This window comes from Spirosoma gilvum (genome assembly GCF_054776815.1).
Genome location: NZ_BAAHBH010000002.1, coordinates 403101 through 460771, shown reverse-complemented (window position 1 = coordinate 460771; position 57671 = coordinate 403101). Strand labels below are relative to the sequence as shown.

Sequence of the window (57671 nt, the reverse complement as noted above, 5' to 3'; positions counted from 1 at the left end):
AGTAGGCGTTCGGAAAGTGCTGGGCAGTTCACGCATGCAGTTGGTACGGCAATTTCTGAGCGAAACGGGGGTACTTACCCTACTGGCTATCGTGCTGGCGTTTGGCGTGGCCTCTCAATCGTTACCCTACGTTTCAGAACTGCTGGACATCAAAGCGGCTGCGCTTACGCTGTTCGATCCTACGGTGATTGGTTTCGTGATTGTTTTGGCCCTTCTGACAACGCTGCTGGCTGGTTTTTATCCGGCCTTAGTGTTGTCGGGCTATCAGCCGGTTCAGGCATTACGCAGTAAGATTCGCATGGCAGGGAGTGGTCAGTTAACCCTACGCCGGAGCCTGATTGTGTTTCAATTTGCCATCTCGCAGATACTGGTCATTGGAACCATCATTGCCTACAGCCAGATGAAATACTTCCGATCGGCCGATCTGGGCTATAACAAGGATGCCGTACTAACCGTCAATATTCCTGAACGTAAGCCGGGGCAACTGGAACAACTTAAGTCCGAAATTACCCAACTGCCGAACGTAAAAACGCTGAGTTATGGTATTTCCATTCCATCGGCCGACGGTAACTGGTGGACGGGCATCCGCTATGAAAACGCCGATAAAGATGCCGACTTTGGTGTGATCATGCGCTATGCGGACACCGCTTATTTCAGCACCTATGGCCTGAAGCTGGTTGCCGGACGGATGTATCAGCCGGGCGATACCGCTCGCGATATTGTCGTAAACGAATCGATGGTCAAAAAGTTGGGACTCCGCAGCCCTCAACAGATTCTGGGCAAATCCATTACCATTGCGGGCGGCAACAACCCCAAAAAACAGGTCGTTGGCGTTGTTCATGACTTTAACACCTTCTCGCTCCATCAGCAAACGAACCCGTGCATTCTGGCTCCCCGTCGTAGTGCTTACCATACGCTGGGCATCAAGCTATCGACCCAACAGGGTGGAACAGAAGCCGTCAGCCGGTTAATCCATCAGGTCGAAACCAACTGGAACGCCGTCTACCCCGACTTTGTGTTCAGCTATGAATTTCTGGATCAGCGACTGGCCGATTTCTATAAGGGCGAAGAGCGTTTCTTCTCCCTCTTCCGATTACTGGCTGGTATTGCCATTTTCATTGGGTGCCTGGGACTATATGGCGTGGTGGCGTTCATGGCCGAATCACGTACCAAAGAAATTGGCATCCGCAAAACGCTGGGAGCCTCAACAGCCAATATTTTCAGCCTGTTCTCGGTCGATTTTGTCAAACTGGTGATCGTCGCTCTGGTCATTGCGTCGCCTGCCGCCTGGTATATCATGACGAAATGGCTGGCCGATTTTCCGTATAAGATCGACATAGCGTGGTGGATGTTTGCTCTGGCCGGTGTGCTGGCCGTAGGAATCGCCCTCGTCACGGTCAGCTTCCAAAGCCTGAAAGCCGCGCTCACGAATCCAGTGAAATCACTTCGTTCTGAATAGCAGGGAGCGAGGTGCCAGGAGCCAGGAGTGAATGATCTTTGCTCCTTACTCCTTGCACCTCGCTCCCTGCTCCTCGCACCTCGCTCCTTGCCTCCTCCCCTATGCTCCAAAACTATTTAACCATCACCCTTCGAACGCTGCTGCGCTACCGGACGTATAGCCTACTGAATATTGTAGGGTTGGCGGTTGGTATGACCTGCGGCATCCTGATTTTTCTGGTCGTTGGCTTTCAACTTAGCTTCGATACCTATCATCAGAAAGCCAACCGGATTTACCGGATCGTCACCGAACTGAGGCACGAAAACATTACCTATTCGCGTGGTACGCCGAAGGCGATGGCCGAGGTATTGCGACGTGAGTATCCGTTTATTGAGCATATTGCCCGGATCAAACGGGTACGAAGTTGTTTGCTCAGTTTGCCGAATGCGAATGGGAGTCTTCTCAAAAAATTCCAGGAAGACCGAACGGTTGGTTTCGTTGATCCGCAACTGTTCGATGTATTTGATTTCCAATGGCAGACCGGCAATCCAGCGTCGTCGCTGACCCGGCCCAACTCCGTCGTATTGACTGAGAAATATGCCCATAAATACTTCGGCGATACCAATCCAATTGGCCGGACACTTCGGCTCGACAACCAACTGAACCTGACCGTAACCGGCGTTTTGAAAGACCATCCAACGGCTACGAATATGAGCGATGAGGTATACATTTCCTATAGCACTGTTCCTGGCCTGAGCAAAGCCGTTGCCGAGTCGTTTCAGAATTGGGAGAATCTCGATAGCGAAGAAATGACGTATGCCGCCCTACCCGAAGGCACGGCCATCAGTCGATTGGATGCTGTTTTTCCGGTCCTTACTAAACGTCAATATAGCCCGGAAGCGGCCAAAATTTACCATTTTCACGCCCAGCCGCTGAGCGATGTTCATTTCAACGTCGATTATGGAGGCCGCATGCAGCATTCTCTGCTCTATGCGTTAGGCGCAGTTGGGTTATTTCTGCTACTGGCAGCCTGTATTAATTTCATCAACATGGCTACCGCCCATGCGATTCGACGGTCGAAAGAAGTAGGCGTGCGAAAAGCGATGGGCAGTACACGGGCGCAACTGTTTGGCCAGTTTATGACCGAAACCGCCCTCATTACACTGACCGCCGTTGCTGTGGCATTGGGCCTGGCTCAGGCCAGCCTACCGATGGTCAACAAAGCAATGGCCGTTTTCAACCCCGCCTTTTCGCTAACAACCCTCCTGCAACCAAGCTATTTAGCTCCGTTTATTCTGCTGATCAGTGCCGTTATCGGGCTGGCTGGTTTTTATCCATCGCTCATTTTGTCGGGCTTTAATCCCATAGCTGCCTTGCGCCGATCCATGACCACAGCACAGGTAGGCGGCATGTCGGTTCGGCGGGGTTTGGTGGTTATTCAGTTTTTCATTACCCAGCTGTTTGTCATCGGCGTGCTGGTTATTATGGCGCAACTCCGGTACGTACGAACGATGGACCTGGGCTTTACCAAAGAAACTGTCCTGACCATTCCGGTTGCGAGCACCGATCCGCTAAAACAGGAGACACTTCGTAACAAACTACGTTCGATTGGAGCCGTTCAGGATGTCGCTATCGGCAATGCCCCGCCTGCCTCACCCAATATCAACGAAACATCATTTACCTACGACAACCGAACGGAGCCGGAGAAATTTGAAACTAAAACCAAAGTTGGTGACAGTCGTTATCTTCCGTTGTTCGATCTGAAACTGCTGGCGGGCCGAAATTTCCTGACGAACGACACAATGGCCCATGAAATCATCGTCAACGAAATGATGGTGAAACGACTGGGTCTCAAGTCACCGAACGATATTCTGGGGAAACGGATCAACGTTTGGGAAGCCAATCATACAGTTGTCGGCGTTGTGAAAGACTTTCATGTCAACTCACTGCGAAAGGGCGTAACCCCAACGGTGATCTTTCAGGATTTCACCGAAAACCGGATGGCGGCCCTGAAACTACGTTCGACCAATCTACCCGAAACGGTGAAGCAAGTGGAAGCTGCCTGGAATGACTTATTCCCGGAGCAGGTATTTCGGTATCAGTTTATGGACGAAATTCTGGACCGCTTCTATACCGCCGAAACCATTATGCTGAGTTTTGCGCAGGTGTTCTCCCTGATCGCCATTCTGATCGGTTGTCTGGGACTGTATGGGCTGGTGTCGTTCATGGCCGAGTCGAAAACAAAGGAGATTGGGGTTCGCAAAACTCTGGGCGCCAGTGCTGGGCAAATTCTGTGGCTATTTGGTCGCGAGTTTGGCCGACTCATTCTGCTGGGTTTCGGGCTGGCAGCTCCGTTGGGCTGGTGGCTGATGCGTACCTGGTTGCAGGATTATACCTACCGGATTCAGTTGGAATGGTGGTTCTTCGGCCTAACCGTCCTGATTGCCACCGTCATTACGCTCATTACGGTTTCTTATCAGTCGCTTAAAGCAACATTTAGAAATCCGGTTACGTCTTTGCGGAGTGAATAACTAGCTGGGAGCATGGGGCTAGGAGCAAGGTGCATAGAGTGATTCAGTCCTTGCACCTTGCTCCTAGCCCCATGCTCCTAGCTCCTAACTCCTGTCCTATGCTCCTTAACTATCTAAAAATCGCCTGGCGGAATTTGCGAAAAGACAAATTCTATAGCCTTATCAACATTCTGGGCCTGACCATTGGGGTCACCTGTGGACTACTCCTGTTGCTCTACGTAACCGACGAGCTGAGCTACGATCGGTATCAGGCCAATGCCTCGCAGATTTACCGCATCGTTTCGCACATTACCGAACCCGACAAGGTCAACCGCTGGAGCAGTACCCAACCCGCACTGGCCCCCACGCTGAAGAAAGACTACCCGTTTGTCAAAAATTACGTGCGGTTCTTTCCCTATGGTCGGATGCTGTTTCGCCAGGGTGAAAAGCGGTTTTACGAGGAAAACGTCTATTCGGCCGACTCTACGGTGTTCGATGTATTCAGTTATAAATTCGTGGAAGGCGATCCTAAAACGGCACTGCATCAGCCGGGCAGTGTGGTTCTGACGCAAACAGCCGCCCAGAAATTCTTCGGGTCGAAAAGTGCGCTGGGGCAATCCCTGCAAACCAACGATACAACATTTTACAAAGTAACAGGCGTACTCGAAGACATTCCTAAAAATTCCCATTTCACCTTCAACGCTCTGCTATCGACGGGCCGTGACGAACGGCAGGCGGCTACGGTTTGGGGCGGTTTTTACATTTATAGCTATCTAGTGCTACCCGAACATTTCGATACCAATGTACTAGTCAGCAAGTTTCCGCAGGTGTACGACAAATACATTGGCCCGATCTTCAAACGGATGGGCATCAAAGTAACCTACGAACTACAACCGCTGACAAGTATCCACCTCTATTCGAATATGGAGGGTGAATCGAACGGAAACATCGGCTATGTGTATACGTTTAGTGCTGTAGCCTTTTTCATGCTTCTGATTGCGAGTATTAATTACATGAATCTGGCCACGGCCCGTTCGGCCAAGCGAGCCAAAGAAGTTGGTCTACGGAAAGTGATGGGCTCGGTACGAAGCCGGCTAATGGCCCAGTTCCTGACCGAATCGGTGCTGATGACCGTACTGGCCTTGACCTCCAGCCTGATTCTGGTTCTGATTCTGCTTCCCTTTTTCAACAGTGTTTCGGGCAAGGATATTCATTTTGTCGAGTTATTACGCCCGCAATTTCTGCTGATTGCCCTGGCGATTGTGGTCTTTACGGGTTTCATTAGCGGTAGCTATCCAGCGTTCTATCTGTCGGCTTTCGAACCGGCAGCGGTGCTCAAAGGGTCGTTCAATGCTAAAGGGGGCAGTTTCTTCCGAAAAGCGTTGGTGGTCGCTCAGTTTTCGATCTCGCTCATTATGCTCATCTGCACCTGGATTGTGTATAAGCAACTAAACTTCATGCGCAATCATGACCTGGGTTACGACCGCGAGCAGGTGCTGACTATCAATTACCAGGATCGACAACCCCGCGAGCGTTTTTATTCCCTGCGAAATAGCCTGTTAGCCAATCCGAACATTCGGTCGGTTGCCTCGGCCTCCTCACCCACCAGCAACATTGGCGGACGGGTTATTTTCACCGTCGAATCAAATACAGGGTTGAAAGAAATGGGATTCAAGCCCGTACAGGTCGATTACGACTACCTCCAAACAATGGGAATGAAAGTTGTCCAGGGCCGCGATTTTTCCGATAAGATTCCGGCCGATACGCTCAACTCTGTCATTGTGAATCAGGCGGCTGTTGAGCGTATGGGCTGGAAAGAACCATTGGGTAAAAAGGTCCTTCTGGGCAGTCTGCCACAGGCAGGGCAGCAAAGTCCACCCAGTGCTCAGGTAATTGGCGTGGTAAAAGATTTTCATCAGCAATCGCTCTACAATCCGATTGAGCCATTGATTATCTTGTGTCGTCGGGCCAACCCGGTGATTCATATCAAAATACAGCCGCAGAACGTCGAGCAAACGGTCGCGTTCATCGGCCAGAAATGGCGCGAAACTTACCCCGACAAATTGTTTGAATACCGATTTCTGGATCAGGATTTTGCGTCGGCCTATGAGGCCGATGAACTACGGGGTCGGATCTTTACAGCGTTTTCGATGCTGACCATTCTGATCGCGTGTCTGGGTCTGTTTGGTCTGGCTACGTTTACTACTGAGCAACGGGTCAAAGAGATTGGCGTGCGGAAAGTGCTGGGGGCATCGGTGTCGAGTGTGGTGGTGCTGCTGAGCAAAGACTTCACGAAACTGGTACTTTTCTCGTTCCCCATCGCTATCCCGATTGCCTGGTATTCGATGTACAAGTGGTTGCAAAACTTCCCCTATAAAACCGACATTGGTGTATGGGTATTTGTCTCCGCTTGTGTACTCACCCTGCTGATTTGCTGGGCAACGGTAATTTACCAAAGCGTAAAAGCGGCTATTACAAATCCGGTGAAAAGCTTACGAAGTGAGTAAGTCTGAACCGGGATTTATGTGATTTGACTGACCGACTTTGATTATGCCTTCTTCGAAGGCTATTAGTAAAAATCAAGGTCGGTCAGTCAAATCACATAAATCCCGGTTCAGACTGTCCGCAAACGACAACCCCGCGTCCGTTTGCGGACAGGACTTTTTACACCACTTAATTATAAATTATTCATAGTCAGCACAATAAATAAGAAAATAGGTTTTGGTCATGTATTTGTTATAGAAGTAGCATCTTAACGCTAAACGCCGGTCATGATCAGAAACTACCTTAAAATCGCCCTGCGGAATCTCTGGAAGAACCGCCTGTTTAGTAGCCTTAACGTTATGGGCATGGGGATCGGACTGGCGGCTGTTGGGCTGATGAGCCTGTATATCATCCACGAACTCAGCTACGACCGTTTTCATGCCAATGCTGATCGAATCGTTCGGGTGGTGCATTATGCCAACTGGCCCGGCGGCAATCTACAATTAGCTCCCACATCTGCCCCCTTCGCCGACGCGCTGAAAGCTGAATATCCTGACATTGAGAAAACGGTACGCATTCATCCTGAAGGTGGAGGTCAGATTACTTACAGGGATAAAAAACTGGACGTTGGCGACATTATGTTTGCCGATAAAACAGTCTTCGACGTCTTCTCCTTTCCGTTTCTGTACGGCGACCCAGCCCATGCCCTCACGCAACCACAGAGTATTGTTCTGACCAAAAGCCTGGCGGAGAAACTATTTGGCGATGCCGCTAAAGCCGTCGGTCAAACCATTGAGTTCAGCAACCACTTCCCCAACAAGGTCACGGGGGTTATTGAGGATATTCCGTCCAACTCGCATTTGCAGTTCAGCGCCTTGCGTTCGCTGCCCGATAAGTACACCAACGGCTGGCAGAATTTCGAACTATATACCTACTTACTGCTAGCCAAAGGCAGCGATTACAAAGCGCTGGAGCCCAAGCTGGCTTCTTTCTTCCCCAAATACCTCAAACGGGAAATGGGTGACGTAACCTACCGAATGGAGCTTCAGCCGATTACCTCGATCCATCTTCATTCGCACCTGGATTACGAAACTAGTCCCAATGCCAACAGCACTACCATTTATACGTTCGCGATGGTGGCCGCACTGATTTTGCTGATTGCCGGAATCAATTACGTGAATCTTTACACAGCGCGTTCCATCGCCCGTACCCGCGAAGTGGGCGTTCGGAAAGCGATTGGCTCCCGGCGTGGTCAGTTGGTAAGTCAGTTCCTGACCGAGTCGATGCTTATGGCTTTCCTGGCCAGCCTGGTTGGATTGATGCTCGCCAATGTTGCATTACCACTGTTCAATGAGCTGGCGGGCAAATCGCTAACGCTTACCCAATATGGGCCTTTGACAACAGGGAGTGTGCTGTTTGCCTTTACAGTTCTGCTTGGTGTTGGCAGTGGGCTTTACCCGGCTTTTCTCTTATCTGGCTTCCGGCCTGTGGTGGCCCTCAACGGGCGGCTGGGTATGAAGCTGGGTGGAAGTCGTTTTCGTGAAGCACTGGTTGTATTTCAGTTCATGGCGGCCGTTGTCTTGATCGCCTGTTCGTGGGTCATATATCGGCAGATGGGTTATTTTCTGCATAAAGATCTCGGCTTCAACAAAGATCAGGTCTTAACCTTCCACCTGGATAATGAAGGCGTTCGCAAACAGATTCAATCGTTGAAAGAAGAGCTGCGGAAAAGTCCGTTGATTGAACAGGTTTCGGCCGCCACCAATCCGATTGGTAATAACAATATCGGAACCAACGGCATGTTTTTCGAGCAGAATGGCGTAATGCCCACCGCTACCCAGATCGTTCAAACGTTTCAGGTCGATGCCGACTACCTGAACACCATGCAAATCAAGCTGCTTGAAGGTCGCAACTTTACAGAATCGGTTAGTGATGGGTTTGGTGCGGTGCTGGTCAACGAAACACTGGTGAAAAAGATGGGCTGGCAGCATCCGGTGGGCAGACGCGTCAAGTATTTTCTGGGCAAAGATCAAACCGCCGACGCACGGGTGATCGGCGTTGTCAAAGACTTCCATACGTATTCACTCCAGCACAAAATTGAACCGCTGGTACTGCAAATGCCTGCTCCTGACCAGAAAGACAACCTGTATGTACGGATTCGCCCTGCCAAAACGACTGAAGCGCTGGCTTACATCCAGTCTGTTTACCAGAAATTTGACCCGGATGCAGAGCTAAGCTTCCATTTTCTGGATGAGAATTTCTCCAGACAGTATCAGGCCGAGCAAAAGCAGGGGCAGGTTTTACTCACCTTTACCATATTGGCCGTACTGATTGCCTGCATGGGCCTGTTTGGACTGGCCGCTTTTGCCGCTGAAGCGCGAACGAAAGAAATTGGCGTTCGGAAAGTATTGGGCGCTTCGGTCGCGAGTATTGTCGCCCTGTTGAGCAAAGATTTTTTAAAACTAGTCGTCATCGCAATCGTCATAGCCACACCCCTTGCCTGGTACGTTGCGAATCAATGGCTGCAAAGTTTCGCGTATAAGATTGATCTTGCCTGGTGGTTCTTTGGGCTGGCTGGCCTGATCGCCATTGTCATTGCCTTGGCCACCGTCAGTTTCCAAAGTGTCAAAGCAGCTCTGATGAATCCAGTTAAATCATTGAAAACGGAATAAATAGCATGGGGTATAGGGCGTGGGGCATAGGGGCACTCCGACACCTTACCCCATGCCCTTACCCCTCTGCCCTCTGCTATTCCCCCCCTTTCCTATGCTTCGATTCGCTATTCGTAATCTCCTGAAAACCAAAATATTTGGTTTATTGAATGTAATAGGTTTGGCTGTCGGGATGGCGGCTGCGGTGCTTATTCTGCTGTGGGTGCAAAATGAACGGAGCTATGACGGATATCATGCTAAATCGGCCCGTACTTATCCGATCATCGCCCATAATCAGGTCAACAAAGAAGAAACCTGGCACTGGTCTACCACGCCCCTACCGCTGGCAGAACTGGCTAAGCGGCTGCCGGAAGTTGAAACAATAACTCGCCTTTCCAAACCCTTCGGGAACGGCCTGACCATGAAAATTGGTGGTCAATTGATTCAGGAACCCAAAGCGGTCTGCGTCGATGAAAATTGGTTTTCCGTATTCGACTACCCGCTCGTGGATGGTAACCTGACCGATTTTAACCGCAATATGCGCAGCCTAGCCCTGGCCGAATCGAAAGCCACTAAGCTGTTTGGATCGACTAAAGCAGTTGGGCAGTTGGTCCGTATCGATACACTGGATTATGTAGTACGGGCTGTTTTTAAGGATAATCCAGTCAATTCGAGCTTTCAGTACGATTGTCTAATGCCTTTATCGGCTCACCTCTCGAACCCCAATACATATAAAAACGACAACAACTGGAGCAATTTTAACTACGAAGCGTACCTGGTTCTCCGCCCCGGAGCCGACGCACAAAAAGTAAGTAAAAAGCTAACCCATCTCGTTCAGGTTGCCAAAACCGACGAGAAAACCGGTAAACCTGATACCAGCATCACCCTCGAACTGGAGGCTTTGACCGATATGCACTTCGACACCGTCGACCGATACGGTAGTGAACAGGGTGACCGACGGACAGTCTATATCTTCTTTGGCCTGGCACTGGCCATTCTACTCATGGCCTGTATCAATTACGTCAATCTGACGACCGCCCGCGCCAGCATTCGAGCCAAAGAAGTAGGCGTCAAGAAGATTATTGGGGCCGGGCATTCGCAATTATTCGCGCAGTTTATGCTGGAATCCATCCTGATGTGTACGGTAGCTCTCGGGATTGCGCTCGTTGTCACCTATAGTTTCCTGCCTGTTTTTAATAGCCTGACCAACAAAACCTTTTCAATCCATTTTAGCGACCCCTCGATATGGACGGTTCTGCTGGGTACGGTAGTGACCGCTATCGTTCTGACCGGCATTTATCCGGCAGTATTACTGTCCTCATTTCAACCGGTTCGGGCCATCCGGGGTCTGAATGTGCTGGGGTCTTCTAACAGCCTGTTCCGAAAAAGTTTAGTGGTTGTTCAGTTCTCCATTTCCATTGCGTTCCTGATTGCCACACTGGTCGTTTACTACCAAATTAAGTTCATTCGTACCACAAAACTGGGTTATGACCGCGATCATATTCTGTCGCTTACCATTCCCTGGAATGTTCAGCCGAAGGTCGATCCGCTGGTCATGAAAAGCAGGCTCCTGGAACATTCGAGTATAAAGGAAGCAACCATTGCCAGCCAGAACATCGTAGAAATCAAAAGTGCGCATAGCGGCAGCCTCGACTGGGATGGTCGCCCGGCCGATTTTCAGCCCACCGTCGGTCAGATCTCGGTAGAGCCTTCGTATCAGAAAGTATTCAACCTGAAGCTAACCCAGGGCCGTTGGTTTGCCGAAAACAATACAGTTGATGAGCAGAATGTTGTTCTGAATGAAGCTGCTGTTCGCAAATTTAATTTACGGAAGCCCATTGTCGGTCAGCGTTTTCATTTTCAGGGATCAAAAGGCGTCGTGATGGGCGTGGTAAAAGATTTTCATTTTAAAAGTCTGCACGAAGAAATTGGCCCACTGGTGATGTTCAATAATCCCGGCTGGCGAAGTGGGATTTATGTAAAAGTTGTGCCGGGTAAGGAAGCCGATGCCATTAAAGCCATTCAGCACATCTGGACAGAACTGGTGCCGAGCCGTCCACTCGAATACACCTTTCTGGACGAAACCTTCGACCGGCTCTACAAGACCGAAGCCCGCACCGCTACGCTGTTTAATGCCTTTGCCCTGGTTGCGGTTCTGATTTCCTGCCTGGGCTTGTTTGGGCTGGCTACGTTTACGGCCGAAATGCGAACCAAAGAAATTGGTATCCGAAAAGTGCTGGGGGCCTCGGTAGTTAGTCTGATAACACTATTATCGACCGACTTCCTGAAACTGGTGTTGATCGCCATGCTGGTAGCCATTCCCATCGGGTATTATTTCATGCATAGCTGGCTTCAGAGCTTTGCCTACAAAATTAGTCTCGACTGGTGGCTATTCGCTCTGGCTGGTCTGCTGGCTATAATTGTCGCCTTGCTAACCATCAGTTTTCAGAGTGCCAAAGCCGCGCTGACCAACCCGGTGAAAAGTTTACGAAACGAGTGAATAGCGAGGAGCAGGGAGCAGGGTGCAAGGAGTATTAAGTCAAACTCCCCGCACCTTGCACCTTGCACCCTGCTCCCCACCCCCTTGTCCACTGGCGTACAACATATTGTCCGAAATCGGACAATGTATTTCTTCCTATATAGCGAACAAATTGATAAACAGACAAATACACACTTGGCATGATGATAGATGAGAGTAATTTTACTTAACTCTGTCTTATTCCTTATCTCTGCCGATTCATGAAAACGTTGTTTACGCTATGTCTGGTTGCGGTTAGCTTTGGTGCGATAGCACAACGGTCTTCGAACAAGCATGTAACGACCGATGGTCGGCATTTACGCATTCGGGTTGATATGCAAGAGGCCGGAAATTCGCTGCATTACAATCGCTCGTTCGATGTATCGGAGATGGAGAAGAGCGAAGTAAAAGCGTTGGAAAACAGTATTATCGATTCGCTGGAGCGGGCGTTTAACGAACCAGCCGTAGCCGTTACTACGAGTCGAAAGCGGGATAGCTGGAGCAAAAACAAAGCCTACCAATCCGAGTACTCGCCAGCCCAACAGACATCCTACGACGAGCAGCAGATAGCATATTCCCGAAATTCTGAAGCCAGGGAAAAGGAGTACAAAGAAAAAATGTACGAGTTTTCTACCGAAGCTAAGGCCAACCCTTCGTTCTCACCCAGTGACGTCTCGCCCTTATCGGTGAAAGTTCAGGAAGATAAGGAGGCCGGTCGGCTCTGGATGCAATATACGTTTATGAAAGACGGCGAAGAGCTAATCATTGAACGAACAGCCAATGTAGTTGGTAAGAGTGAACGCGAAAAACAGGCCATCATCCGTGAAACCGAACGTAGCTTCGGCATCAAAATGGGAAATCAATAAAAGGATAAAGGCGAAAAAGAAAAAGGGAGGAAAGGAGTTTGGCTTTAGCGGCCTTTGCTCCTTTCCTCCCTTTTTCTTTTTCTCGCTTCGAGCGACAATCAAGTGTAAAGAATTGAGAATTCGTTAATTCCTGATTTCTTTTTTATTTTACTTCGTTTCTTCGATTCCGCCAACCTTCCATGTTCCGTAACTACCTTACTATCACAGTTCGTAACCTTAAACGCAATTTCCGTTACGTCATTATTAACGTATTGGGGCTAAGTATTGGGATTGGCTTTGGTATACTTGCCTACCTTAATTATCAATACGCTCATACGTTCGACAACTGGCATAGAAACTTCACTCGAATTGCTCGGGTCGAGAGCATAAAGGCGGACAATCAGGCGCTGTATGGCACTTGCCCGTCGCCACTGGCTACGGATGCCCAGCAAATCACAGGCGTAGAAACAAGTCTCCGATTCGACGCCCGGCGGGCAGTCGTCAACTATGGCGAAAATACGTTCAACGAAATCCTGAATTTTGCCGACCTGGCCTTCTTTCGTGTATTTGACTTTCAGGTTCTCAAAGGTTCTGCCGATTTTTCAGACCCTTCGAGCGTATTGATTTCAAATGAAATTGCTACGAAGTATTTCGGCAGTCAGAATCCAATCGGCAAATCCATCATCATATATGCCGATCAGCCGATCAAGAAAGCCCTGACCGTACGCGGTGTGATTAATAGCCAGCAAAAACAATCCAGCATTCGGTTCGACTTTCTGACGCACTTAACCAACCAGTTCGACAACAACAAACCCGTCGATTATACCGATTGGAAATACCGGGCCGACGCTGTCTTTCTGCTGCTGAAGCAGCCCTCCGACCGAACGGCGGTTGAAGCCTCGCTGGCCAATTTGGTTCCTCGTCAGCAATCGGCCGACCCCGACTGGAAAATCAGCCGGTTTGTGGTTGAACCCTTTGCAACGGTGGCCCTTTCGGGCCGAAGTCTGCGCAACAACAGCTTATATCCGTCGTTGCCGCCAGCGGCTGTTTGGGGAACCGTGGCAATGGCCATCATGATTCTGCTGACGGCCGCGCTCAATTTTGCCAATATGACCATTGCGGTCTGTAATGGCCGATTGCGCGAAATAGGAGTTCGGAAAGTCATGGGTGGTACGCAGGGGCAATTGGTGGTGCAATTACTAACCGAATCGAGCGTGATCTGTACCCTGTCGATTTTGCTGGGTATGATTCTGGCCTATCCGATTGTGAGCTGGTACAACCATATGTGGTCGTATCTGGAACTCACCATCGACTACACTAATCCAGCACTGCTTGTGTTTTTGCTGGGCTTACTGATTTTTACCACCCTCCTGGCGGGGTCATATCCAGCTTTTTATGTTAGTGCGTTTCGCCCGACACACATTTTTCGGGGAGCCCTACGTTTTGGCGGGTCTGGTCTTTTCTCCCGCATCATGATGGGTATGCAAATTGCTATTTCCCTCACGGCAGTCGTAACGGGTCTTAGCTTCGAACGCAATGCCGAGTTCAATCGAACCGCCGATGTAGGTTACGACCGGCAAAATGTAATCGGTGCTTATGTAGCTGACGAATCGACCTGGCGGGTTTTCAAAACAGCCGCCCAGTCCATTCCGAATGTGGAGGCCGTTGGAGGTACGCAAAACCTGCCCGGTTTTAGCTATAGCATGACCAATTTTAACCTGAATAGCCAGTCGCACGAAAGCATGCTCTACAATGTGGGTGATGATTTTCTGCGTATGCTCCAGATTCAGCTTCGTGATGGCCAGCCGCTGCACCCACTTCAGGGCGATCAACCTGCGCAGACAGTACTGGTCAACGAAACCTTTGTACGCGAATTTGGTGAGGGTAAACCACTCATCGGTCAATCCATCCGGCTGGATTCAACCACCTATCAGATTGGCGGAGTCGTGCGTGATTTTATGACCAATACACCGTTTCGCCCTATTTCTTCGGCCATTATCCGGCCTGTTTCGCCCAATCGGTTTGTCTATTTTATTGCTCGTGTGAAAGCAGAACATCAAAAGCAGGTATTTGCCGAACTCGAAAAGACCTGGAAGCGCCTGTTCCCCTACAAACCGTTCGATGGTGTTTACCTCAACAATGCGCTGGCCGAAGCAGAATCGGTGTCGACGAGTATTGCGGTAACCATGGGCGTTTTCTCGCTGGTAACGGTATTGCTGGCCATTTCGGGTCTCTTCTCATTAATCTCGCTCAATGTCCTGAAACGGATGCGCGAGGTGGCTGTTCGGCGGGTATTAGGAGCTACTGGAGCACAGGTAGGCTGGGTACTGCATAAAAACTACCTCTGGATTTTGGCCATAGCCACGCTTGTCGGTTGTTCACTAGGTTACTATATGGCGATCATGCTCATGAACAGCGTGTTCAAAATCAACAACGGCGTTTCGGCGGTCGCTATCATCCTCTCCGCTATCGCTGTACTGATCATCGCCTTTTCGACTATCCTGCTCAAACTCTGGCAAACCCTGCAATTGAACCCCGTTGATGCGTTGAAGGCGGAATAGGCAGAGGGCAGAGGGCATTGGGGTAAGGGCAGAGGTTGGTCTTTGCTTAATACCCTCTGCCCTTACCCCAATGCCATATGCCTAAAAATTTTTCACTTTCTCTGTAACCTTGGTCAACATCCACAGTTTCCAGTCCAAAACCCACTAAACGCAACAGCAAAACGGTTTGAACGCGCTGACAGACAACGCACTCATGCTGCAGGTAAAAGCAGGCAATCTGGACACGATGGGCTTACTCTTCGAGCGATACCATCGGCCCTTGTTCGGCTTCCTGTTCCATATGACCAACCAGCGGGAGGCTAGTGAAGACATGCTGCAAACGGTGTTTTACCGGATGCTGAAATACCGGCATACCTTCACGGGCGATGGCGAGTTCAGAAGCTGGATGTATCACCTGGCCCGCAACGTACTGGTCGATCACAGCAAACAGAACAAGCACACGTCGAAGCAGTACGATCTGGCCGATGTTGCCGAGCGAGTCGGTGGGGGACCAATGGCCGACGAACGATTCCAGAAAGAACAGGAACTGGATACACTGAATCGGGCCATGGCCAAACTGAGTCCTGACAATCGCGAAGTATTAGTGCTAAGCCGGTATCAGGAATTAAAGTACGAAGAAATTGCACGGGTACTCAACACGACAGAAGGTGCGATAAAAGTACGGGTACACCGGGCGATGGCTGAGTTAAAAAAAATTTATCTGACTCTTGAGAATGGAAAAACTGCCTATAAACTGTGAACAAACGCAGGAACAATTCAGCGAATGGCTCAGCAACCAACTGCCCGATGGGGAGCGAGCCATTATGGATGCGCACCTGGCCGACTGTTCAGCCTGCCAGGAAGATGCCGAATCGACCCGGCAACTCTGGCAAATGATGGGTAAGTTACCTGCACCCGAACCAAGTGCAGCCGCACGGGTACGGTTTCAGGCCATGCTCGAAACCTACAAGGATACGGCGACGGCTGAAAAGGAAAGCGTGTTCGATACACTACTGGCTAAACTTCGGCAACTCTGGACACCTCAGTATGCCATGCGACTAGCTTATAGTATAGCCCTGTTGGTCGTTGGAGTGGCCGCCGGATACTGGTTTCAGCGATCTAATACGCCCACAGTAGCATACCAACAGCAGGTCGATACGCTGTCGCGGCAGGTGGAACAGATGCGCCAGATGATGATGCTCTCGCTGCTGGAAAATCCGGCGGCTTCCGAACGGCTCCGGGCGGTGAGCTATACGGAAGAAATCAATGAGGTCGATGATAAAGTAATTGACGCCCTGCTGACAACATTAAACAACGACTCAAACGTGAACGTCCGGTTGGTTACGCTCGAAGCGCTGGCGAAACTGGCCGATAATCCGAAAGCTCGGGAAGGGCTGGTCCAATCCATCGCCCAACAGGATTCGCCCTTAGTGCAGTCGGCACTGGCCGATGTGATGGTGAAATTGCAGGAGAAACGCTCCATTAAACCCCTCCGGCAATTGCTCCGCGACGATAACCTCAACCATATGGTGAAAGGAAAGATTGAACAAAGTATTCGGGAACTGTCCTGATTATAGTGTCCGGGCCAAGCTGTATCCGTGGTCTGTGTCCTCACAGACTACATTGACCGGATGGTTGACATAGCTGACGCACAAGTGGCCTGTGAGGACACAGGCTACGGATGAGTGTTTTTGTCATCCCGACGCAGGAGGGATCTTCGGTAACAGTACGCTTTAAGATCCCTCCTGCGTCGGGATGACAAAAGAAAAAACCATAAACCCCAAAAAACTATGCAACTGTTTATGATCCCCGTTTTGGCGGGGCTGGCCTTCTCTTGTGCCCAAACACCGGCCAGCGCCCAGGAAGCTAAAGAACATATCCGTAAAGAATTTACGGTTTCGAAAGGCTCCAGCAACGTATTTGCCCTGTACAACATCAACGGCTTCGTGAAAGTCGAAGGCTATTCGGGCGACAAAGTCATTGTGGAGGTCGACAAAGCGATCACGGCCAAAACCAATGCCGATTTGGAAATTGGCAAGAAAGAATTTCAACTTGGTTTTGATCAGAAAGGCGACAGCGTTATAGTTTACATCGCCGAACCGTTCGATTCTAGACCCCGGCGGCAACGACACAATAATTGGAACAACGACCGGGATATTGAGTATGATTTCAACCTTGACTTCACCGTGAAAGTGCCCAATCACATGAACCTGGTCGTCTCGACCGTGAACCGGGGTGAAGTGACGGTGAAAGATGTGAGCGGCACCGTGAAGGCCCGGAATGTGAATGGCGCCATTACCCTGAGCAACATCAAAGGTACTACCGATGCCAACACGGTGAACGGAGCCGTCGATATCAACTACCTGGCCAACCCACCCGAAAACTCGTTTTACCACACCATCAACGGCGATATTCGGGTAACCTATCAGTCCAATCTATCGGCCGATCTCCAGTTCAAAAGTATGCATGGAAGTTTTTACACCGACTTCCCCAATGCCGAAGCCTTACCGATGGAAGCTATCAAATCAGAACAGAAAACGGGGAGTGGCACCGTCTATAAGCTCAACAAAACCACGGCTGTCCGTATTGGCAACGGAGGCAAAACATTCAAGTTTGAAACACTAAACGGAAGCATTTACATTAAAAAACAATCCTGATGAAAACGATTAAATTAACGCTTAGCGCTCTCTTACTGAGCGTACTCACCGTAAGCTCTTTAGTGGCGCAGAATGAAGTAAAAGAACAACTGGTGGTGCCGCTGAGCGATCCTGGCAAACCAGGTACGCTCCGGGCCAACTTAATCAACGGGTCAATCACGGTGGTTGGCTACAGCGGCAAAGATGTCGTGATCGATATTGTAGCCAGTGGAAGCAAACGGGGCCGACGCGATGACGACGACCGGGATCGGGACAGAGATCGGAACGGCAGTACCTCATCGGCAGGTATGAAACGGATCAACGCTGGTAATCCGCTCGATGTAAGTGCCCGTGAAAAAAATAATACCGTTAATGTGGACGCCAACTCGATTAATCAGCCCATTGATCTGACCATTAAAGTACCGCAACAATTCAACTTGCGTATTGGCACGGTCAATCACGGCGAAATCTCGGTCGATAATGTATCGGGCGAACTGGAAATCAACAATGTAAATGGAGCTATTGAACTGACGAATGTGGCCGGATCGGCGGTTGCCAACACAGTGAATGGGGTAGTAAAGGCCGTTTTTAAAAACGTGAATAGCGACGCGCCCATGGCTTTCTCGACATTGAATGGAAATGTTGATGTAACGTTCCCGGCTTCGGCAAAAATGAACGTCAAACTCAAATCAGATCGGGGCGATATGTACAGCGACTTCGATATTGATGTGGATAAGACCCAGTCGAAAGTGAACCGGACCAATCAGAACGGTATGTATCGGGTGAGCATCGATGATTGGGTACAGGGAAAAATCAACGGAGGTGGCCGTGAAATCATGATGAAAAACATGAACGGCAACATCTACATCCGCAAAGCCAAGTAAACCATTCAATCTCATCAGCAGGTGTCTTATGCGTACGCAATCGATTATCATCACGTTCTGTTTGTCGGCTCTAGCCATCAACTGGTCATCCGGGCAAACCACTTCTCCGAAGGTCAGTTCCGCAATAGCTATCCAGCAACTGGGTACGGCCTTCGTTCAGGCAAACGGACACGTGGGATTATCGGTTGGGATTACCCGAAACGGGAAAACCGCTTTTTACAATTTCGGTACGGTGGAGAAAGGGAAAAACCTGATACCTACGCAGAATACAATTTACGAAATTGGCTCCATCAGCAAAACGTTTGGTAGCCTGCTGCTGGCAAAAGCTGTCCTTGAAAAACGGGTTCGGTTAGACGATGATATCCGACAATATCTTGACGGTGACTATCCAAACCTGGCTTATCAGGGACAGCCTATCCGGCTGGTGAATCTGACCAATTGGACCTCGGAATTACCGGACAATTTCCCCGACCATCCCGATGCCTACAAGCAGGTCAATCCTGACTCCGTTCCATTCCGAATTGTCAATGAGTTGCGTGCGTATACAAAGCAGGATTTTTTCAACGATCTACATGCGGTAACACTCAAATCCGCTCCAGGCCACAATCCACGCCATAGTAACGTGGCAGCTCAATTGCTAAGTTATATACTGGAGAATGTCTACAAGATACCTTTCGACGAATTGGTAAAAACCCGCATCGAGCAGCCTCTCCAAATGCACAGCACGTTTGGTCTGTCAGCATCAGATCCATTCGCTATTGGCTACAACAGTACTGGTATTCAGATGCCAGCCTTTACCATAAAGGCTATGCAGGCTGCCGGTGGACTTCGATACAGTTCTGCGGATTTGTTGAAATATGCAGCGTACCAGTTAGCCGAAACCGATAAGGCTGTACAACTGAGCCATCAACTCACCTGGGGTAGTGTCGACAATCTGGCCTTCGGCCTGAACTGGTTTCTGCACAAGACCATCGATAGCAAACGGCAATTGGAGCATTCGGGCGGCACATTCGGATTTGCCAGTTACTGCGACCTGTATCCTGATCAGAAAACCGGTATCGTATTGCTGGCCAACGACGCAGGCCAATCTACCCAAAATCAATTGGGGGAGCTGTCTAAACAAATTATGAATGCCCTCTATGGCGAACCTCCTGCCGTAACGGCGTTGACGAATGAGTTAAAACGACGAGGGTATGCACAGGCTATTTCAGTAGTGAACGATGTCCGAAAAAAATACCCAGAACTGCACCTGACTGAAGATTATGTAAATGAGTGGGGTTATAAGTTAGTCGGAGAAGGAAAGCTTGAGGAAGCCATCGAGATTTTTAAACTGAACGTCAGCTTATACCCCAATGGCTGGAATACCTACGACAGTCTGGCCGAAACGTACGAGCGCATCGGAAACCGTAAACTGGCCATTGAAAACTACAAACAATCACTGGTTCTGAATCCTCAAAACGGTAACGCAACGGAGTTTTTCAAAAAGATCGGTGAGTCTGCTGGCAAGTAGTTTAGTCATGAACGGTAAAGTAAGCGTTTGAAACAACGAAACTCGGCTACTCACGCAACCTCTTTGTATCGAATTGCATCTTGTCATTGATACAACCTCCTAAACCAGCTCAATCCCATGAATGTCTGGCTCACTTCCGTTCTTTTACTCATCACGCTGACGGCAGAACCTGTTCATCCTAAACACGTACCCATAAGAAACAGGTTACCTGAAAAAGCATCGACCGATAATCCACTGGAAACCTCTGTCGATTCGCTGGTCGAACAGGCTGCTCAGCAATTTATGCGGATGCCTCAGGCTGTCGGGCTTTCAATAGGTATTGTCAAAGATGGGCAACCGTTTGTGTACAACTACGGAACCATCGAACGGGGCCGACATCAACTTCCAACCAGCCAGACCGTTTATCCGATTGCGTCCATTACCAAGACATTTACGGGGGCGCTGCTGGCTCAGGCCGTAGTGGATGGCAAAGTAAAACTCGACGACGATGTTCGTATCTATCTGACCGGTGATTACCCAAACCTGGCCTATCAGGGGCACCCCATTCGACTCGTTCACCTGCTTAATCATCGGTCTGGCTTACCCTTCCTCCTACCCAACAAACCCGAAGCCTTCAGCAACACCAACACGCCCGCGTCGGCCGTGGCTATGGAACTCATGCGCCCTTACAGCCGCGCCGATTTTTATGCCGATCTGCGTCAGGTTACACTGGACACGATTCCGGGCGTTGCCTTCAAGTATTCGAATACGGGCGCTCAATTGCTGGGGTACATTTTAGAGCGGATTTACGGCCAATCGTTCGAACAGCTTATCCAGCAAAAGCTGGCCCAGCCGCTGGCTATGAACGATACAAAAATCACGCTGCCAACTTCGGCCCAAACCCGTGTGGCCAAAGGCTACAATTGTGAAGGAATCCTGATGCCCGACAGCCCCGATGAACTACAAGCCGCTGGTGCGTTGAAATCGACCGTAGCCGATATGTTGAACTATGTTCAGTGGCACATAGCCGAACAGACTCACACCGCCAAACTAACGCATCAGCCAACCTGGACGAATGGTGGTCAATATGCATCGGGCTTAAACTGGCAAATGCTGAAATCGGCAGGAAACCGGGTAATCTGGCAGGATGGCAACATTCCGGGGTTCAGCAGTTTATGCGCCAACTATCCCGAACAGAAGTTGGGCATTATCGTTTTCGCAAACGAGTGCGACCGTACTACCGCTTCCCGCATAAAAGCGCTGACCAATCAAATTATAAAACAACTGGACGGCCGGGCTGTATCATTACCCAATTAGCCTGTGTCCTGACCAGAGCCTGACTTGTCCGCAACTGAACTAAACACGTCCGAAACCGGACGCACCGCCTTTATTAAATTAAGATAACACACTTATAGTCAAAGCACTACAACAGATGGTATAATATTTGAGCATACCTTACCCAACCTAAACGAACGGGTATACGATGCTCAGCAATTACCTTAAAATAGCGGTCCGAAATCTCTGGCGAAATAAGCTATATACCAGCCTGAATGTCGGTGGTTTGGCTGTTGGCTTAGCGGCCTGTTTGCTGATGGCCTTGTATGTCGATCATGAGTTTTCGTATGACCGCTTTCATGCCAACGCCAGCCGGATTGCCCGCGTCACCAGCGTGATGAAAACGCCGGAAGCGCCGTTGTCTATAGCCGCCAGTCCGCTGCTGTTAGGCCCCACGCTGAAACACGACTACCCCGAAGTAGAAACAGCCGTTCGGTTTCTGATGACTGGCGCTACCGTCCGAACGAAGAACCAATTGGCCGAACAAACGGACGTGTACTATGCCGACAACGACGTTTTCTCAGTTTTCAACTATCCGTTTTTAGCCGGTAATCCTAAGACCGCCCTACAGAATCCGAACAGTGCTGTCGTTACGAAACGGTTTGCCAACAAATTCTTCGGACGGACTGATGTCGTATCCCAATCGATTCAGATCAACAAAGAAACCTACCAGATCACGGGCGTGATGGCCGACCTGCCCAGCAATACCGATCTGCCGATTAGTGCGCTTCTCTCCGTAAAACCAGCCAAAACAGCCAGTTGGCTGGAAGATGATTTTCCGGCCTACACCTATGTGCTGTTCAAACAGGAGCCGAACCTGGCCGATTTCACCAAAAAGCTGGACCTGTTAGCCAAAAAACACATTGACCCGGAACTGAAAAAAGCAGGTGCTGAAAATTACTCCATCACCTTTCCGACCGAGTTATTACAGGATGTGCATTACAGTCAGGGTAAGCTGGAAGATACCCCCAAAGGGTCAAAACAATACAGTTATCTGTTTGCCTTTCTGGCCGTGTTTGTACTGGCCATTGCCCTGCTCAATTACATTAATCTGGTAACGGCCAAAGCAACCGAACGGGCCAAAGAGGTAGGGATTCGTAAAGCCAGTGGTGCCCACTACGGCCAGTTGGTTCGCCAGTTTCTGTTTGAATCATTCCTGCTAAGCGGGCTGGCCATTGCCTGCGCCCTGCTTTTGCTACAACTCACGATCCCGGTTTTTAATGAGCAGCTGACGATCCAGTTATACCTTAACACGCCCGAAGCCATACCGCTCATCGGTTTTACGTGGTTCCTTGTAACGCTGTTGGGTGGTCTCTATCCGGCCTTCGTTTTATCCGGCTATCGTCCGGTCGATGTGCTGAAAGGCCGATTGGCCAGTTATGGAAAGGGGCTGTGGTTCCGCAAATCCATTATTGTGTTCCAGTTTGTGCTGGCGGTCGGTATGATTGCCGGGGTACTGGTTGTTCATCGGCAAATGGATTATCTCCGGCATTATGACGTTGGTTTCAGCCGCGATCAGATTCTCAGCCTGTACTTACCCGACGATTCGACGACACGGGCGGGCGCTCCTGCCCTGGCCAACAGCCTTAAACAACGTTCCGAAATTGGGGGAGTAACTCTGGGCTCCGGGTTGTCAGACGGCCCGATGGCAATGGCCTCGACTACGATCCAGTCGGGCGGTAAAAAACGCGAAATGATGGCCAACTACATGTTCATCGACGAAACGTTTGTGCCCCTGCTAAACATCCGATTGAAAGCCGGGCGCAATCTATCAACGCAGTATAAAACGGATATAAAAGGTGGTTTTCTAGTCAACGAGGCTTTTGTGAAACTGGCGGGCTGGAAAGACGGCATCGGACAGGCTATGGAAGGATTTGGCCATAAAGGGGCGGTGGTTGGCGTACTAAAAGATTTCAACTACCGCTCGCTGCACAATCCGGTCGAACCGCTAATCCTCATTTACCGTACCTCCCTGATCAACAACGTGATGGTACGCGTCAAACCCAACGACTTGTCAGTGGTCAAAACGATCTGGCAGCAACACTACCCAAACTACCCGTTCGACTATAGTTTTCTGGATGCATCGTTCGATGCGAAGTACCGAAAAGATCAATTGATGATCCTGGTGTTCAATTGTTTTGCCGCGCTGACGATTCTGGTTTCCTGCCTGGGTTTGTTTGGTCTGGTCGCCTTTACAACCGAACGTCGAACTAAAGAAATTGGCGTTCGGAAAGTACTGGGCGCATCGGTTGCCAATATTGTTACACTGCTCACCAACGATTTCCTGAAACTGATTGGGTTAGCCATTTTGATTGCCAGTCCGCTAGCCTGGTGGGCTGCTGATCGCTGGCTACAAGCGTTTGCGTATAAAACCGATCTGTCGTGGTGGGTCTTTGCTCTGGCGGGCGTACTGTCCATCGCCATTGCCTTACTGACGATTAGTTTCCAAAGTATAAAAGCAGCCCTGATGAATCCTGTCAACTCACTTAAAACGGAATAAATAGCTTGGAGCAGGGTGCAGGGTGCGTGGAGTAATTTAGCTCTTACTCCACGCACCCTGCACCCTGCTCCCTACTCCAAGCTCCACGCCCTCTATGCTCCAAAACTTCCTAAAAACGGCCTTTCGCAATCTCTGGAAACATAAGCTGTTTACCTTCATCAACATCTTTGGCCTGGCGTCGGGGATGCTGGTGTGTATGCTGGCGATGATCGACATAAAAGGGGCATTTGACTACGACACCTTTCATCCGCACGCTGATCGAACGTACCGGATTATTACCGACGTTACAACGACCAGCAACGACAAACAGGGATTTGCCACCTCACCTCTGCCCCTGACCGAAACTATAAAACGTCAATACGCTTTTGTGGACCGGGCCACCCGAGTCATTCGTAACTATGGCGACTTTACGGCTAATCGAAAACAATTGCCGGTCGTATATAGCGCCGTCGATCCTGACTTCTTTACCCTTTTCGGGTTTCAACTGGCAAAAGGACAGGCCGCAATTACACCACGCACAGCCGTATTGACCCCCAAAACGGCAGAACGTTTTTTCGGCACGGCCAATCCAATTGGCAAACGCATCGACCACCCCGAGTTGGGTGCGTTGACCATTTCAGGTATTTTGGCCGAACCACTCGCTAAAACCCACCTAAATTTCGATGTACTGATTTCAACAGCCTCCCTTTCCGGTTCGGATTGGAATCAATTACGCACCGACTGGAAACAGTATACGCAAGGTTATACGTACATCTCGCTGAAGCCCGGCACCCCGGCCAGCGCCCTTACGAATGTGCTCCCCGCACTAGCTACCCAGGTAACAAAAGGCCTGCATTTTGCCAACGAAAAGGGATATACGTTCCGCAGTCAGCCGCTGGCAACCCTATCGCCATCGCGGGAAGAGTTGATGCTGGGCACCTATGAACCTTCGGCGGGTAAGCTGGAAACCGAAATGATCGTTGGCTTACTAACGCTGTTACTGGCTTCCTTCAACTACATCAACCTGACATTAGCCCGCTCCCTGAGTCGCGCTCGCGAAGTGGGAATCCGGAAAGTAGCTGGAGCCTTGCGCTGGCAACTGATGGGACAATTCATGGCCGAATCAGCCATTCTATCGATGCTGGGGCTTGGCTTAGCGTATGGGATGCTGCAACTGGTAAAGCCTATGCCTTTTGTCCAGCAATGGCTCATTGGTGGTGTACAGTGGGAGCAGGATGTACGCGTGTGGATTGTGTTCATTCTCTTTAGCCTGATCACGGGTATGCTGGCGGGTCTGTTGCCTGCCCGCGTTCTCTCGGGGTTCCAGCCAGCGCAGGTGCTACGGAGCCAAACGGGTCTGCGCGTGTTCCGGGGAATCAGCCTTCGCAAGTCGCTGATTGTAGTTCAGTTTTCGATTTCATTGATCGCCATGATTGCTTTACTGGGTATGGCTCGGCAGCAACACTTTATGGGCACAACCGACTATGGATTTCAGCGGGATAATGTCTTGATCGTACCGCTCAATGGAGCTGATGCTGATCGGTTGACGGCCGAGATCAATCAGTTAGCAGGTGTCGAAAAACTAACAGCTACATCCGATCTGTTCGGCGAAAATGGCGGCCGCTGGCAGATGATCCGACGCCAGCGAGCCACCGGTGACTCGGCCAGGGCCCACATCTATGCAACGGATGCCAACAGGGTTCAAGTAGCTGGATTGACCGTACTGGCCGGACAGAATATGCCTGCTTCCATTGGTGATTCAGCTTCCCGATTTGTCTTAATCAATGAAGAGGCCGTTCGGGCCTTCCATTTGAAGGAACCCGGAGCTGCTATCGGGCAAATGCTCTGGCTGAACGACAGTACCGAAGTCCAGATAGCGGGGGTACTCAAGGATTTTCATTTTTCTACGCTGGCCAGAAAAATAGAACCATTTGTTCTGCGCTATGAACCCAATACATTCCGATACCTGAACGTCAAAGTAGGCACTGGAAAGCCCGAAGAGACTCGGGCAGCTATTGCTCAGATCTGGAAACGACAGAATCCCTACGAACCCTTTGCAGGCGTATGGTACGATGATTTTCTGCGAAATCGCCATAACCATACTGACGATATTTCATTTATGGGGTTATTGCTTGGTTTTGCCTTATCGATTGCCTGTCTAGGGCTATTGGGTATGGTAACCTATACGACTCAATTGCGCACCAAAGAAGTGGGCATTCGTAAGGTAATGGGCGCCCGTATCGATCAGGTTATCTGGCTGTTATCGTGGGACTTCCTGAAGTTATTATTAATTGCCGGAGCCATTGCCCTACCCATCGGGTATCTGGCCACCAGTTTCTTTTTGATGTCTTTCGCCTATCACATTTCGGTAGGTGTGGGTATGTTAGGTGGCTGTTTTGGCACAATGTTGCTTTTAGGCGGCTTAACGATTGGCTGGCGTACGTACCGAACGGCGTTGACCAATCCAACCGATAGTTTACGATCTGAATAGCGTGGGGCAAGGTGCAGGGAGCAGGGTGTTTTGCTCCTTACTCCATGCACCCAGCTCCACGCTCCATGCTAACTAAATTTTAAATCATATTCCTTTTCCTAACACTATGTCATACATCGCTATACCTATTTCTTCGATGCCTGGGAAACAGGAAATCGAAATCGACGTAACCATCAATGGCCAGAAGCAAGCTTTGCACTACCGCGTCGAACTGTTCTACTGGAGCGATTGCCTGGTTCCGACCTTCGACCGGGTCGAGTGTATCCGGCATTTGCTTTCTACCTACGATCAGGACTGGACACTCTATTACATCGGCTCACCAACCGATGAGTTTGTACCAATCACGTTTGTCAAGAAAGAAGACCTGGCTAAACAGCGAACGCTGCTCATGTCCAGATAAAAGAACCTGATAAGTTGTAAAGAATGCATAACCAGAAAGGGCCAATCAACTTGACTGGCCCTTTTTTTGTTTGATTTTTACAGTTTTCTCTTTACCGTGTCCGTGGTCTGTGTCCTCAAAGTAAATAAACCGTCAGGGAAACTGCGTACCGCTATCGGCGTCAGCTCCGATGTTTTCATCCCGATGAAGGAATAGATCAGTACGGCGTTTTTGAGCAGATTATCAGGAACGGCAATGGAGTAAGCTCCTTCTGCGTTTGCTGATGCGCCAATGGTATTGCCTTTGATCACTACGTTTACACCGGGAAGTCCTGAGTTATCTTCGCCGGAAGTCACCGTACCTTTAATAACCGGGCTCTGGGCGAGAAGCTGAAGCAGGATACAACTAGTAATTTCCCAGGCTCAATACCATCAGCTAATTGTTTCGGCTAGCTCATTCCTCTTTACTTGTCCGTGAATGAACGTCCACTTGTCCGCTGCCGGACAGGCTCACCACAGGCCAAAAACATAATACTCTAAATATCAAATGTTTATCAAACTGGCACATCCCTTGCCAATCCATTACTAACCATATGGCTAACGCCTGACGGGTAATAACAACAGCTAATGCAACCTTCGTAAGCGAAAGCGCATCTTTGATACATCGAAATCAAAACCAATCGTATGAAACGAAATCAATTCTTCTTAACACTCCTCGGCGTAGCAACCATCTCGCTGACAACCCTTGCCAATCGCCCTTCCGACGATTCGCCTTACCAGACCAAAACCTTTTCGGGTAATATCAACACCGTTCGGGCCGAAACCTCCGGTGGTAGCCTCACTGTAGAAGGTGGTTCAGGAAAAGACGTAAAAGTAGAAATGTATGTACGCGGCAATAACGGCAACGGCAATCTGGATAAAGCCGAAATCGAAGAGCGGCTCAGAGATTACGACATCTCGATTACGCAGGAAGGCAATACGGTAGTGGCCACCGCCAAACGCCGAAACAACGACCGTGACTGGAAACGCTCGCTCAGCATTGGCTTCAAATTTTATACTCCCCGCAACATGGCTACTGACCTGCGGACATCCGGCGGTAGTATTCATCTGGCAACTCTGACCGGCACGCAGAAATTCCGCACGAGCGGTGGTAGCCTGCACATGAGCGACGTGGATGGCGATATCAACGGCCAAACTTCGGGCGGCAGCATTCACCTTGATGGTTGCCAGGCTAACGGTACCGGCGAAATCGATCTGCAAACCTCGGGTGGTTCCATCGAAGCAAAATCATCCTCGGGTAAAATGCGGTTGCACACCTCGGGTGGCAGCATTCGCCTGACCGATCTGAAAGGCCCTATCGATGCTCAAACCAGCGGTGGCAGCGTAAATGGCGAAGATATTGAAGGCGACATCAAAGCGGGGACCTCGGGCGGCTCGGTTCGCCTGGAAAACATAGCCGGTAGCATCGACGCCAGCACCAGCGCCGGTGGTGTAGAGGTAAGCATCAGCAAACTAGCCGGTCCGATTCGTCTGTCGACCAGCGCCGGTAGCGTTCGCGTCAGAATGCCTCTCGACAAAGGAATCAGCTTAAATCTGAGTGGCAACCACATCAAAATCCCGCTGAACAACTTCAGTGGCGATACGGACCGGAACCACATTAAAGGTACGCTCAATGGTGGTGGCATCCCCGTTACACTCTCGGCTTCGGCTGGTAGCGTCTATGTGAACCAGTAAGCAATGAAAAATGTAGAATGAATAATGGACAATGTCCGAAGTGTATTGTTCATTATTCATTCTACATTTTTCATTACGAATGAACGCTTCTTTTTTCGACCGCCGACTCCTCCTGAATATCCTTCTGACGCTAATTGGGAGTGCTTTTCTTCTGTATTGCATTCGCGTTGCCATAGCGGCCCATCTTCCTTACCTGGTCGCAACCATTCTGGCAACGGGCCTGGGCTTCCTGGAACCCCGCAAAGGCTGGCTTCTGGCCATCGTACAGGCACTGTCGATCTGGCTTGTATATACCTTCTTTCTCGAACACCCGACCAACTCCTTCAATATCGAACTGGAGAATTTCGGACTATACGGTTCCATGATTCTGACGTTTGTAGGTAGTTTTATCGGTAGTCGGCTGAAGCGGGTCTTTGATCGGGGCAAGTGAATAGCTTTTCTTACTCCTCTATTGAACAGTAAAAAGGCTCCATTTTCAGAAACAACGTTCCGCTACCTATTCGATGGTGGGTAAACTTCTGCTCATAATACTTCATCCTGCGTTGTTCGAAACCGGTAAGTGTCGTAATAGGAACATAAGGAATATCTACCTCTCTCAGTACATCCAGGACGTCAGAGACATTCCGGAATGTAGCCAGTTGGGTAGGCTTCACCATAACAGCCATATCGCCATCCGTTGCTTTTTTCAACCCTTCCAATAGTTTCGATATGTTGTCTGTTTCAGGACTGATCTGGCTCAGTTCGACCATATCGTCACCTTTCCAGTATTGCATAATACCGATCTGGCTTTTCGCTAGTAGATAAAGGGTAACTACTTTTTTTGGAGTATGCTGGATCTCAAGCTTTCGGCATTCTTTCGGTATCGCAACGCCCATAACTTCAGGCTCTTTGGCCGCCTTCACCCAAACAAAAAATACGATAACCAATAAAGCCACACTCACAATGGGCTTAAAGTCAACCTGAAGAGTTGTAGATATACGTCGTGTCAGCATAGTAGCGGTCGTTTATCCGATGGATGACTCAACACGGTCATTTCCATAATTTACTATGCTTTCTTACCTTCGATGGTATACACTTCTGCTTTAAGTTCAGACATGACTACGTATGAACGAATGACCAATTGGCTAACGATAGTTCTGCTAACGCTTCTGACAACCCTTTCCATTGCTGGAGCGATGTGGTTGCCTAGTCCAATAGCCATTCACTACAATCTACATGGCCAGCCCGATCGATGGGGCAGTCCGGCAACATTACTGATCATACCGCTCATTGCTTTGTTTGTTACTGGTCTACTTTGGGTATCCTAAAAAATGCATCCCGATTTCATGAACTTTCCTGGTCCACGTACAGCAGAGAATGTAGGCCGCCAGCTAGGTAATATTCGTCTGATGACTGCCAGTATGCGCCTGTTTGTGGCCAGCTTATTTCTTCTCATTCATGCTCAATCAATTTGGGCTAAATTTTATAATCATGACCACCTAATTGGCTGGACAATTCCCAGTATAGTCGGATTGATGCTGGTGGTCGTGGGCTTTTTTGTCTGGAGAGCTTACAAACTGGTTCCAAAGCAGTGAACTGAGTTTCTTTGTACCTTTGAGGTATGTTTCGTCTTCCTCATAAACCGCCTTTTGCCTCGCTGGAGCCTTCGTTCGAAGGAGACCTCTATTTCGATGAATCACCTGAACACACCGCCCAGCGCTTACTCTACGCCACGGATGCATCGGTTTATCAGGAGATGCCCATTGCAGTAGCCCTGCCCAAATCAGTCGCCGATATTAAACGACTGCTACGATTTGCGCAACAACATGGTTTAGGACTAATTCCACGGGCTGCTGGAACCTCGCTGGCTGGCCAGGTCGTCGGTAGCGGTATAGTGGTCGACATCTCCAAGTACTTTGGAACCATTCAGGAAGTTAATACCGCCGAACGATGGGTACGTGTACAACCCGGCGTTATCCGCGACGACCTGAACGCCTTTCTAAAACCGCACGGTCTGCTGTTCGGTCCCGAAACCAGTACCGCCAGCCGGGCTATGATTGGCGGAATGATTGGCAACAATTCCTGTGGCCTTCACTCCATCATCTGGGGCACCACCCGCGACCACCTGCTCGACGTTCGGGTCGTTCTCAGCGATGGTGCCGAAGTTACGTTTGGCCCACTAACCCAGGAACAATTCGACGCCAAATGCCGGGGCGAAAATGTGGTTAGCCCACTCGAACAACGGCTCTACGTACAGTTCCGCGACTGGCTCTCCAACCCTGAAACCCAACAGCACATCCGCGAAGGTTACCCCAAGCCGACCGTCACTCGTCGGAACACCGGCTATGCGCTGGATGCGCTATTGAATTTTTTTAGCGGGGAGCAGGGAGCAGGGAGCAAGGAGCAGGAAAACGTGAGTTCGGCGTCCCTTCTGACCCCGCTCTTCAACTTCGCTAATCTCATTGCGGGGTCAGAAGGGACGCTATGCTTTATTGTCGAAGCCAAATTGAATCTGCTGCCATTGCCACCCAAAGAAACGGCTCTGGTTTGCGCACACTTCAACACGATCCGCCAATCGCTGGAAGCCAATCTGGTTGCACTGGCCCATCAGTGTTCGGCATCGGAGCTGGTCGATGATTATATCCTGCAACTGACCAAAACCAACATCGAGCAAACCAAAAACCGGGCGTTTGTGGAAGGTGATCCGAAGGCGATCCTGATGGTTGAATTTTTCGATGATACAAAAGAAGGGGCTGCGCAAAAAGCCAATGCCTTTGTTGCTGACCTGAAGGAAAAGGAGTTAGGTTACACCTATCCGATTCTATTCGATGACGAAACGAAAAAGCCCTGGGCACTGCGCAAAGCGGGATTAAGCATCATGTACAACATTCCGGGTGATGAAAAACCGGCAAACGTGATCGAAGATACCGCCGTCGATGTTCATGACCTGCCCGACTACATTGATGAACTGGACCGGATGGCCTGGGAGAATCACGGGCTGAAACTCGAATATTCGGCCCATGCCGGGGCGGGCGAAATCCATGTTCTGCCGCTCATCAACCTAAAATCGTCGGAAGGGCGAGCCAATTTCCGGGCGTTACTGATGGATACGGCGCAGTTGGTCAAAAAATACGGCGGTTCCTTATCGGGTGAGCATGGTGACGGTCGGCTACGGGGCGAATTTATTGCCTATATGCTCGGCCCCGAAAACTACCAGTTGTGCAAAGACGTTAAAACCCTCTGGGACCCACACAACACGTTCAACCCAGGCAAAGTCATCGACCCGCCACCGATGAACGAGTCGCTGCGTTCGGAGGCCGATGTGGTAGTTGCGCAGCCCAAAACGGTGTTTGACTTTTCGAAAGATGGAGGTTTGCTCGAACTGGCCGAAAAATGCTCCGGCTCCGGCGATTGCCGTAAAACCGAAATTTCGGGCGGAACCATGTGCCCAAGCTACATGGCTACCCGACGCGAACGCGATACGACCCGGGCTCGCGCCAATATTCTCCGGCATTTTTACAGCAATCAATCGACCCCAACCGAACTGGACTATGCAGCAGCCAAAGAGGTACTCGACTTGTGCCTATCGTGCAAAGGCTGTAAAGCGGAATGCCCATCGAGCGTCGACATGGCCCGGATGAAGGCCGAATTCACGCAACAGCATTACCACGAAAAAGGCGTTCCGTTACGAGCTAAACTGGTCGGTAACTTCACCAAACTAATGTCGCTGGCCAGTCTGGCTCCTTGGGCTTACAACGCGGTTTATAACGCTCCTGCACTTCGTCGGGTGGCTAATCAACTCGTCGGCTTCCACCCCGACCGCAGCATGCCGCATTTGGCGGGTACGACGTTAAAGAAGTGGGCGAAGAGCAGGGAGCAGGGAGCGGGGAGCAAGGAGCTCAATTCCCACTCCATGCCCCATGCCCCACGCCCCTTGCTCTTCGCCGATGAATTCACCAATTTCAATGACGTTGAGGTCGGTCAAAAAGCGATTCAGTTGCTGGAACGACTGGGCTATACGGTTACGATTCCTGAACATGCGGAAAGTGGCCGTACCTATTTATCGAAAGGACTGGTCGATGAAGCCAGGAAGCTCGCTATTCGGAACGTAACGTTGTTGAAAGACCTTGTTACGGACGATACACCGCTGATTGGTTTGGAACCGTCGGCCATTCTGACCTTCCGGGATGAATACCCCGATTTAGTGCCTAACGAGTTAAAAGACGATGCCCTGCGTATTGCCAAAAACGTTTTTCTGTTCGAAGAATGGCTGGCACAGGAAGTTGAGGCTGGCCGAGTGGATAAGCGCTTATTTACCGACGAAGCCCGACTGGTGAAAGTACACGGACACTGCCACCAAAAGGCGCTATCATCGATGGTTCCCGTGAAAAAGGTGCTCTCCTTACCAGCCAATTATAACATACAGTTGATTCCGTCCGGTTGTTGCGGCATGGCAGGTTCGTTTGGTTATGAAGAAGAGCATTACGAACTATCGATGCAGATTGGCGAGCTAGTCCTTTTCCCTACAGTACGAAAAGCAGTCGATGCCATCATTTCGGCCGCTGGTACAAGTTGCCGTCATCAGATCAAGGATGGAACTGGGCGAAAAGCTCAGCACCCCGCCGAGATTTTATTTGACGCGCTGAAGTAACGCGGACATCTAGTCCGCAGTGGTTATTGACTGCGGACTAGATGTCCGCGTTACAAAACCTTTTGCGTTTCCAGTAGTTTTCCATAAACCTAAAACATTCACAATTGTCATGGAAAACTCAAATTCTTCAGCCCTTAGCGATGGCGCTCAACAGGCCAATCTGGTATCGAACGAAAATGCAGAAGCGATGTTCGGCGCCGATCAGGGCGAAACAAATATGGTCAAACTCGTCGACGGTAAACTGACACCCATCGGTGATACCGAAGACGATGTTGTGGATGAACAACTTCGCAACCGATATAGCTCCGACGAAGAGCGCACTGTTCAGGGCGACCCATTGCGGGGGAAAACATACGAAAATTCGGAAGCTTCGCTGCATGTAGGCGAAGGTGTTGATGAAGCGATCCTACCAAACGATCCGATTGCCGTTGCCGATATTACGGGCAATCCTGATGCGGGTTCGACAGTGGCAACAGGCTTATCATCGGAGGATGAGTCACCAAATTCGACCAATACAGACTCGAAAAGTACGTCGACCAATTCATTTGCTGGCTGGAATTACATTGGTGGGGTTCAACCACTGGGAGGAGACTCTTTCCAAAATATGATTCCCCCAACTCCCGGCACACCTGACCCAACGCAGCCGATTCCGCCTACGCCGGGTGTGCCACCAGAAACGCCCCCTACTCCACCGACCCCTGGTCCCGAAATTCCTGATTTGCCAGATACGCCCAAACCAGCAGTTCCAGATATACGGAATGCCGCTAATCCATTGACTACATTCACAGCTACGGTAGCTGCTCCGGTAGAACCTCAGTCGGTTAATGCAGAAAAGGGCTCTCAGTATGAAGGGATTCATGAGGATATAGCCGAAGCAGCTAAAGCCGTTCCTGGTACTGAGGAAGGTATGGAAGATGCGCCAGATACGGGTGATTCAGCCCGTCCTTATGATGTAAATGCCAAAGACACGACTAAAAACCAGCCGGGCGAACGACCCGAAGAAGGTCGGGAAGCTGAGAAATTTCCACGCGAAATGGCCGACGAAAGTAGTATTGCTGCCCAGGATATGATCTCCGGCCCCGACCGTTCCGATCAGAAATCGACCGAAGGCCTCGACCGTAAATACAACGACCTGGACGCAACCCGCGATATGGCAACCTAGATACTGAACACTCTCTAACCTGAAAGCGCCTAAAACAGAAGTTTTTCACTGTTTTGGGCGCTTTCAGGTTAGAGAGTAACTCGATTAGTGACTATTTATCCAGTTCGGTTTTCACCTTCCGCACAAAATCTTCTGAGACGCTAGCGAAGTTAGCAATCTCAGCATCTGTAAACTTTTGTGCCAGTAGCAGTTTACGGACCACTTCAAGGCTTTTTTGTTCAAGACCTTCTTCAAGCCCTTCTTCTCTGGCTAACATTTTAATTGTGTCGATGATACCCATAGCTCTCTGACTTCCGGTTAGCAGTTCAATCTCCTTATCAAAATTACGATTTATGTCTGGATCGCCAATGTAAATAAAGGTCTTTAAAAAGAACAGAAAACGTCGAATTTGTTCACTATCGTACCGTTGGCTTTGAATCAACGCTTTGGCAATCGTTAGTCGCTGCTCTCCCAGTTCTTTTTCAGGAATCTTGCCTAACAATAACGCTTTCTGCGCAGCCAGAACAATAAGCGCAAATGGATTATTCATGGCCACTAACTCGCTCTCCGAATGATCCAGGATATGGTAAGCGTTATAGGTATAGGTGATTTCAGTACCTAAAAAGCTTTTGTGATACTGATTCGGTTTAGGCTGATTTTTACCACCCGTAAATACAGCTAAGGCAACAATATCCACTTCATATCGATCATAAATGCGATACCAGTACTGCAACATCCGATGGGCAAATCCGCGCGTATCCTCACCCTGAATTTCCAGGTGTACCAAAATCCATTCTTCAGTACCATCCAGCAACCAGGCTTTGACCAGCATATCCACAAATCGTGAACCGCCCTGTTTTTCCAGTTCGGGAAAGAGTTCACTCAATTCTTTGTCCATGAACTCAAACCCTCGGGCCATATCGAATAATTGATCGGCCTCTGCAAAGAAAAATCGCAGCAAATCAGGAAAAGCTTCCTCAAAAGCGCTTTTTAATAAAATGTCGTTCTTTCTACGCATGCGTGCAAAGATAGTCGACATTCGAATCTGTAGTTATCATTTAATATTTTGGTTACTTTTATCTCAAAAAAGCTAAACTCCATGAAACGACTGTTGCTTCTCAGTGTACTGTTTTGTCCATTATCCTTCACATTTCCCCCAAAATGGACCTCATTATTTGACGGAAAAACGATAAAAGGCTGGCACAGCTACCATAAAGATGGGATAGTTGGCTGGTATGTCGAAGACGGAGCCATGACTCCTGATGGTACGGGTGGCGATCTGGTTACGGATAAGGAATACGAAAATTTTGAACTGGAATTTGAGTTCAAAATTCCTAAAGGAAGCAATAGTGGTGTTGTGTATAAAATCATTGATAGCCCGGATATTAAGTCAACGTATATGTCGGGTCCAGAATATCAGGTGATCGACGATAAAGGGTATCTGGACGGTGACGGGAAGCCGTATAAGCTGAAAGATACGCAGCTAACAGGTGCCAATTATGACATGATTCCCCCAGCCGATATGAACGTAGTCAAAGCACCAGGCGAATGGAACAAAGGCCGCATCGTTGTCAACAAAAACCATGTAGAGCACTTCCTGAATGGTAAAAAAATGGTCGATTACGAATACGGCTCCGACAACTGGAAAGCCCTGGTGGCCAAAAGTAAGTTTGCCAACTGGCCGTATGCAACACCTCATGCCAAAGGCAAAATAGCCCTCCAGAACCACAGCCCAAAGGAGCGCGTCTGGTATCGGAATATCCAGATTCGGGAGTTATAAGTAGTGATTTGCCTTTGGCGACATGGATTGTCATTCGTGGTCATTATGTTGTATTTCCACAAATGACAATCCATGACAATGAAGGCAAAGGAACATGAATAATAAAGAAACTGGCTTATTTTCTACGTTTCCAGTCATCCAGTTTTTTCCGCAAGACCTCTACCGCGTTTATCGTATTGTTGATGCCGTACACAATCAAATTTAGGTAAGGTTTCTGTGGAGAATCGGCTGGTTTGGCAATGGTCAGAAACGCGCTGGAAGCCTTCCGGTCACCGCATCGTTTATCACCACCTAATTTTGCCCCGGCTTCCAGTGCCAGCATCAACACCTCTTCCAGAGGAAGTCCTTCCTTCTGCGCCTGTAGCGCAGTATTCAGAACGGCTTGCAGTTCATCAGGACTAGCCAATGTGTTGCCCTGTACTGAGATTCCATTTGCCGTTAAAGCACCTTTAAACGGCGTTACTTCACTACCAGTATACGTCAATTCCTTGCCATAATAATTGACACAGACAATCGCATACTGTTGTTCTTCGGGATCAAAGTCTGGATCTTTCATTGCATCCAGGATTTGTTCGGGAGGAGCATCGGCCATGATCATCCGTCGACCTAAAGCACGGGCAGCTCCGTTGCTCATGGCCTGTACAATGACTGCTCCTTTTCCCGGAACGATTGATCCAATTCCATACACACTGTAGGTACAGGAAGCGCCGGCAATACCAATCTCTTTGGTTCTGGGATCAATCACAATGATAGACCACGTAGCATAAGCCTGTATAAAACTACACGTTAGTAGTAAGCCTGTCAGAAAGAGCCGTTTGGCCAACCTATTCATTCATAGCTAAAGTTTGTACTTGTTGAGCAATATATGTGTTCACCCCTGTACCGATACAATCAACGGTTGTTTGGCCTGGAGATTTGTCCGACCAGAGAAGCTCAGGACGAGGGTTTTAGCGGTTTGTTTTAATTGTATGGCAATCGGTTGCCCACCCAGTGTTGCTAGTACTTTCTTAACCGGCTTCGCATCACCTTTCTCAACCGTTAGCTGCTTTAACTGCAACGAACCATAGGCTACTTCAAGGCGATACTCATAGCCTTTACCCTGTTTTTGCTGGGTGTACGTCCCCCATCCTTCGGCAGCCGTAAACGGAGCCATGAACCTATCAGCATTCCATTTTGGGGCAAACGCCATTTCACCTTTGGGGCCGTGGTACGCATAGCCACAGGCCGTAACAAACGCTCCATAACTGGCCATAGCCCGTGCATAGTGGTCGCTGCATTCGACTTCATTGAACGGATTTCGTTTGGCGGCATGGTAGCGATCATGGATGGTTCGGATCAGTGCCAGCCCTTCATCAGTCATACCTTCGGCGATCATATGCCCGGCCACCTGATGTTCAAACCCACTCATGCACTCGTGAAAATAGGTCACCTGCCAGGCATCTTTTACGCCATAAGGCAATGGCTCCTGCGTCGGGTTGGTATTCATCAGCATTCCCCCCTCACCCGGTAACGCATAAGGCCGCCCGCCATGATGGTCTTTCAGGTAGGGCCCCACATCGGTTGTAAAATTGTATTTCCAGAGAGCCCGCAATGCGGATAAAGTTTTTTGCTGATCAATGATTCGACCCAGTCCAACCTGAAACGCCCACGACTGCCCATACACCTGGTCAATATGGCAGGTGTCGTACGAACCTAGTACAGTTTTACCCAATTTTGGATCGGCTTTATGGATAAAATACTCTCCATTAAACAGTTGTGATTCCATATTGGCCTTCCCCTTGTCGAAAAAGGTTTTGCAAACTGTCGCAAACTCCAGGTCGGTCAATTCTTCAGCCATGCGTTCGCCCGCTTTTACGGCTACCAGACAAAGACCCACCAGCCAGGCAATCTCGCCCGGCCATTTGGCATCCAGCGTGTTTTCGAGCTGCGAATCGACCATGCCATTTCCATTCCGGTCTTGTTTCAGGATGTATTCGATAGCTAGTTTGGTTTTCAGCCAGTTTCGACGTAAAAATTCATCGTTGGCACTCATCTGATGCTCCCGATAAACCCCCAGAACGCGACCAGCTTGCCCGTCAATGGCGGGTTGCTGATCATATTCAGCCCGGAAGCCAATATGCCCATCTTCATGAAAACCAACCCCCAGATCGACCCGTTCGCGCGTATCCCGTTCCAGCGATGGAAACAATCGACCCATCGCCTGGGCATACTGCCACACGTGTGTGCAAGTACCGGCACAGGAACCTACGCCCTCCCACGCATAAAACCGTCCCGACGAAAACCGATGGCTGGTTGTAGTTGCCAGGGTCGACACATTTAGTAACGTGCGTTCTAAAAACCAGTGTGGCAATGTACTCTTCGCATACCAGGTCTGGCACCAGGTTTTGGTTCCGCCCGATAGTTTGTCAAAATTCTGCTGGATATAGATGGAGACCTCAGCCGCTGATTTGAATTGGTTCGCGTAATATCGCTTCGTCTCATTCTTAATGGAATGAAACGACAGATTCGGGAAATACCAGCTTACTACATAATGCAATTCAGCCGTTTTACCAGCAGCGATTTGGGTCGTATTTCGTACGGAACCCAACAACGGCTCATCAAATCGTTTGGTAGAAGGCTGACTATTTTCTGCACTAAACAGCGCGTCGTTCGTTAGGGTGGCTGCTGTATTGACTATTGTAGACGGGTTGAGCGAAAGCAGACAGAAGTTGCCATAATCCGGTTTGAAAAAATAGGCATCGTCGGCCCAGTTTTTATTGAGAACGTTGCTGAAAACGCCATTCGGAATGGCCTTATTTGATTTGGTATATTGATCATCGCTGGCAGTGTACATAGCCGCTTTGTTCTCAAGCCAGCCCGCCACCGACACCGTTATATCCAACTGACTTTTATTGGTGATCGTAAATGAATAAATGGTGGCGGGCAATCCCGAATTATCCGCATCCAGCGGAATAAACGGCGAATAGACCTGTATCGAAACCTGAACGGGAAGCGTCTTATCCATATAGCGAATGGTAGCCATTGGATAAGTGGCTTCAAATTCAATGTCGTCCCAGTCGTCGGCCAGCAATCGTTTCGTAACGCTCTTGCCATTGTAATCGAACTTCAGGGCAAATCCCTGCTCTACCGGTCGAACATCTTTAACGGGCTCTACATAATTCGCTCCGTCAAATGGCCGCAGGATTGCCTTATTGTTCTGGATTTTCTCGTGCCAGGGAATGTCTTTGTAGATAACACCCGTCTGATTTTTATTGAAGACATCCCATAACCAGAGTCGCCCATCGCCCCCCAGATACACACAACCGCAGCCGATTCCACCCACTGGCATGCCGATGTATTGAAGCTCAGCTTTCGTTTTGCGATATGTGGTTGGCGCTCCTGGTTCGTACAGGGCTTTGATCCACTCAGGTGTAGGCTTTGTTATATCGGGATTGTCTTTGCGCGGTAAAACTGGAGAATATAAATCGGGGAACTGGGTTAGAAAACCAGTTGCCGCCAAGCCAGTCGATTTCACAAAGGTGCGACGGGTAACTTTATTGATTGCCATACAAGTCAGGGAGCCGTTCGATTGAAGATATAGGCTAAAAAATCAATCGAATCACAACTTTACTCGTTCTGACGTTGGTTAGTTAGAGCAACAAATAGGTATCAAAGGCGCCTTCTCTGGAGGCATTAGTTATTTTTTGGCCTTCGGGTGGGCCTGATCGTAGGTTTTCTTGAGTTGTTCCAGACTGGTATGCGTATAAATCTGGGTAGCCGCCAAACTACTGTGGCCAAGCAAGTCTTTGATGGCGTTGAGGTCAGCCCCCCGATTGAGGAGGTGCGTGGCAAACGAATGGCGTAATACGTGCGGACTTTTCTTTTCAAGCGTCGTTACCAGTTCCAGATGTCGCTTTACAATCCGCTGAATCAGCACCGGATAAGCGGGTACTCCTTTATCGCTTACAATCAAAACCGTTTGATCGGCCTGCCCTGAAAACTCAGTCTCTTTGAGCTGCTTGTACTGTTGAATGAGCTCAAACAGAGGCTGTGTAAGCGGCACGATACGGTGTTTGTTGCGCTTTCCCAGCACCAGAATGGTCTTTTCGTACAGATTGACGTCAACTGTTTTTAACCCAATTAATTCACTCAATCGAATTCCGGTACCATACAGCAACTCCAGCACCAATTTATCGCGTATGCCCTCAAACGTGTCGGGGAATTCAACCTCGCTAAGCAGGGTTTCCATCGGTTTTTCTTCGACGTACTGGGGCAGCTTTTTACTGGCTTTCAGTGCCTGAATTTTAGCCATTGGGTCCTGATCGATCACTTTCCGGCGCACTAAAAACCCATAGAAGCTCCGCAGGGTGGCAATTTTCCGGTTCACCGACGATTTATCCATATCGCCCTCCACCAGACTCACAATCCACGACCGAATGTGCCGAAAATCGGCCCGCTCTGGCTGGTCGACATTACACTCGGTGCTTAGAAACTCGCTAAACTGTTGCAGATCGTTCGCATAAGCCGTCAGCGTATGATGACTCAGCCGTTTTTCGTACCGAATGTGGGTGAGGAAGTCAGAACCGGGATTCATGTGATTTTATTGATTACTCTGATTTTGCTTACACAAACATATCAACTTTACTAGCTATACGCTTCTTTAAGCCATCTGACATCACAAATATTCACCCACTCGACATACTATAATCAGACCAATCAGTAAAATCACAAAAATCCTGGTCAAAAAAAAGCAGCAAACATCCCTGCTTGCTGCTTCCGTGTCTTTAGTTGGTGGTTTCGAACGACTGACTGCGCATTCAGCGATTCAATTCCAACTGCACATCACCGACTATTGCTCGGTGTGGTTGCCGTACATTCTCTCTTTGTAGGCAGCCTTGATGATTTCGGTGCGACGCTTTACCGACGGTTTTTGGAAAGCCGTCCGCGACCGCAACTGCCGCAACACGCCCGTCTTCTCAAATTTCTTCTTGAAGCGTTTCAGGGCTTTGTCGATCGACTCGTTGTCTTTTACGTTAATAATAAGCATTTGTAAATATTGTGTTTTAGCTAAAATCGGACGGCAAAGGTAATACATTTGCAGACATGAAACAAGCCATTATTGACTTAGGTACCAATACTTTTCATCTATTAATTGCCGAAACGGACGGTTCAGTCCAACGGACGCTGTTTCGGGAAAGTTTACCCGCTAAAATAGGCCAGGCAGGTATCAATCAGGGCATCATCACCGAAGAAGCCATTGGTCGGGCACTGGGTGTACTTACGTATTTCCGGCAGGTACTCTATCGCTTTGGCATGACACCAGACCAGGTTGTTGCGATTGGCACCAGCGCCATTCGGGTAGCCCGCAATCAGCAGGAATTTATCGACCGTATCGGGCAGGAAACAGGCATTTCAATTCAGGTCATTTCGGGCGATCAGGAAGCTGCCTACATTTATCAGGGCATCCGAGCGGCCGGAGCTTTAGATGATGCAACAAGTTTAGTGATTGATATCGGTGGCGGAAGCGTCGAATTTATTCTGGGCAATCGATCCCGAATCTTCTGGAAACAAAGTTTTGAAATTGGTGGTCAACGATTACGTGAGCGTTTCATGACCGGAACGGCGGACCGCATCGACCCAATTAGCCCTGGCACGATCCGTCGCCTGAATAATTACTTTCAGGAACAACTACTCCCCTTAGCCAATGCCATTCATCAATACCAGCCGAGTGCGTTGATCGGCTCGTCGGGTTCGTTCGATACGCTGGTCGATATGTGGTTTATGCATGAACAGGGCCATTTACCCGATCCAAATCAGGCCACATTCGAATTACCTCTCCCGGAGTTTTATCGTTCCTACGAATTGCTTGTTACAAAAACTCACGAGGAGCGGATGCAGATACCAGGCATGATCGAGCTCCGGGTCGATATGATTGTGGTGGCCGTTTGCCTGATCGACTATGTACTAAAAACTTACGACATCACCCATATAAAAACCTCAACCTATTCACTGAAAGAAGGGGTACTGGCTTCGATAAACAACTAATGGATAATGAACAATGCAGAATGAGTAATGAAGAATAGCAGGTAAGTTTTCAAGTAATTACGCTTTGTAACACATTATGCATTTTACATTATTCATTGTGCATTCTGCATTGTTTATTAATACAAAATGAAAGCCGAAACAAACGATCGCTCGTCGTACCGGAACCTTATTTTCACTGCGCTCCTGATTGTATTTGTCGGACTGGCGTTTGCTTTTCCAGCACCATTTGTCAGCATCGGTGGATTTCCGCTTAAGAAGTTAATTATTCCTTTGCTGCAAATCATCATGCTGGGTATGGGGACCACCATGTCGATTAAAGATTTTGAGGGCGTCATTCAGCAGCCGAAAGCCGTTTTTATCGGGGTCGTTTGTCATTTTATCATTATGCCCCTGCTCGGTTTCACCCTGGCTAACTCGTTTAGTTTTCCACCCGAAATTGCGGCTGGTGTTGTCCTGATAGGCTGCTCCCCCAGTGGATTGGCCTCGAATGTAATGTGCTTCATAGCCAAAGCCAACGTGCCTTTGTCTATTACGGTCACTACCATTTCGACATTGCTGGCTCCGTTTCTGATGCCAGCGCTGATGAAGCTTCTGGCCGGTCAGTTCATTGAAATTTCATTCCTGAAAATGATGGTCGAGATTATGCAGATCGTCATTTTGCCTGTAATCGTCGGCTTGATTCTGAACCGGGTTTTCCATAAATCATCGGTCATGCTGAACCGGGTGATGCCGATGCTGTCGATGGGTGGAATTATTCTGATTGTTGCCATCATCGCAGCCGCCGGACGCGATAGCTTATTAACCGTTGGCTGGACACTGGGCTTTTGCGTACTGATTCATAACCTAAGTGGCTTTATGCTGGGCTACTGGACAGCCCGATTGTTTGGCATGGATGAACAAAGCTGCCGGACAGTTGCTATTGAAGTGGGGCTGCAAAATGGAGGTTTGGCATCGGGCATTGCTGTACAGATGGGCAAAGTCGCCACCGTTGGCCTGGCCCCTGCCCTTTTCGGCCCCATCATGAACACAAATGGCTCATTATTAGCCACATACTGGAGCCAACACCCACCTAAAGAGGTACTAAAAACCGAACCAGCTTCTGTTTAATTTTGATGATAAAATTTTGAATGATTGAATAGGTTCTACGGCCTCTATTCAATCATTCAAAAAATCTATCATTGACCATAGAGGGCAATTTTCAGACGTGGTTTGCCAGGGGCCTTCGGTCATTGGGTTCAAACTGGTGCTTCTGTTTAAGAGCAAAATTGACGAGCAGAATGAGTACGGGTACTTCGATCAATGGGCCAATCACAGCAGCAAAAGCCGCTCCTGAATCGATACCAAATACAGCGATGGCCACCGCAATGCCTAATTCAAAATTGTTACCCGCAGCCGTAAAGGCAAGCGACGTCGATTTGCCATAATCAGCTCCGGCCCGTTTGGAGAGATAGAATGCCGAAAAAAACATAATGGCAAAATAGATCGACAGCGGAATAGCGATACGTACCACATCGAGCGGGATCGAAACGATGAGCTGCCCTTTCAGGCTGAACATGACCACAATCGTGAACAGTAAGGCAATTAGCGTCAGGGGACTGATGGCAGGCAAAAATGTCTGCTCGTACCATGTTCGGCTGAACAACCGCGTAAGGATCACCCTTGAGAAAAGCCCCGCTAAAAAGGGAATACCCAGATAAATGAACACACTTTTGGCGACTTCGCCTATGGTAATGTTGACCGCCAGGTGCGCCTGCTCATACCCATGCAAGCCAAACAGAGGTGGAAACACCACAATGAATAACCAGGCATAGACGGAGTAGAATAGCACCTGAAAAATGCTGTTAAACGCCACCAGTCCCGCAGCATATAACCGATCACCATCTGCCAGATCGTTCCATACGATAACCATGGCAATGCATCGGGCAATGCCGATCATAATCAGGCCGGTCATGTAATCGGGCTTATCGGGCAGAAAAATGGCGGCCAGACCGAACATCAACAGCGGCCCAACAATCCAGTTTTGTAGCAACGAAAGAGCCAGGATTTTTGTATTGGCAAACACTTTCGGCAATTCTTCATACTTCACCTTGGCCAAAGGCGGGTACATCATCAGGATCAACCCGATGGCCAACGGCACGTTGACGATCAGACGCGACGAAGTGCCCGAATTAAAGCCATTAATAAAGTCCTGCGACTGTGGGAAAAAGTAGCCGATACCCACACCGATCAGCATGGCAAGGAAGATCCACAGCGTCAGAAAGCGGTCGAGAAACGTTAAACGAGGGGCACTCATGAAAAAGTAGTTTAAATCGTGCGTTTCATGACAATCGCCGATGAAGGACAAAGGCCACTGAACTGACGGGTTTGCCGAATGGCTTCGGGCGCGGTTTCCCGGCTCACTGGCACAAAGCCATAGCGAGTAAAATATCCGTCGGCAGTGGTAGTAATCAGGTAGAGTTCTTTCAACTGAGCAGAGTCGGCGGTGGCTACTATTCGATTAATCAGTTGGGCTGCGATGCCCTTACCCCGGTAAGCGGGATCGACAGCTATCGAACGCAGCAGGCCCACCGATCCGAATGATTCCAGACCGGCTACGCCAACGGGTGTTTCTTCGTCTTTAGCAATGATAAAATCAGGCAAGCCTACCGGCAAATCCTCGGTGAGCAGATCCACCTGCTCTAGCAATGCCACTACGGTTTCTTTCTCGTTGGGCTGGGCAGTTTCGATGTGAATGGCCATGACTTATTGGGTGATAGATTCGCCTAAGTGATTTTGCACAAACTCCAAACTGTACGCTTTGATCAGATCGCGCACCTGCCGGAACGAGGTCAGTGAACCGGCCGGATCGGGGAAGCTATGATGAATCATCTCGGCACTAGATGGAAAATAGGGACATTGCTCGCGGGCATTATCGCAAACGGTAATGACGTAATCGAACGGCAGGTCCGTGTATTCGTCCACATGGTTCGAGGTGTGGTGTGAAATATCAATACCATCTTCAGCCATTACCTGAATAGCCAACGGATTGACACCGTGCGGAGCAACCCCCGCGCTGTAAACTTCGACCCGATCACCGTGGTCTGACCTATCGGCGAAGGTTTGTAGATAGCCCTCGGCCATCTGCGAGCGGGCAGAATTGCCCGTGCAAAGAACCAGAATTCGTTTCATAGCTGGTATAGGATTAGGTGAGTGATTAATTGCAGCAATCAGGCCCACAGCAGGCGGTAGCGGCTGGCTTGGCAGCAGTAACGCGCGCAGGTTTGCGGGCAAAGACGGTCACGCTGTAGATGCCTTGGTCCTCCTGGCGATATTCGGCAATCTCTTCGGCAGAGAGATAATTCTGCAACACCGAATCGGGCAGGTTAATTTCACGTTCTTTCTGCACCTGTATATCGGTAAATCCATTCTCTCTGACGAGCTGCAAATAAGCTTCCTTCTGGATGGCACCCGATACGCAGCCTACATATAGTTCGGCATCCTGCCGTAAACCTTCGGGCAAATCGCCCTGCAACACAATATCGGAAATGCTGAAATGGCCGCCGGGCTTTAAAATGCGGAAGGTTTCGGCGAAGGCTTTTTGCTTGTCGGGAACCAGGTTCATCACGCAATTGCTCACCACCACATCGGCCAGGTTTTCCGGCAACGGCATGTCTTCAATATCGCCATAGACGAACTCGACATTGCTGTAGCCTAATGCCTTTGCATTCTTACGGGCACGGTCGATCATAGACGGGGTCATATCCAGGCCAATGACGCGACCCGATTCGCCGGTTTCTGCGCGAGCGACAAAGCAATCGTTGCCTGCACCCGAACCCAAATCGACCACCGTATCGCCGGGTTTGATCTGGGCAAATTGAGTCGGCAAGCCGCAGCCTAATCCCAGATCGGCATCAGCCACATATCCCTTCAATTCCTGATAATCCTGCGCCATCGCAATCGGTACGTTGGATACGTTTTCGAATCCCGGCCTGGATTGGTCACAGCAGGAGGTGGGGCCACAGCAACCATTAGCATCTGTTTGTTCAGCAATTGCACCGTATTTCTGGCGCACGGTTTCTTTGATTTGTTCGGCAGTTTCCATAAAGCATTCAATTGGTTTAATGTAATATTACGATTGATTTAAGCAAAAAAATAGCCACGGCAGCGGCCGTCCGAAACCCTAGCAGCAAGCTGCAGCACTAACGTAGGTATCCAGCAGCGAGCCAAAAACCTGCCGCGCTTCCTCCCATACGGTTTCATTGATGCAGTAGCAAACACGAGGTGGGTTGATCTCACCCTGTATGATGCCAATGCGTTTCAGCTCCTTCAAATGCTGGGATACGGTCGCCTGAGCCAACGGCAGCTCATCGACCAGATCGCCACAAACGCAGGCCTTCTTCTGTGCCAGCAATTGCAGAATGGCCACTCGTGCCGGATGTGCAAAAGCCTTGGCTAAATCCGCAATGCGGTTTTGTTCGTCTGAGAATATCTCGGTTTTTGTTACGCCCATGCGACAAAGGTAATGGAAAAAATATTCATTGCAATATTACGATGAATATTTTTTTCGAAAAGCCAAACGGTTAATTAGGTGTAGCGTATTAGCTATCAATAATAAGGACCATTTCCTCATTTGCCGAAGAATATAGTCGTTCTACTTCTTCAATGTGGGTTAGTAATGAGTCATTACCAAAATCCAATTTACGATTAATCGAATGAACTCAACGACGAACACCTCCGAGGCAACGCTTCAGGATCCCAGTCATAAATATCCCCAACCTCCCTTCCCTGATCAGAAGCAGGCTGTGCCAGGGCTAGAAAACCAGATGCAGCCACTGGCCGATCATGGCGAACAATCATACAAAGGTTCAGGTAAGTTAATGGGTCGAAAAGCCCTGATTACCGGTGCTGATTCGGGCATCGGCAGGGCAGTCGCCATTGCTTTTGCCCGGGAAGGAGCCGATGTGGTGATTGCCTATCTGAATGAGGATGAGGACGCGCAGCAAACAGCGCGCTATGTAGAAGAAGCAGGTCGAAAAGCCATCCTGATTCCGGGCGACATTAGTCAGGAATCGTACTGCCAGCAGCTCATTCAACGGGCTGTAGATGAACTAGGCGGACTAGACATTCTGGTTAACAATGCCGCCTTTCAGATGGCCCAGCATTCATTGCAGGATATCTCCAGCGAGCAGCTAGACCGAACCTTCCGGACCAACATCTTTTCGATGTTTTACCTCTGCAAAGCAGCCGAAAAGCACCTCAAGCCTGGTAGCACCGTCGTCAATACTACCTCTATAAATGCGTATAAGCCCAGTCCCGTTTTATTGGATTATGCGGCAACCAAAGCCGCTATTCAGAACTTTACGGCTAACCTGGCGCAAGTGTGGGCAGAAAAAGGAATTCGGGTAAACTGTGTAGCACCGGGGCCCATCTGGACGCCCTTAATTCCTTCGACGATGCCACCCGAAAAAGTCAAAAACTTCGGTCAGGACGTTCCACTTAAACGAGCGGGTCAACCTGCCGAACTGGCTGCAGCTTACGTATTACTCGCCAGCGACGACTCTAGCTACATGACGGGTAGTACTGTACAGGTCACAGGAGGTACGCCAAGCATCTAATCCCATGGAATGGCCCAAGGCTGGACAGCCGTTGCTTCCCGTAGGTAACGGCTGTTTTGTAAAGGATTGCTCAATGGCATTGCTCCATGCTATAATCATCAATCATACTATGCTGAATTCATCCCGTATTTATTGCCTGTTCACCATTGCCGTATTTACCGGTTGCCAATCAACTGTTCGTGATCTGGATTTCATTAATAAGCGTTTCCAGGCAACATATAATATCGATTCAACCCGAGCACTTGATAGCATGCAGGTAGCCGCTCTTCGTAATTCGAAGGCGATTTATCAGTTTAGCGAAGACGGGAAAGGCATTCTTCATATTCAAACGGGAATGCTCTCCAATGACACTCCTTTTAGCTGGATGCTGAAGGACGATAGCCTGTCCATTGATCAAGCCGTTTATCAGGTTCAAAAAGAACTAAAGGGAATGATTCTTCGGAACGATTCCGTTAAGCTCGTCTTTAGCCAGCAGCCCTAACCCGGCCGTCTGCGAATTAACCATATCTGATCGAAACAAGGTAGTAAAGCATGATTAGCATTGTGATTGTTACCCGTAATCGGATCGAGACATTATTATGGACACTCGACAAGCTCATCCGTCTCCCGCAAAAACCGGCCATTATTGTCGTTGACAATGCCTCAACGGATGATACACCCAATCGGGTAAAGGCCGCCTATCCCGCCGTAACCGTGCTGGCACTTGACGATAATAAATATTGTGCAGCCCGAAATGAAGGAGTCAAAGAGGCTAAAACCCCGTTGATTGCTTTCTGTGACGACGACTCCTTTTGGCAACCAGAGGCTTTAGACCGGGCTGTGGATTATTTTAACAAGTATCCACATTTAGGAGTATTGGCAGGAAAAGTGCTGATTGGCGAGACGCAGGAGGTCGATTCCGTCTGCTATGCAATGCACCATAGCCCGCTTACAGACCCACGTCCGTTGCCTGGCCCTGCCATTCTTGGTTTCGTGTGTTGTGCAGTAGTCGTACGCCGGGAAGCGTTTCTGAGCATAGGTGGTTTCCATAAACGGTTCGCCATTGCGGGTGAAGAGCGCCTATTTTCTGTAGACATGCGTACGAAAGGCTGGAGTTTAGCGTATGCAGCCGATATGGTTGCCCATCACTACCCGTCGCCCCAACGAAATGTGGCCCAGCGAACTCGCCATATCACCCGCGATACCTTGTGGTATTACTGGCTTCGAAGACCAGTTTATTATGCTCTTCGTCATACCTTACTGATTCTTCAGCAAATCGGCAAGGACTGCCATATCCGAAAAGGTTTTTGGGAGGCTTTGCGAAATGCTCCTTATATTCTACGGCAGCGCCAGGTTGTTCCCCAGCGCATTGAAGAGCAGATCCTTAAGATTGAAAGTTTTTACTAAATCACCGCAGGCTTCAGAAGACAGGAGCGAACTACCTGTTAATCCGTGGTATCATTAAGGCTCTCAACCACCAGTTTTGCCAGACTGATAGCGCCCTGTTTTAGGCTAGCCTGGTTGCCTGGCATCTGTGCTACCACGCTAAAGACATGATTGTTGTGTAGCACATGTAACGTTTTTTTACCTGGCTCCCAGATAGCTTTGTCACCTACTTGCGAAACCGCTTCGCCGGTAGGGGTATCATGGGCTGGACTAGCAATGGGAGGTGTCTGCTTGGTTATTCCCTGTATAGGCGAATTAGGGTCGGCACCTCGCGTGGAATCCTGTTTGGAAGAGGCCACCGTCGTACTGGCGGGTGTTTCGGCATTGGTTCCTTCCGGCGCTGGCCCCGAGAGGGCAGGTTCGGCCGTTGCCTGCTGGTCAGCGGCCTGATTTGCTTTGGGTTCAAACAACTTGTTGAAATAATATTCCGATTGGTAGGTCGATTCGAACGGTTTCTCACTTTCCAGGTAAAAACCAATTTTGTTACCCCCCCAGCGTAATTCACAACTGTTCAGTTCAGTATACCGGGTTAACTCTACCTGGTCGCCCAAGTGGAAGAGATTACGGATAAACTCTTCGGGTAAATAATTGCATCGTTCCCGATAATGATAATCTGTGCTGAGTAGCCATACGCCCGATACACGCCGGGCAACATAGTTATCGCCAAGACCGGCTGCGGCACCTGTCTGCTGGCCTTCTCGGTCCTGCGTTGAACAGGCCAGCAAACTGCCCCCGAGAAGAAGTAAATTGATTGCTTTCATACAGATACTATTAATTTTCTTCGGCTAGTTTGGGCTCATTTTTGTCCAGATTGTCATCTTCATCGTGGTACGGCGTCCCCGTCGTGATTTTTCCTCCACTGGTCCATAAGCCACCGCCCTTTGCACCGTTATTCCGGGTGTTTTCGCCACTTGGGCCATCCTCGGTAACGCTTCGGTCTGGCGACTGATCTGGGTCATAATTATCGGCATGGCTTCCCTCATAGGGTGTTTCACAAGGGCTACTACTGACGGGACTTTGGCCTTTCCTCGTCTGGGCTAACGATTCACTATTTTCTGGATCGTACTTCACAGATGGGTCCGCATCGTCGGGATGGGGATAACGCTGGATGATGGATTGGTTCATGAGATGCTTCGTTTTGGTAGAACTTCAACCAATCAGCCGATACTCCTTCCCCAAAATTCCTGGTTTTGATGAGGCAACGGAATCCCGTTTTTTGAGTGGCACCGTTGGCTAACTACTGCCCTTGCATCCCAAGCCACTGGCAGCGTAATAGGCGTTGAGGTGACAGTACCAATGCATTTTACGACGTATGAAAAGGTCAGTCTGGATACTTCTATTGCTCATGGCAGGGATGAGAATGGAGCTAATGGCTCAGGCAGGTGGCAACGCAAGTGGTAGTTCGAAGGGCAGTCGAGCAAGTCAACAGAGTCAAAAGCAAGCCCGCGATATACCCAGCAACGGTTCGCCTGCCTTATCGAAGACCAATAGCGCGCAGATTTCTTCGGGTAGTCAGACCAGCGGCCAGACTACTGACAAAAAAACAGGTCCCCGACGTAATAGGTCGAGCGCTAAAACCAGTAAAAACCAATAATTCCAACTATTTATGTTTTATCACGACAAAAAACTCCAGTACAAAGTACGGGTCGATAAGCCCAATCCACAGTTCGCCCGAGCCCTTCAACAAGCCATTGGTGGTATTGAAGGAGAGATCCGTGTTTGCTTACAATACCTGTTTCAGGCCTGGAACTCCCGAGGGCCGGTTCGGTATCGGGATATGCTGCTAAATACGGGCACCGAAGAAATAGCCCATATCGAAATGCTGGCTACGGCTGTTTGTCTGAATCTACAAGACGCTTCCAGTAGCGTGATCGACACAATTGTTGGCAATGACCCCCTAATGGAAAAGATCATCGGTGGAGGAGATCCTCGACACTTCCTGTCGGGCGGGATGGGAGCACTGGCTTCAGATGCCAATGGCGTTCCCTTCAACGGCTCCTGGGTGGTTAGTTCAGGCAATATAGCAGCCGATATGTTTTGTAATGTAACTGCCGAAGCAACGGGCCGCACGCTGGCTACCCGGCTTTATGAAATGACGGACGACGATGGAATGAAAGACATGCTGGCATTTCTGATCGCCCGCGACACCATGCACCAACAGCAATGGCTGGCTGTTCTGGAGGAACTGGGGCATGGCGATATGCGAGGGGTTCTACCCATCCCGGATAGTTTTCCTCAGAGTCAGGAGCATCAGGAGTTTAGTTACGCCTTTGTCAATACCAACATCGATCCAGACGAACGCTCCGCAGGGCAGAATCAACGGTGGACGCAAGGGCCCTCGATCGACGGCAAAAGTGAGTTCAGAGAAATAAAAGCACAGCCAATCGGTGACGAGCCGATGTTAGCCCCTCCCATTCCGATTGGGCACGCTCAAACTGAGCAGATCGAAAAGGCCGGCTCAAAAAGTTAGCTAACCGAAAGTAAGTTGAGCCATCTGCCAGGTAGAACCCAGCAGATGGCTCAATTCATTTTATACGAGTGAAATTCCAGTTCCAGCCTCATAGTTTGGACTAAGTAAGTGGCACGGTCCTCAATTCCAATCCCACCCCACCACATATCCTATTTAGAACAAAAAAGTTGTATATGCAACTTTCTTTTCTAAACTTTACAACATGAATACGGAAATCTACTGCATTGCGGGACGATTACGGATGCTTGCGCGGGTTGCGACAAGCCGGTACAATGATGCTTTCGTAGACGAAGGTGTCACATTTGCTCAGGCAGGCCTGTTGATGCACATTTTTGCCCAACCGGGAGTGAAACAGGCACAGCTTTCCAGGCAATTACAGATTGAAAAATCGGCCATGAGTCGGGATGTACAATTGCTGCAGAAAAACGGCTGGCTTACTGATACTATCCGAGGTGGCCTATTCCTGACCGAAGAGGGCAGATTGCTGGCCAAACGATGCCATAAAATCTGGAAAGCCCTCAATCAGCAGGTCTGGGACGAACTTGGTCCTCAGGCTATTGGCGGACTTACGATTCTTTCACAAAAAATAATCCCTTAACACCAATCCAATGACTACCGAATTTTTAGCCCAAACCTGGCAATTGGCACAAGCTCCGGCGCAGGGACCAATGCGCAAACTTACCGCCGACAATTATCGACATCGGCTAACTCCCGAAACGGCTTCGGCTGGCTTCATCGCCTTACACACGGCTGAGGTTATGCACCGTTTTGCCAAAATCATGTTTGGCCGGGAAGTCAGCATTCCATTACAAGCAGTGGGTGGTGTTTCGGACGATGGCCGTGAACTTGATTTAGCGGAAATCCAGCAAAAACTCGATGACGGTTACGCCATGATTGCCGATCACATTCGTCAAACAACTAACGAGCAATGGACCGAAATTATCCCCTCGCCATTTGGTGAAGTTTCACGTATGCAGGTCCTTTTATTTCTGATACACCACAATTCGTATCATGCCGGACAGATCGCGCAGGCAATTAAGAAAGGACAGGAGTTTTCGATAGTCGCTTAATCTGTTTGAAATTTCAGATTGGCTGACGCACACGACTTTTGTATCAGCCAACTTGACAACACAAACTATACGCATGAAGCCTCTTTTTTTACAAACTGCTCGCAAAGAATCAGCTAAATCGTGGGTTTTTCGAACAGGTTTAAACTGGTATCCGATGTATTTTGGAACGGGAGGTAAAATCCTGTTCTGGTCGAGCGACTGGCGGGAGGTCCATGTACGATTGCGCCGAAATATATGGACGTATAATTATGTCGGGACTATTTTCGGAGGGAGTATGTTTTCGGCAACCGATCCGTTTTATATGGTGATGCTCCTGCGAATTCTAGGTAAGCAGTACGTAGTTTGGGATAAATCGGCTAGTATCCGCTTTCGCAAGCCGGGGCGCCAAACGCTTTATGCCCGCTTTGAAATTACCGATGAACAACTCGACGTTATTCGTCAGGAAGTAGCCGCCAACGGGCAGACAAATTACGTGTTTACGGTTCAGTGGCTCGATAAAGATGGCGTTGTACATGCAGAACTGGAGCGGTTGTGCTACATCGCTGACAAAAGCCATTATGAGCAGCGCAAAAACGACCGACAACAATCACGATTTCAACGGTAAACCCGAATGGTACAGGAGAATCATTTGGCCGTACAGCGCACGGCCCGTTTTTACACAATGGGTCAACTCACCGAAAAGACCCGAAACATCTGGTTTTGTCTGCATGGATTTGGGCAGTTGGCGCAATACTTTGGGCGAAAGTTTACGGATCTGGTCAATGACGAAACGTTTATCGTTGTCCCGGAAGGGCTCTCCCGGCTGTATCTCGACATGAATTACCAGCGCGTGGGTGCCTCCTGGATGACGCGTGAAGATGCCCAGCATGAAATCAACGATTATGTTTCTTACCTAAATTCGTTGTATGACCTCATTTTGAAAGGCCATAATCCAGCGGAAGAGCGGCTACATATCACAGTGTTTGGCTTTTCGCAGGGAGCTGCCACGGCCTGTCGATGGTTGGCTGACAGGACCAATGGACACAGCCCTATTTCTGCCGACCGACTCATTCTCTGGGCAGGTTATTTTCCTAAAGGGCTTTCTGAGCTGATTCATGCGAGTGTACTTTCGCATACAGAGACTCACTATGTGTACGGCCATCAGGACGAATACATCAGCGCCATAGACGATATTGATGCCTACCTGCATCGCCTGCAAATCGATGTACCGAACCTTCAACTAACCGCTTTCGATGGGCCGCATCGGGTAGAACCCGGCGTATTGACATCGCTAGTAGCGGCCTCGAAACCCATTGCGTAACTGTTGCCAGAAACGATGAGGGTTTGCATGCCACAGGGCTCAAGCATTACCTATTATAGATACGCCCCCATCGGGGTCAAACGTTTATAGGAACTACCGTCTCTATAAACATTCGACCCCGATGGGGGCATGCTCAATTCCATGTAGTAATATAGGTCAGCTTATTCGGCACTGACCAGTACCTACTTCCGATGGATCGTTTGCGCACCAGCCTGCGCACCGGCCAAAATGGTCATATCGGCAATGGTAACGTGTGCAGGAGCCGTTACGGCAAACACAATTGAATCGGCTATATCTTCGGCCGTAAGCGGGGTAAAGCCCTGATAGATTTTTGCCGCTCGTTCCTGATCGCCTTTGAAGCGCACCATCGAGAACTCAGTTTCTACGGCCCCCGGTGCAATATTCGTCACTTTAATACCATGCTGGGTCATATCCAGCCGCATGCCTGAACTGATAGCCTCTACGGCCGCTTTGCTGGCACAATACACGGCTCCATTGGGATACGTTTCCTTACCGGCCACCGAACTAAGATTCACAATATGCCCCCGTTTGCGTTCCACCATGCCTGGCATAACGGCCTTCGACACATAGAGTAACCCCTGTACGTTCCCGTCGATCATCAGATCCCAATCGGCCGGGTCGCCATCCTGAATAGCCGACATTCCATAGGCATTCCCGGCGCTATTCACCAGAATATCAATGGCTTGCCATTCTTCGGCCAATGTATTGATCGATTCATAAACCTCTACCCAGTTTCTAACATCGAAGTTCAGGGTGGTTACGTCGGTCTTTTTACTCAGTTGTTCCTGTAATTCATCCAGCCGTTCCTGTCGGCGGCCACAAAGAATCAGACGAAATTCGAGATCGGCGAAAGCTTCGGCGGTAGCGCGGCCAATGCCAGAGGTAGCGCCAGTGATCAGTGCAATACGAGACATGAAAATGAGGAAAGAGATGATTCTGCAAAGATAAATCATCATCCATCGTTTCGCGTTGGCACGAATTTTTTCTGAGGGACTGGGCGGCTAAATGCCCGAACCTAACAAGCACAAACTTCCTGATTATCAACAACCTACACTTGACGGCGTTTTTTTATTAAAAATCGCCCAGCGAATTGGTTAGGTTTTTGCAATGATATGATCATGTCGTAATCCTGGTCGAAAACGAGATTATTGATCTTTCTCCGCTCAGCCTTAACGGCATTGCATAATCAAGTACGTTCGTTATTACCTGTTCATATGCTACCTGAATTCTCGGTTGTGATTCCAACGTATCAGCAACCGGCCTTGTTACTGAAATGTCTGGATGCGCTGGGGCGTCAACGGCTCCCGCGCGATCAGTTTGAGATTATCGTTGTGGACGAAGGTAATTCGTCCGAAACCGAAACCGCCGTACAACTTTTCGCTAAACAGGTTGCCCGTAATGGTGGCCCTCTTGAAGTACGTTACCTTGGCCAACCTGAACGCCGTGGCCCGGCAGCTGCCCGAAACAGGGGTTGGCGAGCCGCCCGAGGTCGTATTATTGCCTTCACCGATGAAGATTGCTTACCTGAGCCGGATTGGTTAGCAGCAGCCCTTACCTGTTTTCAACGCGGGGCTCAGGTAATGAGCGGGCAGTTACGCGTTCATTTACCCGAAAACCCCAGCCCACTCGATCGGACGGCAACGGTTCTGAAACGGGCTGAGTTTTTGTCGGCCAATTGTTTTTGTCGTAAATCAACGCTGGAACGGGTCAATGGTTTTGAAGAAGCGTTTGACACGGCCTGGCGCGAAGACAGTGATCTTCAGTTCAAATTTATTCAGGCTGGGATTCCGATTGGCAAATGTCCCGAAGCGGTTGTTGTCTACCATATTCGTCCCTGCCCCTGGTATGGATTGCTCCGCGACGAACGCAACAACAGCTACGACGCACTGCTCTACAAACGCCACCCAAGCCTGTTTCGCGAACGGATTCCCTCGTATCGACGTCAGATCGTTCAATATTATGTTTCGGTTATTAGTATAGTGGCTAGTTTGGTAGGATTGTTTCTTGGCCAATGGGGAATGGCTATGATCGGACTTAGCATCTGGACCATCCTGTCTACCGATATGATCATGCGCCATCTGCCTCAGGAAACCCTGACCTGGACAACGACCAAACACGCCATCATCACCGCATTAGCAACACCCTTTTTATCCGTCTACTGGCGGTTGTATGGGGCCGTGAAGTATAAAGTGCTGTATTTATAAGCGTGGAGCAGGGGGCATGGAGCGTGGTGCAGGGGATGGCAGGGGATGCTCGTCCGCGATTGTATCGCGGATAACTGAGGTCCGCGTCTGTGACGCATTGATAATCAAAAGTTCGGTTGTTTCGCGTCGCAGACGCAACTCTCACGCATCCGCGATACAATCGCGGACAAGCATCCCCTGCCCCCAGCTCCATGCACCACGCCCCACGCCCCATGCTCCTTGCACCCCGCTCCACTGCTTATTTTACCCTATTTAATGAACCATTCAGGATTGGATTGTATTTTTGATTGGTAAAGTCAGTAGTACTCAACTGACTTTATCCGTTCATGGATCATTTGCATCAGTCTTTTAGCGTACGCTTTTCGTATAGTGTTTTTTTTACCGAGCGACTCTTCGATTCGACGAACACTGTTCTTGCCGACTTTTTTAAGCAACAGTTGACCGAAGGTTCTCGTAAAAAGCTTCTTTTTGTTATCGACTCCGGTGTTGTTGCGGCTCATCCAACTCTCCAGGCAGATATAACTCAATATTTTTCTCAACAAGTTGATAACCTGGATCTTATTCAGGATTTTATCAGTATATCGGGTGGTGAGTCCGCTAAAAACAATCCTGATTTTGTAGAGACGATCGTCGAAGCTGTCGATCGGTACGGCATTGACCGGCATTCCTATATTGTTGCGCTGGGTGGAGGTTCTATCCTGGATCTGGTTGGGTATGCGGCTGCTATTTCGCATCGGGGCATTCGCCACATTCGAATTCCAACCACAGTGCTATCGCAGAATGATTCAGGCGTTGGCGTCAAGAACGGGGTCAACTATCGGGCTAAGAAAAATTTCCTGGGCACGTTTGTTCCGCCTGTAGCTGTATTTAACGATAGCCAGTTTCTGACAACATTAGATGATCGGGATTGGCGATCGGGGATTTCAGAAGCTATTAAAGTAGCGTTGATTAAAGATGCTTCGTTTTTCGAGTGGATCGAACGACATGCCGAGCAGCTAGCAACCCGCGACATGACGGCGATGCACTACCTCATACATCGGTGCGCCCAAATGCACCTTGACCATATTGCCGGGGGCGATCCGTTCGAAATGGGCTCGTCACGTCCGCTGGATTTTGGTCACTGGAGCGCGCACAAACTCGAACAACTCACTGATTTTGAGGTACGACACGGTGAAGCCGTAGCCATTGGCATTGCACTCGACAGTCTGTATTCAGCCCAATTAGGCTGGATTAGCGATGCCGATGCCAACCGCATTTTGGGAACCCTGCATACACTCGGTTTTGCGTTGTACCACCCTATGCTGGATGCGAACGATAGCGAAGGTGTTTTGAAAGGGCTATCGGAGTTTCGTGAGCATTTGGGCGGTCAACTGACCATCATGCTGTTGAAAGCCATCGGTCAGGGAGTAGAAGTCCACGAAATGGATGCAGCCCGCGTTCGGCAGGCCATTGCCACGCTACGGGAAAACGAATTATCAGCAATTCTTTAAAAGTCGATACAGTTGCTCCAGCAAAGTAGCTAATTGAGCTTATCACTTTGTGTCCTTTGGGCCGCTGTGTCTAAATCTTATTATGAAAACATCGCTGGGTCATCTTGGGT

52 protein-coding genes (2 of these 52 cut by a window edge) are annotated in these 57671 nt (G+C 49.4%); 37 read left to right on the top strand and 15 right to left on the bottom strand.

All coding sequences use genetic code 11. The features are described 5' to 3' along the window. The 16 genes from ACYVFD_RS06695 to ACYVFD_RS06620 all read left to right on the top strand — a co-directional run. On the top strand, window positions 1-1459 hold the 3' portion of the coding sequence (locus tag ACYVFD_RS06695; RefSeq protein WP_461089010.1) for an ABC transporter permease. It extends 968 nt beyond the left edge of the window; the window shows 1459 of its 2427 coding nt (coding positions 969-2427); its start codon lies off the left edge, out of view; it ends in the stop codon at window positions 1457-1459. 101 nt (window positions 1460-1560) lie between these two features. Next, window positions 1561-3969, top strand: a complete 2409-nt coding sequence (locus ACYVFD_RS06690) for an ABC transporter permease (protein ID WP_461089009.1) — start codon at window positions 1561-1563, stop codon at window positions 3967-3969. A 98-nt stretch (window positions 3970-4067) separates the two neighbouring features. Next, on the top strand, window positions 4068-6455 hold the full coding sequence (locus ACYVFD_RS06685; protein WP_461089008.1) for an ABC transporter permease: 2388 nt from the start codon (window positions 4068-4070) through the stop codon (window positions 6453-6455). A gap of 264 nt (window positions 6456-6719) precedes the next feature. Next, window positions 6720-9104: an ABC transporter permease gene (locus ACYVFD_RS06680; RefSeq protein ID WP_461089007.1), complete on the top strand. Its 2385-nt coding sequence runs from the start codon at window positions 6720-6722 to the stop codon at window positions 9102-9104. A 94-nt stretch (window positions 9105-9198) separates the two neighbouring features. Beyond that, window positions 9199-11583, top strand: a complete 2385-nt coding sequence (locus tag ACYVFD_RS06675; RefSeq protein WP_461089006.1) for an ABC transporter permease — start codon at window positions 9199-9201, stop codon at window positions 11581-11583. A 239-nt stretch (window positions 11584-11822) separates the two neighbouring features. Continuing rightward, window positions 11823-12467 (top strand): hypothetical protein, encoded by a 645-nt coding sequence (locus ACYVFD_RS06670; RefSeq protein ID WP_461089004.1) that lies wholly within the window; start codon window positions 11823-11825, stop codon window positions 12465-12467. Between the two features lie 179 nt (window positions 12468-12646). Further along, entirely contained in the window at window positions 12647-15007 is a 2361-nt protein-coding gene (locus tag ACYVFD_RS06665) for an ABC transporter permease (RefSeq protein ID WP_461089003.1), read from the top strand. Between the two features lie 193 nt (window positions 15008-15200). After that, window positions 15201-15746 carry an RNA polymerase sigma factor gene (locus ACYVFD_RS06660; RefSeq protein WP_461089459.1) on the top strand — a complete coding sequence of 182 codons (546 nt, stop codon included), beginning with the start codon at window positions 15201-15203 and terminating at the stop codon, window positions 15744-15746. Next, the gene (locus tag ACYVFD_RS06655; RefSeq protein WP_461089002.1) at window positions 15721-16557 is read left to right on the top strand and encodes a HEAT repeat domain-containing protein; all 837 of its coding nucleotides are present in this window, start codon (window positions 15721-15723) and stop codon (window positions 16555-16557) included. Before ACYVFD_RS06660 ends, ACYVFD_RS06655 begins: the two co-directional genes overlap by 26 nt. Window positions 16558-16776: 219 nt before the next feature. Next, on the top strand, window positions 16777-17643 hold the full coding sequence (locus ACYVFD_RS06650) for a DUF4097 family beta strand repeat-containing protein (RefSeq protein WP_461089001.1): 867 nt from the start codon (window positions 16777-16779) through the stop codon (window positions 17641-17643). Beyond that, entirely contained in the window at window positions 17643-18506 is an 864-nt protein-coding gene (locus ACYVFD_RS06645) for a DUF4097 family beta strand repeat-containing protein (protein WP_461089000.1), read from the top strand. The genes ACYVFD_RS06650 and ACYVFD_RS06645 overlap by 1 nt, the downstream gene beginning before the upstream one ends. Before the next feature lie 28 nt (window positions 18507-18534). After that, entirely contained in the window at window positions 18535-20016 is a 1482-nt protein-coding gene (locus ACYVFD_RS06640; RefSeq protein ID WP_461088999.1) for a serine hydrolase, read from the top strand. Between the two features lie 117 nt (window positions 20017-20133). Beyond that, window positions 20134-21312 (top strand): serine hydrolase domain-containing protein, encoded by a 1179-nt coding sequence (locus tag ACYVFD_RS06635; RefSeq protein WP_461088998.1) that lies wholly within the window; start codon window positions 20134-20136, stop codon window positions 21310-21312. A gap of 166 nt (window positions 21313-21478) precedes the next feature. Then, complete coding sequence (locus ACYVFD_RS06630) at window positions 21479-23830, top strand: ABC transporter permease (RefSeq protein WP_461088997.1); 2352 nt, start codon at window positions 21479-21481, stop codon at window positions 23828-23830. Window positions 23831-23924: 94 nt separating this feature from the next. Beyond that, entirely contained in the window at window positions 23925-26300 is a 2376-nt protein-coding gene (locus ACYVFD_RS06625; protein WP_461088996.1) for an ABC transporter permease, read from the top strand. 106 nt (window positions 26301-26406) lie between these two features. Continuing rightward, the gene (locus ACYVFD_RS06620; protein WP_461088995.1) at window positions 26407-26700 is read left to right on the top strand and encodes a hypothetical protein; all 294 of its coding nucleotides are present in this window, start codon (window positions 26407-26409) and stop codon (window positions 26698-26700) included. A 77-nt stretch (window positions 26701-26777) separates the two neighbouring features. Here ACYVFD_RS06620 and ACYVFD_RS06615 read toward each other — a convergent pair whose 3' ends face one another. Continuing rightward, window positions 26778-27035: a carboxypeptidase-like regulatory domain-containing protein gene (locus ACYVFD_RS06615; protein WP_461088994.1), complete on the bottom strand. Its 258-nt coding sequence runs from the start codon at window positions 27033-27035 to the stop codon at window positions 26778-26780. 327 nt (window positions 27036-27362) lie between these two features. On the opposite strand from ACYVFD_RS06615, the gene ACYVFD_RS06610 reads away from it, so the two are divergent. After that, window positions 27363-28412: a DUF4097 family beta strand repeat-containing protein gene (locus tag ACYVFD_RS06610; RefSeq protein WP_461088992.1), complete on the top strand. Its 1050-nt coding sequence runs from the start codon at window positions 27363-27365 to the stop codon at window positions 28410-28412. A 79-nt stretch (window positions 28413-28491) separates the two neighbouring features. Beyond that, window positions 28492-28842 (top strand): hypothetical protein, encoded by a 351-nt coding sequence (locus tag ACYVFD_RS06605; RefSeq protein WP_461088991.1) that lies wholly within the window; start codon window positions 28492-28494, stop codon window positions 28840-28842. 10 nt (window positions 28843-28852) lie between these two features. On the opposite strand, the gene ACYVFD_RS06600 is transcribed toward ACYVFD_RS06605, so the two are convergent. After that, window positions 28853-29404: a biopolymer transporter ExbD gene (locus ACYVFD_RS06600; RefSeq protein ID WP_461088989.1), complete on the bottom strand. Its 552-nt coding sequence runs from the start codon at window positions 29402-29404 to the stop codon at window positions 28853-28855. 102 nt (window positions 29405-29506) lie between these two features. Here ACYVFD_RS06600 and ACYVFD_RS06595 point away from each other — a divergent pair, with 102 nt between their 5' ends. The 4 genes from ACYVFD_RS06595 to ACYVFD_RS06580 all read left to right on the top strand — a co-directional run bounded on the left by ACYVFD_RS06595 (window position 29507) and on the right by ACYVFD_RS06580 (window position 34204). Beyond that, a complete protein-coding gene (locus tag ACYVFD_RS06595; protein ID WP_461088988.1) occupies window positions 29507-29719 on the top strand; it encodes a DUF1648 domain-containing protein in 213 nt (70 codons plus the stop codon). Between the two features lie 3 nt (window positions 29720-29722). Next, a complete protein-coding gene (locus ACYVFD_RS06590; RefSeq protein ID WP_461088987.1) occupies window positions 29723-29986 on the top strand; it encodes a hypothetical protein in 264 nt (87 codons plus the stop codon). A gap of 26 nt (window positions 29987-30012) precedes the next feature. Next, window positions 30013-33042 (top strand): FAD-binding and (Fe-S)-binding domain-containing protein, encoded by a 3030-nt coding sequence (locus ACYVFD_RS06585; protein ID WP_461088986.1) that lies wholly within the window; start codon window positions 30013-30015, stop codon window positions 33040-33042. A 109-nt stretch (window positions 33043-33151) separates the two neighbouring features. Continuing rightward, on the top strand, window positions 33152-34204 hold the full coding sequence (locus ACYVFD_RS06580) for a hypothetical protein (protein ID WP_461088985.1): 1053 nt from the start codon (window positions 33152-33154) through the stop codon (window positions 34202-34204). A 91-nt stretch (window positions 34205-34295) separates the two neighbouring features. On the opposite strand, the gene ACYVFD_RS06575 is transcribed toward ACYVFD_RS06580, so the two are convergent. Further along, entirely contained in the window at window positions 34296-35201 is a 906-nt protein-coding gene (locus ACYVFD_RS06575) for an RpnC/YadD family protein (RefSeq protein WP_461088984.1), read from the bottom strand. Between the two features lie 81 nt (window positions 35202-35282). On the opposite strand from ACYVFD_RS06575, the gene ACYVFD_RS06570 reads away from it, so the two are divergent. After that, on the top strand, window positions 35283-35963 hold the full coding sequence (locus tag ACYVFD_RS06570) for a 3-keto-disaccharide hydrolase (protein ID WP_461088983.1): 681 nt from the start codon (window positions 35283-35285) through the stop codon (window positions 35961-35963). Window positions 35964-36078: 115 nt separating this feature from the next. On the opposite strand, the gene ACYVFD_RS06565 is transcribed toward ACYVFD_RS06570, so the two are convergent. From ACYVFD_RS06565 to rpsU, 4 genes are all read right to left on the bottom strand, one after another. After that, entirely contained in the window at window positions 36079-36795 is a 717-nt protein-coding gene (locus ACYVFD_RS06565) for a DUF1028 domain-containing protein (protein ID WP_461088982.1), read from the bottom strand. Between the two features lie 39 nt (window positions 36796-36834). Beyond that, the gene (locus tag ACYVFD_RS06560) at window positions 36835-39510 is read right to left on the bottom strand and encodes a GH116 family glycosyl-hydrolase (RefSeq protein WP_461088981.1); all 2676 of its coding nucleotides are present in this window, start codon (window positions 39508-39510) and stop codon (window positions 36835-36837) included. 129 nt (window positions 39511-39639) lie between these two features. Beyond that, complete coding sequence (locus tag ACYVFD_RS06555; protein ID WP_461088980.1) at window positions 39640-40536, bottom strand: tyrosine-type recombinase/integrase; 897 nt, start codon at window positions 40534-40536, stop codon at window positions 39640-39642. Window positions 40537-40791: 255 nt separating this feature from the next. Beyond that, on the bottom strand, window positions 40792-40989 hold the full coding sequence (rpsU, locus tag ACYVFD_RS06550) for a 30S ribosomal protein S21 (RefSeq protein ID WP_012924721.1): 198 nt from the start codon (window positions 40987-40989) through the stop codon (window positions 40792-40794). Window positions 40990-41045: 56 nt separating this feature from the next. Between rpsU and ACYVFD_RS06545 the strand changes: the two genes are divergently transcribed. Both ACYVFD_RS06545 and ACYVFD_RS06540 read left to right on the top strand, forming a co-directional pair. Further along, complete coding sequence (locus ACYVFD_RS06545; RefSeq protein ID WP_461088979.1) at window positions 41046-41987, top strand: Ppx/GppA phosphatase family protein; 942 nt, start codon at window positions 41046-41048, stop codon at window positions 41985-41987. Between the two features lie 126 nt (window positions 41988-42113). Beyond that, window positions 42114-43094, top strand: coding sequence for a bile acid:sodium symporter family protein (locus ACYVFD_RS06540; protein ID WP_461088978.1), 981 nt, complete (start codon window positions 42114-42116; stop codon window positions 43092-43094). A gap of 91 nt (window positions 43095-43185) precedes the next feature. Here ACYVFD_RS06540 and arsB read toward each other — a convergent pair whose 3' ends face one another. From arsB to ACYVFD_RS06515, 5 genes are all read right to left on the bottom strand, one after another. Continuing rightward, window positions 43186-44280, bottom strand: coding sequence for an ACR3 family arsenite efflux transporter (gene arsB, locus ACYVFD_RS06535; RefSeq protein WP_461088977.1), 1095 nt, complete (start codon window positions 44278-44280; stop codon window positions 43186-43188). An 11-nt stretch (window positions 44281-44291) separates the two neighbouring features. Further along, entirely contained in the window at window positions 44292-44726 is a 435-nt protein-coding gene (gene arsN2 / locus ACYVFD_RS06530; RefSeq protein ID WP_461088976.1) for an arsenic resistance N-acetyltransferase ArsN2, read from the bottom strand. A gap of 3 nt (window positions 44727-44729) precedes the next feature. After that, window positions 44730-45155 carry an arsenate reductase ArsC gene (locus ACYVFD_RS06525; RefSeq protein ID WP_461088975.1) on the bottom strand — a complete coding sequence of 142 codons (426 nt, stop codon included), beginning with the start codon at window positions 45153-45155 and terminating at the stop codon, window positions 44730-44732. 25 nt (window positions 45156-45180) lie between these two features. After that, window positions 45181-46068, bottom strand: a complete 888-nt coding sequence (locus ACYVFD_RS06520) for an arsenite methyltransferase (RefSeq protein WP_461088974.1) — start codon at window positions 46066-46068, stop codon at window positions 45181-45183. Between the two features lie 78 nt (window positions 46069-46146). Continuing rightward, window positions 46147-46476: an ArsR/SmtB family transcription factor gene (locus ACYVFD_RS06515; RefSeq protein WP_461088973.1), complete on the bottom strand. Its 330-nt coding sequence runs from the start codon at window positions 46474-46476 to the stop codon at window positions 46147-46149. A 202-nt stretch (window positions 46477-46678) separates the two neighbouring features. On the opposite strand from ACYVFD_RS06515, the gene ACYVFD_RS06510 reads away from it, so the two are divergent. The 3 genes from ACYVFD_RS06510 to ACYVFD_RS06500 all read left to right on the top strand — a co-directional run bounded on the left by ACYVFD_RS06510 (window position 46679) and on the right by ACYVFD_RS06500 (window position 48967). Beyond that, a complete protein-coding gene (locus ACYVFD_RS06510) occupies window positions 46679-47581 on the top strand; it encodes an SDR family oxidoreductase (RefSeq protein ID WP_461088972.1) in 903 nt (300 codons plus the stop codon). Between the two features lie 109 nt (window positions 47582-47690). Beyond that, window positions 47691-48062 carry a hypothetical protein gene (locus tag ACYVFD_RS06505; RefSeq protein ID WP_461088971.1) on the top strand — a complete coding sequence of 124 codons (372 nt, stop codon included), beginning with the start codon at window positions 47691-47693 and terminating at the stop codon, window positions 48060-48062. Between the two features lie 50 nt (window positions 48063-48112). After that, window positions 48113-48967, top strand: a complete 855-nt coding sequence (locus ACYVFD_RS06500) for a glycosyltransferase family 2 protein (RefSeq protein WP_461088970.1) — start codon at window positions 48113-48115, stop codon at window positions 48965-48967. A gap of 38 nt (window positions 48968-49005) precedes the next feature. Here the strand turns inward: ACYVFD_RS06500 and ACYVFD_RS06495 are convergent, their stop codons facing one another. Together ACYVFD_RS06495 and ACYVFD_RS06490 are read right to left on the bottom strand one after the other, a co-directional pair. Next, the gene (locus ACYVFD_RS06495) at window positions 49006-49767 is read right to left on the bottom strand and encodes a hypothetical protein (protein ID WP_461088969.1); all 762 of its coding nucleotides are present in this window, start codon (window positions 49765-49767) and stop codon (window positions 49006-49008) included. Window positions 49768-49777: 10 nt separating this feature from the next. Continuing rightward, window positions 49778-50131: a hypothetical protein gene (locus ACYVFD_RS06490; RefSeq protein WP_461088968.1), complete on the bottom strand. Its 354-nt coding sequence runs from the start codon at window positions 50129-50131 to the stop codon at window positions 49778-49780. 220 nt (window positions 50132-50351) lie between these two features. Between ACYVFD_RS06490 and ACYVFD_RS06485 the strand changes: the two genes are divergently transcribed. The 6 genes from ACYVFD_RS06485 (at window position 50352) to ACYVFD_RS06460 (ending at window position 53846) form a co-directional block, all read left to right on the top strand. Then, window positions 50352-50600, top strand: a complete 249-nt coding sequence (locus ACYVFD_RS06485) for a hypothetical protein (protein ID WP_461088966.1) — start codon at window positions 50352-50354, stop codon at window positions 50598-50600. Window positions 50601-50612: 12 nt separating this feature from the next. Continuing rightward, window positions 50613-51476, top strand: a complete 864-nt coding sequence (locus ACYVFD_RS06480; protein WP_461088965.1) for a manganese catalase family protein — start codon at window positions 50613-50615, stop codon at window positions 51474-51476. Window positions 51477-51678: 202 nt separating this feature from the next. Then, window positions 51679-52074: a MarR family winged helix-turn-helix transcriptional regulator gene (locus ACYVFD_RS06475; protein WP_461088964.1), complete on the top strand. Its 396-nt coding sequence runs from the start codon at window positions 51679-51681 to the stop codon at window positions 52072-52074. Window positions 52075-52084: 10 nt separating this feature from the next. After that, window positions 52085-52546: a DinB family protein gene (locus ACYVFD_RS06470; RefSeq protein ID WP_461088963.1), complete on the top strand. Its 462-nt coding sequence runs from the start codon at window positions 52085-52087 to the stop codon at window positions 52544-52546. A gap of 73 nt (window positions 52547-52619) precedes the next feature. Further along, entirely contained in the window at window positions 52620-53150 is a 531-nt protein-coding gene (locus ACYVFD_RS06465; protein ID WP_461088962.1) for a DUF4442 domain-containing protein, read from the top strand. Window positions 53151-53156: 6 nt separating this feature from the next. Continuing rightward, window positions 53157-53846, top strand: coding sequence for an alpha/beta hydrolase (locus ACYVFD_RS06460; protein ID WP_461088961.1), 690 nt, complete (start codon window positions 53157-53159; stop codon window positions 53844-53846). Between the two features lie 182 nt (window positions 53847-54028). On the opposite strand, the gene ACYVFD_RS06455 is transcribed toward ACYVFD_RS06460, so the two are convergent. Then, window positions 54029-54781, bottom strand: coding sequence for an SDR family NAD(P)-dependent oxidoreductase (locus tag ACYVFD_RS06455; RefSeq protein ID WP_461088960.1), 753 nt, complete (start codon window positions 54779-54781; stop codon window positions 54029-54031). A 300-nt stretch (window positions 54782-55081) separates the two neighbouring features. Between ACYVFD_RS06455 and ACYVFD_RS06450 the strand changes: the two genes are divergently transcribed. The 3 genes from ACYVFD_RS06450 to eboE all read left to right on the top strand — a co-directional run. Then, complete coding sequence (locus tag ACYVFD_RS06450) at window positions 55082-56071, top strand: glycosyltransferase family 2 protein (protein ID WP_461088959.1); 990 nt, start codon at window positions 55082-55084, stop codon at window positions 56069-56071. A gap of 326 nt (window positions 56072-56397) precedes the next feature. Further along, entirely contained in the window at window positions 56398-57561 is a 1164-nt protein-coding gene (locus ACYVFD_RS06445; protein ID WP_461088958.1) for a 3-dehydroquinate synthase, read from the top strand. 82 nt (window positions 57562-57643) lie between these two features. Continuing rightward, window positions 57644-57671, top strand: partial view of a metabolite traffic protein EboE gene (gene eboE, locus ACYVFD_RS06440; RefSeq protein ID WP_461088957.1) — the 5' end (the start) only. Its footprint extends 1199 nt past the window's final position; 28 of the gene's 1227 nt are visible here — the first part of the coding sequence; the start codon lies at window positions 57644-57646; the stop codon falls past the right edge of the window.

Excerpts from the sequence above, each read along its gene's own strand:
- ACYVFD_RS06690 (WP_461089009.1), top strand. The coding sequence starts at position 1,561 with ATGCTCCAAAACTATTTAACCATCACCCTTCGAACGCTGCTGCGCTAC.
- ACYVFD_RS06685 (WP_461089008.1), top strand. The coding sequence starts at position 4,068 with ATGCTCCTTAACTATCTAAAAATCGCCTGGCGGAATTTGCGAAAAGAC.
- ACYVFD_RS06680 (WP_461089007.1), top strand. The coding sequence starts at position 6,720 with ATGATCAGAAACTACCTTAAAATCGCCCTGCGGAATCTCTGGAAGAAC.
- ACYVFD_RS06675 (WP_461089006.1), top strand. The coding sequence starts at position 9,199 with ATGCTTCGATTCGCTATTCGTAATCTCCTGAAAACCAAAATATTTGGT.
- ACYVFD_RS06670 (WP_461089004.1), top strand. The coding sequence starts at position 11,823 with ATGAAAACGTTGTTTACGCTATGTCTGGTTGCGGTTAGCTTTGGTGCG.
- ACYVFD_RS06665 (WP_461089003.1), top strand. The coding sequence starts at position 12,647 with ATGTTCCGTAACTACCTTACTATCACAGTTCGTAACCTTAAACGCAAT.
- ACYVFD_RS06660 (WP_461089459.1), top strand. The coding sequence starts at position 15,201 with ATGCTGCAGGTAAAAGCAGGCAATCTGGACACGATGGGCTTACTCTTC.
- ACYVFD_RS06655 (WP_461089002.1), top strand. The coding sequence starts at position 15,721 with ATGGAAAAACTGCCTATAAACTGTGAACAAACGCAGGAACAATTCAGC.
- ACYVFD_RS06650 (WP_461089001.1), top strand. The coding sequence starts at position 16,777 with ATGCAACTGTTTATGATCCCCGTTTTGGCGGGGCTGGCCTTCTCTTGT.
- ACYVFD_RS06645 (WP_461089000.1), top strand. The coding sequence starts at position 17,643 with ATGAAAACGATTAAATTAACGCTTAGCGCTCTCTTACTGAGCGTACTC.
- ACYVFD_RS06640 (WP_461088999.1), top strand. The coding sequence starts at position 18,535 with ATGCGTACGCAATCGATTATCATCACGTTCTGTTTGTCGGCTCTAGCC.
- ACYVFD_RS06635 (WP_461088998.1), top strand. The coding sequence starts at position 20,134 with ATGAATGTCTGGCTCACTTCCGTTCTTTTACTCATCACGCTGACGGCA.
- ACYVFD_RS06630 (WP_461088997.1), top strand. The coding sequence starts at position 21,479 with ATGCTCAGCAATTACCTTAAAATAGCGGTCCGAAATCTCTGGCGAAAT.
- ACYVFD_RS06625 (WP_461088996.1), top strand. The coding sequence starts at position 23,925 with ATGCTCCAAAACTTCCTAAAAACGGCCTTTCGCAATCTCTGGAAACAT.
- ACYVFD_RS06620 (WP_461088995.1), top strand. The coding sequence starts at position 26,407 with ATGTCATACATCGCTATACCTATTTCTTCGATGCCTGGGAAACAGGAA.
- ACYVFD_RS06610 (WP_461088992.1), top strand. The coding sequence starts at position 27,363 with ATGAAACGAAATCAATTCTTCTTAACACTCCTCGGCGTAGCAACCATC.
- ACYVFD_RS06605 (WP_461088991.1), top strand. The coding sequence starts at position 28,492 with ATGAACGCTTCTTTTTTCGACCGCCGACTCCTCCTGAATATCCTTCTG.
- ACYVFD_RS06600 (WP_461088989.1), bottom strand. The coding sequence starts at position 29,404 with ATGCTGACACGACGTATATCTACAACTCTTCAGGTTGACTTTAAGCCC.
- ACYVFD_RS06595 (WP_461088988.1), top strand. The coding sequence starts at position 29,507 with ATGACTACGTATGAACGAATGACCAATTGGCTAACGATAGTTCTGCTA.
- ACYVFD_RS06590 (WP_461088987.1), top strand. The coding sequence starts at position 29,723 with ATGCATCCCGATTTCATGAACTTTCCTGGTCCACGTACAGCAGAGAAT.
- ACYVFD_RS06585 (WP_461088986.1), top strand. The coding sequence starts at position 30,013 with ATGTTTCGTCTTCCTCATAAACCGCCTTTTGCCTCGCTGGAGCCTTCG.
- ACYVFD_RS06580 (WP_461088985.1), top strand. The coding sequence starts at position 33,152 with ATGGAAAACTCAAATTCTTCAGCCCTTAGCGATGGCGCTCAACAGGCC.
- ACYVFD_RS06575 (WP_461088984.1), bottom strand. The coding sequence starts at position 35,201 with ATGCGTAGAAAGAACGACATTTTATTAAAAAGCGCTTTTGAGGAAGCT.
- ACYVFD_RS06570 (WP_461088983.1), top strand. The coding sequence starts at position 35,283 with ATGAAACGACTGTTGCTTCTCAGTGTACTGTTTTGTCCATTATCCTTC.
- ACYVFD_RS06565 (WP_461088982.1), bottom strand. The coding sequence starts at position 36,795 with ATGAATAGGTTGGCCAAACGGCTCTTTCTGACAGGCTTACTACTAACG.
- ACYVFD_RS06560 (WP_461088981.1), bottom strand. The coding sequence starts at position 39,510 with ATGGCAATCAATAAAGTTACCCGTCGCACCTTTGTGAAATCGACTGGC.
- ACYVFD_RS06555 (WP_461088980.1), bottom strand. The coding sequence starts at position 40,536 with ATGAATCCCGGTTCTGACTTCCTCACCCACATTCGGTACGAAAAACGG.
- rpsU (WP_012924721.1), bottom strand. The coding sequence starts at position 40,989 with ATGCTTATTATTAACGTAAAAGACAACGAGTCGATCGACAAAGCCCTG.
- ACYVFD_RS06545 (WP_461088979.1), top strand. The coding sequence starts at position 41,046 with ATGAAACAAGCCATTATTGACTTAGGTACCAATACTTTTCATCTATTA.
- ACYVFD_RS06540 (WP_461088978.1), top strand. The coding sequence starts at position 42,114 with ATGAAAGCCGAAACAAACGATCGCTCGTCGTACCGGAACCTTATTTTC.
- arsB (WP_461088977.1), bottom strand. The coding sequence starts at position 44,280 with ATGAGTGCCCCTCGTTTAACGTTTCTCGACCGCTTTCTGACGCTGTGG.
- arsN2 (WP_461088976.1), bottom strand. The coding sequence starts at position 44,726 with ATGGCCATTCACATCGAAACTGCCCAGCCCAACGAGAAAGAAACCGTA.
- ACYVFD_RS06525 (WP_461088975.1), bottom strand. The coding sequence starts at position 45,155 with ATGAAACGAATTCTGGTTCTTTGCACGGGCAATTCTGCCCGCTCGCAG.
- ACYVFD_RS06520 (WP_461088974.1), bottom strand. The coding sequence starts at position 46,068 with ATGGAAACTGCCGAACAAATCAAAGAAACCGTGCGCCAGAAATACGGT.
- ACYVFD_RS06515 (WP_461088973.1), bottom strand. The coding sequence starts at position 46,476 with ATGGGCGTAACAAAAACCGAGATATTCTCAGACGAACAAAACCGCATT.
- ACYVFD_RS06510 (WP_461088972.1), top strand. The coding sequence starts at position 46,679 with ATGAACTCAACGACGAACACCTCCGAGGCAACGCTTCAGGATCCCAGT.
- ACYVFD_RS06505 (WP_461088971.1), top strand. The coding sequence starts at position 47,691 with ATGCTGAATTCATCCCGTATTTATTGCCTGTTCACCATTGCCGTATTT.
- ACYVFD_RS06500 (WP_461088970.1), top strand. The coding sequence starts at position 48,113 with ATGATTAGCATTGTGATTGTTACCCGTAATCGGATCGAGACATTATTA.
- ACYVFD_RS06495 (WP_461088969.1), bottom strand. The coding sequence starts at position 49,767 with ATGAAAGCAATCAATTTACTTCTTCTCGGGGGCAGTTTGCTGGCCTGT.
- ACYVFD_RS06490 (WP_461088968.1), bottom strand. The coding sequence starts at position 50,131 with ATGAACCAATCCATCATCCAGCGTTATCCCCATCCCGACGATGCGGAC.
- ACYVFD_RS06485 (WP_461088966.1), top strand. The coding sequence starts at position 50,352 with ATGGCAGGGATGAGAATGGAGCTAATGGCTCAGGCAGGTGGCAACGCA.
- ACYVFD_RS06480 (WP_461088965.1), top strand. The coding sequence starts at position 50,613 with ATGTTTTATCACGACAAAAAACTCCAGTACAAAGTACGGGTCGATAAG.
- ACYVFD_RS06475 (WP_461088964.1), top strand. The coding sequence starts at position 51,679 with ATGAATACGGAAATCTACTGCATTGCGGGACGATTACGGATGCTTGCG.
- ACYVFD_RS06470 (WP_461088963.1), top strand. The coding sequence starts at position 52,085 with ATGACTACCGAATTTTTAGCCCAAACCTGGCAATTGGCACAAGCTCCG.
- ACYVFD_RS06465 (WP_461088962.1), top strand. The coding sequence starts at position 52,620 with ATGAAGCCTCTTTTTTTACAAACTGCTCGCAAAGAATCAGCTAAATCG.
- ACYVFD_RS06460 (WP_461088961.1), top strand. The coding sequence starts at position 53,157 with ATGGTACAGGAGAATCATTTGGCCGTACAGCGCACGGCCCGTTTTTAC.
- ACYVFD_RS06455 (WP_461088960.1), bottom strand. The coding sequence starts at position 54,781 with ATGTCTCGTATTGCACTGATCACTGGCGCTACCTCTGGCATTGGCCGC.
- ACYVFD_RS06450 (WP_461088959.1), top strand. The coding sequence starts at position 55,082 with ATGCTACCTGAATTCTCGGTTGTGATTCCAACGTATCAGCAACCGGCC.
- ACYVFD_RS06445 (WP_461088958.1), top strand. The coding sequence starts at position 56,398 with ATGGATCATTTGCATCAGTCTTTTAGCGTACGCTTTTCGTATAGTGTT.